This is a genomic window from Candidatus Dormiibacterota bacterium, assembly GCA_035635555.1.
Taxonomy (GTDB): domain Bacteria; phylum Acidobacteriota; class Polarisedimenticolia; order Gp22-AA2; family Gp22-AA2; genus Gp22-AA3.
On the sequence record DASQAT010000004.1, the window covers coordinates 1 to 57,671 of the forward strand.

Genomic DNA, 57,671 nt, shown 5'->3' on the forward strand with positions numbered 1-57,671 from the left:
CCGCCATGAAGAGACTCGCTCTTGGAATTGCCGCCGTTGTCTTTTCGACCGCCATCGTGTCCGCGGGCGCGCCCGCGAGCGGAGGGGTAGCGCCCTCCTGGAACATGAACGCCACGATCATCGAGGCCTGCTCCTGCCCGATGTTCTGCCAGTGCTACTTCAACACTTCACCTTCCGGCGAGCACGGGAGTCATGGCGAGGGAGGGCACTACTGCCGGTTCAACAACGCGTTCAAGGTCAACCGCGGGAGCTTCGGGAGCGTGAAGCTCGACAACGCCAAGTTCTGGGTGTCCGGGGATCTGGGGGGCGATTTCTCCCAGGGGATGATGGACTGGGCGATCGTCACCTTCGACCGGGCGACCTCCAAGGAGCAGCGCGACGCCATCGCCACGATCCTCGGTTCGGTCTACCCGGTGAAGTGGAACTCGCTGACCACGGCCGAGGGGGACATGACCTGGACGGCGGGCAAGGACGAGGCTCGCGCCCTCCTGGACGGCGGCAAGACGGCGGAGGTGGCGCTCAAGCGCTTCGCCGGGATGACCGATGAGCCGGTGGTGATCAAGAACCTCAAGTACTGGGGCGTTCCGCGCAATGACGGCTTCGTGATGATGCCGAACACGGTCGAGGCCTACCGGGTCGGCAACAAGCCGTTCGAGTACAAGGGCACGAACGGCTTCATGATCACCATCGACACCGCGTCCAAAGACACGGCGCCGGCCGCCAAGAAGACCGGGAAGTAGTCAGGCCGGAGGCGGGGCGGCGAACACCGCCGAGCGGGCGATGTCCTCCTGCCGGATCTTCCCGGCGTCGAAGGCCTGAAGCGCCGCGATGAGCCTGTCCATCGTCTGATCGAAGCCCGGCAGCGTCTTGCGGGCGCGGCCGAGGGGATTGCAGCGCGCCAGGACGAAGTTCTTCACGAACGGGTGGTTGATCCCGCGCCGTTTCAGCCTGTCGACGATCTCCTTGAGACGGGCGTCTGCCGTCTCGACCCGCGCCGCCCGCTCCTGGCGCGTGCCGTAGGAGCTCTTCAGGGAGGACTTCAGGAACCGGTCGACCCTCCTCAGGATCGGAGAGAAGGCGCCGCCCGCGAAACGCGGGTGCTTCTCGTACAGGAGACCGAGCGTCAGGAAGTAGGGCTCTTCGAACTGGAAGGCGAATGCCTCCTCGTCGCGCTTCTCCCCCCGCTCGATCAGACCGCGGTACATCCGGATGACCTCGAGCGACTTTTCCTTGAGGTTGTGCGCCTTCTCCGTGTTGAGGGCCAGGATCTGGAAGGCGACCTGCGTCTCCGGGATGACGATCGCAGGCACGAACGCGGCCTTCAGCTTCTCGAGGACGTGCCGCCGGTGGTTCCCGTTGGGCGTCCAGTACCCGCCGTCCGCGCGGACCGCGACGACCGGGTCGACGAAGCGATCGATCTTCTTGATCACCTTCAGCAGCCGCTCGGCGTGCGCCTTCGAGAGATCGCGCTGGTAGGGGGTCGGCTGGACCTTGTCGCGCGGCAGCAGGGCGAAGATCTGCCAGTGCCCGCCGACCGGCTCTCGGTAGACGGCCAGGGCGCTCCCTCCGTCCTTTTCGATCTGCCCGGCCAGCTGGATGACCTCGGCCGGCGGTTCCTTGTCTTCCGGATGAACGGCGAACCCCAGGCGCTCCACGGTCTGCTCCTCCGCCCCCGGCCGGCCGGGAGAGCCGGCCGCGGACACCGCGAACCTTACCGCGAAGCCCCGCGGACGGGCAAGTGAACCTCCTCCGGGTTAGAATGTTTCCATGAGAAGACTCCTGACTGTTGTGGGCCCCGCGCTTCTGGTCGTCGCGCTGTTCATCCCGACGGTCGCGGCGGGCGAGCGCGGCCGCTTTCCAGGTTTCGTGTACACCTCCCCGGAGGCCATCCAGGATGCGCAGGCGGCCCTGGTGGCGCTCAAGTATCTCGAGGAGAAGGGACACAAGGCCGGAGAGTGGGACGAGCCGACGCGCGCGGCCACCCGAAGCTTCCAGCGCGATCACTTCCTGCGACCGGACGGGCGGCTCGACAGGGACACCATGGCCCTGCTCATGAGCCACAGACCCCGGACCAGGGAGCGCTGACTACTGCTGCGCGCCCCCGGGCCACTGGTAGAACGAGTTGTTGGTGAAGATGATGTCGCAGTTGAAGTTGGCCGTGGCGCCGCCCGGACTCGTGCCGGAGACTCCGTCGGCCCCGTAGCTGGTGATCGTGTAGACGGTGCCGGCGGAGTTCGTATCGATGTGCCAGGAGTTGCTCCAGCCGTCCCCGGGCGGGACCGTCTTCAAGTAAAGCGAGACGTAGCCGCTGAGGACCTGGGCGTTCGCGTCGGTGAGACTCTTGGGATAGGTGTTGTTGTCCACGGCGTAGGACTCGAGGGCGTTCCCGATCGTCTTGATGTCGGCGAGGGTCCGGCTCTGCTTGGCCTTGTTCATCGCGTTCCGGAGATTGGGGATGGCGATGGCGGCGATGAGCCCGATGATCGCCACGACGATCAGGAGCTCGATGAGGGTGAAGCCGGAGTCATTTTTCGACTGGCTCGATCGATCCATCCCGCGGACACCTCCGCAAAAGGGCAGTCAGTCTAGCACGCGCCGGTTCCCGATCGCCCGCGCGATGGTGTTAATACGCACGGCCGCGCCCCGGCGTCTAGACGATCGGGAAGCCCGGCGGCGCCGGGGCTCAATCCTGGCCCGGAAGTCCCAGGAGCAGGGTCGGGTCGACGTTGCCGCCGCTCAAGACCAGGACCGTCGGGACGTCGTAGGTCCGGGCCGCCCCGGACATCAGGGCGGCGACCCCGACGGCACCGCTCCATTCGACCAGGAGGTGCTCCGTCCTGAGAAGAAACGCCGCGGCCTCCTTGATCGCTTCGTCCGGGACCGTCACGACGTCCGACACGAAGGCGCGGCAGACGGCGAAGGTCAGGTCGCCCGGGCGTGAGGGGAGCAGGCCGTCGGCGATGGAGCGCACGCCCCGGAGGGTCTCCGGCGCCCCGGCCCGCAGCGACGTCGACATCTTGGCCGCTCCCTGGGGCTCCACTCCGATCACCCGGATGCCGGAGCGGTGATAGGCGCAGGCGAGGGCCACTCCGGACACGAGCCCCCCTCCGCCGACCGGTACCAGGACGGTGCCGACATCAGGCATCTGCTCCAGGATCTCCACGCCGCAGGTCGACTGCCCGGCGATGATCCAGGGATGATCGAACGGGGGCACCATCGTCAGACCGCGCTCCTTCTCGAGCGCCTCGGCCCGCTCCTTGCGCTCGATCGACGTCGTCCCGACCCGGTGCACCTCGGCCCCGAGCGACCGCACCCGCTCGAGCTTCAGGAGGGGTGCGGTCTCCGGCATCACCACGACCGCCTTCGTCCCCGCCCGGCGCGCGGCGAGCGCCACGGCGATCCCGTGGTTCCCCGAGGAGTACGTCAGGACGCCCCGTTCGCGACCGGCGGGCGACAGGCGCGCGATGAAGTTGGTCGCGCCGCGCATCTTGAATGCCCCGCCCGACTGCAGACTCTCGCACTTGTAGGCCACCTTGTGTCCAAAGCGCTCCGACAGTTCCTCGGACACGAGCAACGGCGTCACACGCGCGTTCTTCGCCACGCGCGGCCTCGCCTCGCGCAGGTCCTGGGGTCCCAGGCCTTCCTTCTGGAAATCCACCTCGTCCGTCATGCCGGAGTCTCCGCCGCGGAACGGGAAGTCCGTATCTTCCCCCAACGCCCCCCGCCGCGGCAACCCGGACGCCCCCTGAATCGAAGATCGCCCTACGCCGGCGGCCGCGCGGACCTTATAATGTCGGGCAGGGCGAAGGGAGACGCATGTTTGCCAAGGAAGGACTCGAAGGGGTCGTCGCGGCGCGCACGGGGCTGAGTCTCATCGACGGCGAGAAGGGACGTCTCGGCTACCGCGGCTACTCCATCCACGACCTGGCCGAGAGCTCGACGTTCGAAGAGGTCGTGCATCTCCTGTGGTACGGCGAGCTGCCGACCCGCGCCCAGCTCGAGCAGACGCGCAAGGACCTGTCCTCGCAGCGCGCCCTTCACCCGGACGCCCTCGATCTCTTGAAGACCTTCGCCAGGGACGCCTCGCCGATGGACATGATGCGCACGGTGGTGTCGGTCCTGGCGATCCACGACCCGGACGTGCACGACTCGACCCGCGAGGCGAACCTTCGAAAGGGGATCCGCCTGACGGCGCAGATGCCGACCCTCGTCACGGCCCATGACAGGCTGCGCAAGGGGAAGGACCCCATCCCACCCGACCCGGGTCTCGGTCACGCGGCGAATTACCTGGCGATGCTGCACGGCACCAGGCCGGAGCCCCTCGCCACGCGCGCCCTGGACGTCGCCATGATTCTGCAGATGGACCATGGCCTCAACGCCTCGACCTTCGCCGCGCGCGTCACCGCCGGAACGCTGGCCGACCTGCACGCCGCGGTCACCTCGGCCGTCGGCACGCTCAAGGGGCCGCTGCACGGCGGGGCCAACCACGACGTGATGGTCATGCTGCGCACCATAGGCGAGGTGGAGAAGGCGGCCGAGTTCGTGCGCATGGAGCTCCTGCAGAAGAAGAAGATCCCCGGCTTCGGACACCGGGTCTACCGCACCATCGACCCGCGCGCCCTGCACCTGCGCTCGCTCTCCGAGAAGCTCGGCAAGGCGGTGGGACAGGAGAAGTGGTTCCAGATGTCGGCGGTCATCGAGAAGACCTGCAAGGAGCTGAAGAATCTCAACCCGAACGTCGACTTCTACGCCGCGTCGGTCTACTTCATGCTCGGGTTCGAGATGGATCTGTTCACGCCCATCTTCGCCTGCAGCCGCGCCCCCGGCTGGATCGCCCACGTCATCGAGCAGCACACCGACAACCGGCTCATCCGGCCGCTCGAGGAGTACATCGGCCCGCCGGAGCGGCCGTACGTGCCATTGGACAAGCGCGTTTGAAGCTCGAGCCCTTGAACCCCCCGGGTCGATGTGAGAGGATCGAGACCTGCCGCGGAGGACGAGCATGCCGGCGCCGGCCGACTACAAGAACAAGTTCCTGAAGAAGCCGCCGAAGCGTCTGGCGGTCATCGACCAGAACTCCTGCTCCGGCTGCGCCAACTCTCCCGCCTGCGTGGCCTTCTGCGAGACGGTGACGGTCAAGGACGCGGTGGTGGACGCCATCCGGTACGTGTCGAGCCCGGATGCGCCGAACAATCTTGCGATCATCGAGTATGACAAGTGCATCGGCTGCGCCCTGTGCGCGGAAGTCTGTCCGTGGGAGGCGATCACCATGTACAACTTCGAAGAGGCCTGGGACGTGGCGCCCGAGGTGACGCTGGTGCCGTACAGCGAGGAGATCGACGTCAACCGCAGTCCGGAGGGGAACGAAGCCGCCGCAGCCCCTGCCACCTAGGAGAATCGATCGAGGCCGGTCGCGCCCGCCAGAATCCGCGACCGGTCCTGTACCCGGAGGGACGTCCCGATGGACGTGGTCGCACTTCTTCTCGCCGCCGGCGAGTCGGAGCGCATGGGGACCCCGAAGGCGCTCCTGGAATGGCGCGGTCAACCCCTCCTGTCGCATCAGATCCAGCAGGTCCAGAAGAGCCGTGTGAACGAGTGCTTCGTCGTCCTGGGCAAGGGGGCGGAGCTCCTGCTGCCGCTGGTGCGCTCGCCGATGCGGCCCGGCTGGAAGGCCCGCCCCGTTTACAACCCGCTCTACCGCGAGGGGAAGTCCGCCTCGATCCAGGCCGGCCTGGCGGCCGTGGCCACGCCGCCCGACGGGATCCTCGTGGCCTCGGTCGATCAGCCGCTGGACGTGGAACTCCTGAACGCGCTCCTGAGCACCGCCGAGACCGAGTGGGAGAAGTGCGACGCGGCGGGAAGGCGCAGCATCATCGTGCCGGCCTTCCACGGGCGCCCCGGCCACCCGCCGCTGTTCCGGGGCTCGCTGTTCGCCGAGCTGATGGGGATCAGCGAGGAGACGCACGGGCTGAAGGCGGTCGTGCGCAGGACCCCGGCGCGCGTCATGCATCTTCCCTGGGACGATTCCGGGATCCTGCTCAACCTGAACACTCCGCTGGACCTGCCGTCTATCGCGGCGCGGCGGGAGCTGCGCTGACGGGACGGAGCCGCACTCCCACGGAATCGCAGTCCACGGCTGATTTCCCTCGATCTCCACCCGGCTCGCCGTATACTTCCGGGCTCCATCCTTATGAATACGGATCAACGCCGGATCGCCCGTCTCCTGCCGATCGCCCTGGCTCTCTGCCTCGCCCTGTCCGCCTCCGCCGGCGGCGGGACGGCCTTCGGGGCCGGAGGTCCCGGGGCGCGGGTGGCGGTCCGCTCCGGCGACCCCGCCCCCGTGGCGATCGGCGTAGGTGCCCGGTTCGACAGTATCGCCATGACGCCGGACGCCCTCCTGTTCATCGACGCGGCCGGCAGCGCCCTGTTCGAGAAGCGCGCCGGCGAGCTGCGCATCCTGGCGCACGCCGGCGACGCGGGCGCCTCGGGGAGAACGATCGCCTCGCTCCGGGCCGTCTCGGCGGGGGCCGATGGGACGATCGCGTTCCTGGCGCTCCTCCCCGATCGACGCGAGGCGATCTTCCGGATCGGACCCGGCGGCGGGCTGCCCGAGGAGGTGGTGGCGGCCCAGGACGTCCTGGAGCTGCGGGACGGCCCTGCGACCGTCGGATTCATGGACCCTCCGGTGGTGGATTCCGGCGGGGCGGTCATCGCGTCGATCCGTTTCCTCGAGGTACCGGGGGCGATCGTCAGGTTTCCGGTCGGCGCCGCCCCGCAGATCGTCATCGAGACCGGCGACCCGCTCGGGGGGGGTGAGTTCGTGGCCCCCTTCGCGGCCCCGGCGGTGAACGCCTCGGGCCGCATCGCGTTCACGGCGTCGCTCCTCACGGGGGAGGGGGTCGTGTGCACGGTGGCCCCGGGAGAGACGCCGATCCTCCTGTCCCTCTTCGCTTCCCCGTCCGGATCGCTGTCGCCGGTCCTGACGACGAATCCGCCGGCGATCAACGATACCGGACTGGTCGCCTTTCTTCTGGTCGATCGCGGAACGGTCCGGGTCTACAGCACCGGGGGGGGCTTCTCGTTCCTGGTCGCGGGCCCCGGCTCGTTGGCGCCGGGGGGCGGAAGATTCACGGAGATCACCGAGTTCCACCCCGCGATCGACGCGGCCGGCCGGGTGCTGTTCGGGGGCGTGCGTTCGAACGGAAGGAAGGGGTTCTACCTGTCCAACGGCATCCCCTCGATACTGGTCGAGCAGGGAATGCCGGCGGGCCCGTCGGGGACCTTCACCGGGCTCGAGTCCGAGCCGGCCTCCGGCGCCGCCGCGGCACGCGGGATGGACGGGATCCTCCACGTCGCGGCCTCGGCCACCGCCGCCGCGGGGATCTTCTCGGTCGGAGGCGGGGTCACGGCGCTCGAGGTGGGGAGCGACGATCCCATTCCCGGGCCGCGGTTCGTGTCGTTCCTCGATCAGCGGGTCCCGCTCGGAGGGGGCGGACCGTCGCTCGCGCCCGGGGGCCTGATGATCTTCGACGCGCGGGTCACCACCGGACGGCGCGGCCTGTTCGCGCGCGATCGTTCGGGGACGATCCGCCTCCTGGCCATGGACGGGGACGCGGCGGAGGATGGCGGCCGCTTCGTGGGCGACCGGTTCGCCTACGCTTCGATCAACGACGGCGGAACCTTCGCCTTCCTCGGCGAGGCGTTCGATCCGTCCCGTCCCCCGGCAATGTCCCTGTTCTACGGCTCGATCGACGGTGGTCCGGTGCGGCGGATCGTCGACACGGAGCTCCTCCCGCCGGGGGCCGCGCTGGCGGTCGCACCGGGGTCCGGGGATCGCGTCAAGGGGGCCCCGTCGCGTCTGAACCTCCTCGGGCAGATCGCCGTGCCGGTGGCGCAACCGGACGGCACGTCGATCCTGATGGGATACGACGGCACGGCGCTGTTCCGGATCGCGGGGCCGGGGGACCCGGTCCCGGGCGGAGGAACCATCACGACCGCCTTCACCGGCTCGCTGTTCACAGGAAAGCCGGTGCCGCCGGTGCTCGACGACGGAGGCCGCCTTCTCTTCGGGGCCCAGATCGCATCGGGCGAGTCGGCGCTCTACGCAGAGAACCTGACGCCGTCGGGCGGCGGCGTCCCGGAGCGGGTGCTGGGGTCGGGGGACGAGGTCGAGGGAGGCAGGCTGAGCCCGTTCGAGCTGCAGGCGTTCGACTCGGATCAGGCGGGGAGGATCGCCTTCCAGGCGATCTACAGCGAGGAGTTCGATTTCGCGGACTTCGTCACCGGTCCGGGCCCCGCCGCGCGCCTCGCCGCGCGCTTCGACCCGATCCTCGATCGCGGATTCGTCCTGTCTGTCCTGCCGCTGCTCGCTGTCCTCGATCAGGGGAGAGTGGGGTACGGGATCGAGCTGTTCGACGGATCCGAGATGATCGTCGTCTCCGATCCAGGCTCGGGCTCCGACCCGGACGTCCTGGCGGAGACCTCCGGACCGTCGCCGGATGGCGGTGCCTATCTTTCGTTCCGCTCCGCCCTTCGCGACCCCGGTCGTCTCGCCACCGACGGACGCGGCACGATCGCCCTGGCCGCGTCGACGACCGCCGGACCGGAGGAGATCGTCCTGTTCGGCGCGTCGAACGCCGCCCCGGCCGCTGAAGCCGGCCCCGATCTCATCGCCGAGTGCGCGGGCCCGGAAGGCGCCGGGGTCACGCTGGACGGCAGCGCTTCGTCCGACCCGGACGGTGACGCGCTCTCGTACCGTTGGACCGGGGCGTTCGGTGAGGCCACCGGTCCCCGGCCGAAGGTGACGCTCCCCCTGGGCGCGTCGATCGTCACCCTGGTCGTCGACGACGGGCAGGTCTCGAGCGCGCCGGACACGGTCCGGGTCGAGGTGCGCGACACCCTGCCGCCGTCGATCACGATCGCCGCGACGCCCTCGATCCTCTGGCCGCCCGACGGGCGTCTCGCCGACGTTGCGGTCGCAGTCCAGGTCTCCGACCGCTGCGATCCGGTCCCCGCCGTCGTCCTGAGCGGGGTCGCAAGCAGCGAGCCCGGGACCGGCCGCCCCGGGCCCTGGATGTCGGGCGCGGGCACAGGGACCGACGATCGCGCGGTTTCCCTGCGCGCCGAACGCGCCGGCGCCGGGCCCGGCCGCACCTACACGCTCACCTACAGCGCGACCGATGCGTCCGGCAACTCGGCCGCCGCCGTCACGACCGTGTCCGTCCCGCACGATCAGCGCCGCTAGAACCCGTTCGCGTGGCATCCAGACCCCGGGAGGACCAGGACCGGCCTCCCTATTGCCTCGCTGGGCCGGAATGGTCAGAATCCCCCCGTGCCAGCCAGCGAAAAGAAATTCGACCTGTTCGTGATCGGCACCGGCCCCGCCGGCCAGCGCGCCGCGGTGCAGGCCGCCAAGCTCGGGAAGTCGGTGGGGATCTGCGAGCGGCGCGAGGTCGTCGGCGGCGTCTGCATCAACACCGGCACGATCCCCTCGAAGACCCTTCGGGAGGCCGTCCTCTACCTGACCGGCTTCCAGATGCGCGGGCTGTACGGCGCCTCCTACGCGGTCAAGGAGCGGATCACCATGGAGGACCTCCTGTACCGGTGCGAGCACGTCATCAAGAAGGAGGTCGACGTGATCCGCGACCAGATACGGCGCAACGGCATCGTGCTGATCGGGGGGGCCGCCCGCTTTCTCGATCCGCACACGCTCGAAGTCGCTGGGTCAGGGGGGGTGGTGCGGGTCACGGCGGACAAGGTGCTGATCGCCACGGGGACCACCGCCGCGCGGCCGCAGGGCGTGCCGATCGACGGACAATCGATCCTCACGTCCGAGGATATTCTCGGTCTGAAGGAGGTGCCTCGCACGCTGACCGTCGTCGGCGCAGGTGTCGTGGGCGCGGAGTACGCCTCGATCTTCGCCGCCCTGCGGGTGGAGGTGACGCTCGTCGACAAGCGCCCGCGTCTCCTGGAGTTCGTGGACTCTGAGATCGTCGAGTCGCTGACCTACCAGATGCGCAACATGGACTGTACGTTCCGGCTCAACGAGGAGGTCGCCTCGGTTCGCCTCGAAGGGCCGCGTCGCGCGGTGACCGTGCTGAAGTCGGGGAAGCTCATCGTCTCCGACGTGATCCTCTACTCGGTCGGCCGCATCGGCGCCACGGCGGAACTGAACCTGGAGGCCGCGGGGCTCGCGGCCGACGAGCGGGGGCGCCTCAAGGTCAACGAGGTCTTCCAGACCTCCCGGCCGCACATCTACGCCGCGGGGGACGTCATCGGCTTCCCGGCGCTGGCGTCGACGTCCATGGAGCAGGGACGCCTGGCCGCGTGCCACGCCTTCGGCATCGCGAGCCGGTCGCTGCCACACCTCTTTCCGTACGGCATTTACTCGGTGCCGGAAATCTCCATGGTCGGCCAGAACGAGGAGGAGCTGACGGCCGCGGGGGTCGCGTACGAGGTCGGCGTGTCCCGCTACCGCGAGATCGCGCGCGGCGCCATCCTCGGGGACGACTCCGGGCTCCTCAAGATCCTGTTCCATCGCGACACCCGCAGGATTCTCGGCGTCCATATCATCGGCACCAACGCCACCGAGCTCGTGCACATCGGACAGGCGGTGCTGGCCCACGACGGCACGATCGATTACTTCGTCAACGCCGTGTTCAACTACCCGACCTTCGCCGAGTGCTACAAGGTCGCCGCCCTCGACGGCTACAACAAGGTCGGACCTCCCCGATGAGACCGCGCCTCCTCCTCGCTCTCGGTCTTCTGGCGGCGGGCGCCGCCGTCGCGGCGCGGGCCCGGTCCATCGCCGGGACGCGGGAGCCCGAGCGGCCCCCCCTCGGGTACAGCGCGCCCGCCTGGGACGAGGAGAGGGGGATCGAGGAGCGCTTCGCCTCGCTTCTCGACCGGAAGCGATTGTCGGCCACGCACGAGAGGCTGACCCGCGAGCCGCATCACGCCGGCACCGCCGGGGCGCGCCGCGTCGCCCTTTATATCAAGCAGGAGGCGGAGAAGGCCGGCTTCGCCGCCGAGATCGTTCCGTACCTCTTCTACAACTCGCACCCTGGACCGGGCTCGATCGAGATGACCGCGCCGGTGCAGGCGCGCCTGTCGCTCATTGAGGACCACATCCCCGGCGATCCGTTCACCGAGAACGCCGCCGAGCACCCGGCGTTCTGTGCCTACAGCGGCTCGGGGGACGTCGAGGCCGAAGTGGTCTACGCCGGACAGGGGACGGTGAGCGAGTTCCAGGCGCTCGCGGAGCGCGGCGTCTCGCTCGAAGGGCGCGTCGCCCTGATGCGCTATTTCGGGGAGGGGGAGGGGCGCAAGGTCCTGCGCGCCCAGGAGCATGGTGCCGTGGCGGCGATCCTGTACGCGGATCCGCAGGAGGACGGCTTCGTCCAGGGGCCGGTCTACCCGCAGGGACCCTGGCGTCCCCCCGGCTCGATCATGCGCCGCACGCTTGTCGACACGCCCTACGAAGGGGATCCGCTCAGCCCCGGCTGGGCCGCCGTCCCGGGTGCAAAGCGGCTCGATCCGGGACGGGTGGCCGGGCTGCCGAAGATCCCGGTGCTGCCGATCTCGTACCGTGACGCGGCGCTCATCCTGTCGCATCTGGAGGGGCCGGAGGCCCCGGGGCCGATGCAGGGGGGGCTGCGACGGCGGATGTCGGAACGTCCCGTCACGGTCCCGGAGGGACTCGCGCTGGTCGAGGCCTACCGGCTCGGTCCGGGGCCCGCGCGGATCAAGATGTCGGTTCGCATGACCGCCGCCACCGACACGATCAGGAACGTCCTCGTGCGCATCCCCGGAAAGGAAGAACCGGACTCGTGGGTGATCCTCGGGAACCACCACGACGCCTGGATCTATGGCGCCGGCGACCCCTCGAGCGGCACCGCGGCGCTCCTCGAGACGCTGCGCGCCTTCGGGCGGATGAAGACGCTCGGCTGGCAGCCGCGCCGCACGATCCTGGTCGCCTTCTGGGACGCCGAGGAGATGAACCTGGGCGGCTCGGGAGAGTGGACCGAGGACAATGCCGAGGTCCTGCGGCGCAAGGCGTGCGCCGTCATCAACATGGATTCTGCCGTCTTCAACGGCGGGCGTCCCCTCTACGCCGGCGCCAGCCCGGCGCTGCACCGACTGTTCAGGGAGGTCGCGGCCGCAGTTCCCGGCCCCGGCGGCAGGGAAAGCCTGTTCGACGCCTGGGTGCAGAAGCAGAACGAGACCCGGGCCCTCGGATCGGTCGACGCCTTCGTGATCGGCGGCGATTCCTCCCGTCCTCTCACCGAGCCGCGCATCGACGACGAGCCGCTGGGGGACGATCAGACGCCGTTCGTCGAGTATCTCGCCATTCCCGGAAGCGACATGTACTACGGCGCCGACTACGGCATGTACCATTCGTTGTACGAGAACCGCCACTGGATGACCACGATCGTCGACCCGGAGTTCCGGCTGCATCGGGTCATGGCGGAGTTCCAGGGACGGCTGGGATTGCGGCTGGCGATGGCTCCGGTCCTTCCCCTCGACCCCGCGGCGACGGCGGCCGCCTGGGACCGGGCGTTCGCGGATCTGCAGGCGAGGGCCGGCGAGCTCCACGCCTCGCCGAAACTGCTGCGCCCCGTCACGCGCGCCCTCAAGCGCTTCGGCGAGGCGGCGCGGGTCTTCGCCAAGGAGCGCGACCAGCGGCTCGCCGAGGACTCCTGGCCGCTCCGTCCGATCCCGGAACGGCTCCCTTCGATCAGCCGCGAGATCTCCGAGGCGGAGAAGGCGTTCTGGAACGAGGGCGGCCTGCCCGGCTTCCCGTGGTATCGCGGTCTGTGGGTCGCGCCGACACGCGCCGTTCCCGGACTCACGGACGCGCGCCTCCCCGGTCTGCGCTGGCCCCTCGAGCTCGACGAGGAGGGGACCCTCATGAACCAGGTCAACCTCTACACGCAGGCCCTCGACGAGGCGACCTCGCACCTGCACCGGGCGGAAGGGCTCCTGTCGGTCGTGGCGCGGCCCGCGGAGCCCTGATTCCTCTTCAGCCGGTCTCAGCCCCCCGCCACCGCCGGGATGATGATGACCTCGTCGCCGTCGGTGACCGGGGTGGTGGAGCCGTCGAGCAGCCGGACGTCGCTGTCGTTGACGTAGATGTTGACGAAACGTCGGATCTCGCCGCGCGGACCGCGCAGCTTGCCGCGCAGACCCTCGTAGCGCGTCTCGAGCCCTTCGAGAATGTCGCCTAGAGTCTCCCCTTCGAGCAGGACCGATTCCGCGCCTTCCGTCTGTCGGCGAAGCACCGAGGGAATTCTGACCTGGACAGGCATGGCGCCTCCCGTTGGGGCCGGCCGCGCTAAGCGAGCGGCCGACCGGATGAAGGGGGCGCCGCGGTGGCGGGGCGCCCGGATGAAGTGGAAAGGGACGGCCCCGGGGGCGGGGCGTCGCTCGCCTTGGAGAGCGCGGCCTCGACGGCCGCGTCGGACAGGACGCGCTCGAACGCGTCGAGCCGCGGCTCGATGATCGGATGGGCCGCGGCGGTCGACACGAGCGCGTCGGTGGTCTTGAGCCCGTTGCCGGTGATCACCAGGACGATCGGCTCGTGGCGCGGAATGCGGCCGGAAGCGATGAGCTTCCGCGCCGCGGCCACGGTGACGCCGCCGGCGGTCTCGGCGAAAATCCCCTCGGTCTCGGCCAGGAGCCTGATGCCGTCCACGAGCTCGGCGTCGGTCACGTCCTCCGCGAAGCCGCCGCTCCGGCGGATGGCGCGCGCGGCGTAGTAGCCGTCGGCCGGGTTGCCGATGGCGAGGCTCCTGGCGATCGTCCTGGCCTTGACGGGACGGATCTCGCCGCTGCCGTCCTTGACCGCGGCCACGATCGGATTGCAGCCGCGTGGCTGGGCGCCGTGCAGCCGCGTCGTCCCTTCGTCGATGAGACCGAGGCGGGTCAGCTCGTCGAAACCCTTGCCGATCTTGGTGAGCAGCGATCCGCCCGCCATGCAGCACACCACGTGGGCCGGCCGCTTCCAGCCGAGCTGTTCGGCGATCTCGAACCCCACGGTCTTGGAGCCTTCGCCGTAGAACGGGCGCAGGTTGACGTTGACGAATCCCCAGCCGAAGCGGTCGGCAATCTGGCTGCACAGTCGGTTGACCTGGTCGTAGTCCCCGGCGACACCGACGAGGCGCACGCCGTAGACGGTCGTGCCGAGGATCTTGGCGGCCTCGAGATCCTCGGGAACGAGGATGCAGGTGTCGAACCCGTGGCGCACCCCCTGCGCGGCGACGGAGTTCGCCAGGTTGCCGGTGGACGCGCACCCCACGGTGGTCATGCCGAACTCGCGCGCCTTCGTGAGGGCGACCGACACGACCCGGTCCTTGAACGACAGGGTGGGGAAGTTCACCGCGTCGTTCTTGACGTACAGCTCGTCGACGCCGAGGCGGCCGGCCAGTCTCGCGGCGCTCACCAGGGGGGTGTACCCGACCTCCTGTCCCAGGATCCGGTCGCCGTCGATCGGCAGCAGCTCGCGGTAACGCCACATCGATCGGGCGCGCGTGGCGACCGTCTCCCGCCCGAAGGTCCGGCGCAGCCGGTCGTAGTCGTAGGCGACCTCCAGCGGCCCGAAGCACTCCTCGCAGATGGAGCGCGGCGCCGTCTCGTACTCGGTCGCGCACTCCCGGCAGGTCAACCCGCTCACGTAGCTCATGACGCCCCCGCGATCTCGTCGACGGCGGCGGCCGCGCGGCGCATGTCCTCGGGGGTCGTCAGGATCCCCGCGCTCAGCCGCACAGTCCCCTGCGGGAAGGTCCCGAGGTGCTTGTGCGCGTAGGGGGCGCAGTGCAGCCCCGGGCGCACCGCGATGTCGAACCGCTCGTCCAGGATGGCGCCGACCTCCGAGGGGGCGAACCCGGGCACATTGATCCCCACCAGCCCCACGCGACGCTCGCCTCCTCGTTCGGCGATGAGGCGGTCGGCGCCGTACCACTCCAGGCTGCCGCGGCTCTGGAGAGACGTCACGAACGTGCCGAGGAGCGCGCGCTCGTGCGCCAGGACCGACTCGACGCCGCGCTCCAGGAGCAGGCGCACCCCCTCGCGCAGCCCGGCGATGCCGAAGACGTTGGGCGTGCCCCCTTCCAGGCGGTGCGGGAACTCCTCCGGCTGGACGGGCCGCGTCGAATCTCCGCCGGTGCCCCCCTCGCGCCACGGACGCACCTCGGCCCTCTCGCCGACGGCGAGGCCGCCGGTCCCGGTCGGACCGAGGAGCCCCTTGTGCCCCGTGAACGCCAGGAGATCCACGGCGTCCCGCTCCATGTCGATCGGCACGACGCCGGCGCTCTGCGCCGCGTCGACCAGGAGCAGGAGGTCGCGCTCGCGCGCCATCCGGCCGATGGCGCCGACCGGCTGGATCGTGCCTGTGACGTTCGACACGTGCGTCAGCGCCAGGAGGCGCGTGTTCTTGCGGATGGCGCGTCTCACCTCGTCCGGGTCGATGAGATGATCGGAGGTGGCCTCCAGCCGCGTGAGGGTGATGACCCCGTCCTTCTCGAGCTGGTTCAGCGGCCGCGACACCGAGTTGTGCTCCAGGACCGACGTGATCGCGTGATCCCCCGCGCGCAGGATCCCCTTGATCGCCATGTTCAGCCCGTCGGTGGCGTTGTGGCCGAAGACGATGCGCTCCGGGTGCTTGAAGCCGAGGAGCCGGGCCAAAAGACGCCGCGTGTCGTTGATCATTCCTTCCGCCTCGGCCGCGAGGCGATGGCCGCCGCGCCCCGGATTGGCGCCGCTCTGGCGGACGAACGCCTCCATCCCCCGATACACCTGCTCGGGTTTGGGATACGACGTGGCGGCGTTGTCGAGGTAGATCGCCATGATTCCCCTCAGGTCCCCACGTACCGCGCGTAGATCGACTTGGCGAGCGCCGGGTCCTTGGTCCCGGAGATGATGGCGCGGCCGTCGGCGAACACGGTCAGGCGGTACTGGTCGATGTCGGCGCGCACCAGGAAGCGGTTCTTCTCGATCGCACCGATCGGACCGAGACGCTTCGCCACCTGGTCGAGGTCGAGCGTGATCCCGTCGCGGCGCCGGATCTGCACCGCGTTCCGGCCGCAGAGCGTGGCCGTGTCGGAACCGGAGGCCCCCTCGAGATAGGGGAACTCGCGTCGCACGCAGCAGGGGCAGTCCGTCTCGCGCGGCGGCAGGTCGACGAGGCTCTGCCGTCCCTCCCAGACGTCGAGGACCGCCATCTTCCGGGTCACGCGCTCGCGCCTGCCGCTCAGGATCTTGAGCGCCTCGGCCGCCTGCAGGGACGCGACCAGCCCGACGATCGGCCCCAGCACTCCGGCCGTGTCGCAGGTGGGGGACAGGCCGGGCGGGGGAGCGCTCTCGAACACGCAGCGCAGGCAGGCGGTCTCGCCCGGCAGGATCGGGAAGGTCAGACCGTACGATCCCACGCAGGCCCCGTAGATCCAGGGTGTGCCTGTCTTGACGGCGAAGTCGTTGAGCAGGAACCGGGCGTCGAAGTTGTCGGTCGCGTCGAGGATCAGATCGAAGCCGCCGAGGAGCCTGTCGATCGTCGAGGCGTTCAGGTCCTCGACGATCCCCTCGACCTGCACCAGCGAGTTGGCGGCGCGCAGCTTGTTCACCGCCGCCACCGCCTTGGGCAGGACGGCGCGGGCGTCCTCCTCGTCGAACAGGATCTGACGTTGCAGGTTGGATTCCTCGACGAAGTCCCGATCGATGATCCGCAGCCGCCCCACCCCCGCCCGGGCCAGGAGGGAGGCCTGCACCGTGCCCAGAGCACCGCAGCCGACCAGGACCGCCTTCGCGGACATCAGCCGCGCCTGGCCCTCGTGGCCTATCTCCTCGAACAGGACCTGACGGGAGTAGCGGGCCGGGATCAAGGGCTGCCCGGCCGTATCCTTCGTGGTCAACTCCGGCTCCTTCCGTCCCAAAAACAAAAAACCTCTTCGAGACGACGTCGAAGAGGTTCGGGTGAACGACTCCTTCGCCTTCCGTCTCTCATCTGCCGGGGCTCGAAGACCCCGCAGGAGTTGGCACCGGCCATCCCGAACGGTCCGGGATCGGTTGCCGTGGGATCATCGGGCCTGTCCCTCCCCCACTCTCGATAAGATGGAAGATCTCTGATTGTGATTTTAGATCGCGGGTCCCTCCGGCAAATGATGACCCAGGAAAATTACCACGGGGTTTGAGACCTGTCAACCTGTGTCGCGCGCCGCGGAACATGGCGCCCCGGTCCTGTTGCGCAATGTGAATCACAGGTCCTTCGAGGAACGACCCGGGGACCGCCTTGCCGACCGGTCGGTAAGTAGGGTATAGTACGCCGCACGTCTCGCATAGGAGGGCGTGAAGTGAAGCCGGAAACGCCCCGGATCGTTCCGTTGCATGATGCGGCACTCGAAGGATCGAACGGACCGAATCCGGTTGACAGGCTGCATTCCTCCCCGTATATGAACAGACACCTCGCAGTCGAGGGAGACACCGTGCCCGACCGAATCGCGATTTTCGACACGACGCTGCGCGATGGAGAGCAGTCGCCGGGCTGCAGCATGAACCTCGAGGAGAAAGTCCGGATGGCGCGCCAGCTGGATCTCCTCGGGGTGGACGTCATCGAGGCCGGTTTTCCGATGGCCAGTGAGGACGACTTCCGGGCGGTGCACGCCGTGGCGCGCGAGGTCCGGCGGCCGGTGATCGCGGCGCTGGCGCGCACCACCCGGGACGACATCGAGAGGGCCTGGCGGGCCATCGAGGTCGCCGCCCGCCCCCGGCTCCATACCTTCGTCGCGACCTCCGACCTGCACATGCAGCACAAGCTGCGCAAGACCCGCGGCGAAGTCCTCGAGATGACGGTCGAGGCAGTGCGCCTGGCGAAGTCGTTCACGCCGGACGTCGAGTTCTCGGCGGAGGACGCGACCCGGACCGACATCGACTTCCTGTGCCAGGTGGTGCGGGCGGCCATCGAGGCGGGTGCGACGACCATCAACATCCCCGACACCGTCGGCTACTCGGTCCCGAGCGAGTTCTCCCGCATCATCGCCACGCTGCGCGAACGCGTGCCGGAGGTGGAGCGGGCGACCCTGTCGGTGCACTGCCACAACGATCTCGGTCTGGCGGTGGCGAACTCGGTGGCCGCCGTCGAGGCGGGGGCGCGGCAGATCGAGTGCACGGTGAACGGCATCGGCGAGCGCGCCGGCAACGCCTCCCTGGAAGAGATCGTGATGGCTCTTTTCGTGAGACGCGACATCCTGCCGTTCACCACGTCCGTCGCCACGACGGAGATCTACAAGGCGAGCCAGCTCCTGTCGAGCATCACCGGCATGCACGTGCAGGCGAACAAGGCGGTGGTCGGCAAGAACGCGTTCGCTCACGAGGCCGGGATCCACCAGGACGGCGTCCTCAAGGAGAGGCGCACGTACGAGATCATGACGCCTGAGTCGGTCGGCATCAAGACGAACCGGCTCGTCCTCGGGAAGCACTCCGGCCGGCACGCCCTCGGCAGGAAACTGGCGGACCTCGGATACTCCCTGTCGCGTCCGGAGCTCGACAGGTTCTACGCGCGGTTCATCGAGATCGCCGACCAGAAGAAGGAGATCTTCGACGAAGATCTGATCGCCATCGTGCACGACGGCATGCGCGATGTGCCCGAGGTCTTCAAGCTGAAGATGCTGCAGGCGACGGCGGGCAGCCAGAAGCCTTCGACCGCGACCGTCATCCTCGAGATCCAGGGCGAGGAGAGGGTCGCCTGCGCCGTGGGGGACGGCCCGGTGGCGGCCGCCTACACGGCGATCGACCAGATCACCCGCTTCAGCGGACGGCTCCTGGACTACTCGATCAGGGCCGTGTCGCGCGGCCGGGACGCGATGGGCGAAGTCTCGGTGCACGTCGATTTCAGCGGCCGGACCTTCACCGGCAAGGCCGCATCGACCGACGTGGTGGATGCCAGCGCCCGGGCCTATCTGCACGCGGTGAACAAGGGATTGCGCCTGGCGCAGGCCCTCGACGCGGCCGAGTCGGCGAGGTCCGGTCTGCCGGGTGTCGCCGCGGTCGTCGCCGAGCGGTCGCGGCCCGAGATGACGCCCCAGCCGGCAAGCGACACGGTCGGCGATCCTTCGAGGGTCGCCGGCCCGGAAGATTTCATTCGACTGATTCGTCTCGTATAGCGCAGGCCGGTCCGGCCTGATGTTCACGTCGGACCGTCGTCCCTGCGCTTTGTTTTTAGAGGGACCGTGAAGGAACTGGAAGAGCAGTCGAGCGCTGTCCGGCTCCGTGGTTCTTTCTGCCGCCGGAGGGGGAGGTCATCATGGGCGTGTCCCACGCTGACCGCCGGCGGCAGGAACAACCACGGGGGAGGGAATCCACGACCATGAGAGGCAGGGCGCACGTCTACGCGGGGGCGCGCATCAGCGCCGACGACATCATTCCCCTGCGGCACCAGAACGGGGGTGCCGAGGAGGACCTCGGCGCCGGCATCGCAGCGGTCGTGGCGGTCTCGTTCTCGCGCCTGTTCTTCAGGAATGCCCTCAACAACGGCTTCATCGTCGTGGAGTGTCCCGAGGCGGTGAGGCAGGCGGCGGTCGGAGATCTCCTGGAGGTCGATCTGCGGGACGCGGCGGTGAGGAACCTGACGAAGGGGGAATCCTACCGCTTCGTGCCGCCCACGCCGTTCGCGATGGAGATCCTCGAGGCCGGCGGTCTCCTGCCGTACGTCCTGAGACAGACGACGGGGGCCTCGAGTGCCTGAGGCGAAGCGCTCGCGCGTTGTCCTCCTGCCGGGCGACGGCATCGGCCGCGAGGTCGTCGCCGAGGCCGTCCGCGTGCTGGAGATGGTGGCGCGGCAGGCGGGCGTGGTCCTCGAGATGGAGGAGCACCCCGTGGGGGGTGCCGCGTACGACAGCGTCTCGGAGCCGCTGCCGCAAAAGACCTTCGAGGCGGCCCGCGCCGCGGATGCGGTCCTGCTCGGGGCCGTGGGCACGCCGAGGCATGACGGACTGCCGCGACACCTTCGCCCGGAGCAGGCGCTCCTGGGGCTGCGTCAGGGGCTCGGGGTCTACGCGAACCTGCGGCCCGTGAGACTCCACCCGGCCCTCCTGCAGGCGTCCCCCCTGCGGCCGGACGTCGTGGGGGGCACGGATCTGCTGATCGTGCGCGAGCTGACAGGGGGGCTCTACTTCGGTTCGCCGCGCGGTGTTTCCGGTGAGGGGGATGAACGCCTGGCCACGAACACCATGGCCTACACCGTGGCGGAGATCCGGCGCATTGCACGGGTGGCGTTCGAGGCGGCGCGCGGCAGGAGAAGGAAGGTGACGTCGGTGGACAAGGCGAACATCCTGGAGGTCTCGCAGCTCTGGCGCGAGGTGGTGAGCGACACCGCCCGGGAGTACCCGGACGTCCTCCTCGAGCACCTGTACGTCGACAACGCGGCCATGCAGCTTTTGGCCCGCCCCAGGGACTTCGACGTCGTCCTCACCGAGAACACGTTCGGCGACATCCTCAGCGACGAGGCGGCCATGCTGGCCGGCGGGATCGGGATGCTGCCGTCCGCCAGCCTGGGAGAAGGGCCCGGTCTGTACGAGCCGGTGCACGGGTCGGCGCCGGAGATCGCCGGTCGCGGCATCGCCAACCCGCTGGCGGCGATCCTCTCGGCGGCCATGCTGCTGCGCCACTCGCTCGGCCTGCCGCGCGAGGCCGCGCGCGTCGAGGAGGCGGTCGGAAGGGTCCTGGACGACGGGGCGCGCACGGCCGATCTGGCGCGACCGGGACAGAAGTCGATCGGCACGCGCGACATGGGGGACGTGGTGTGCGGCGCCCTCGAGCGCGGCAGGCGGGCCTCGTGAGCCGGGGGAAGGGGACGGTGGCGCCGACGCAGGACACGATCGGAATGAAGACGGCCTCGGCAACGGCGGCGCCCGCCCCCGGGCCCGAGATCGAAATGCGCGGGGCGAAGATCCTGATCGAGAGCCTGCTGCGCGAAGGCGTGAGCACGATCTTCGGCTACCCGGGCGGGGCGATCCTGCACGTCTACGACGAGCTGGCGCACGCGCGCGACCGGCTGAGCCACGTGCTGGTGCGCCACGAGCAGGGGGCCGTGCACGCCGCCGAGGGGTATGCCCGCTCGACCGGGAAGGTCGGCGTCGTCATGGTCACCTCCGGTCCCGGGGCGACCAACTGCGTGACCGGCCTGACGAACGCGCTGATGGACTCGACGCCGATCGTCTGCATCACGGGGCAGGTGGCGACCCACCTGATCGGCAACGACGCATTCCAGGAGGCGGACGTGGTCGGCATCACGCGCCCGTGCACCAAGTACAACTACCTGGTGAAGGACGTGCGCGATCTGGCGCGCGTGGTGAAGGAGGCGTTCCACATCGCGCGCAGCGGGCGGCCGGGGCCGGTCGTCATCGATCTGCCGAAGGACGTCACTGCGGCGCGGACGAAGTTCGCGTACCCCGACAGGGTCGATCTCCCGTCGTACCGGCCGGCCGGCGACGGCGACATCGCCCGGGTCCGCGAGGCGGTCGCGCTGATGGTGAAGGCCGAGCGGCCGATCCTCTACGTCGGGGGGGGCGTGGTCAACGCCGACGCCGCCGACGAGCTCCGTCTCCTGGCGGAGGCGCTCAACCTGCCGGTCACGCCGACCCTGATGGGGCTCGGCGGGTTCCCGGGCGGCCACCCGCTCTGCCTCGGCATGCTCGGCATGCACGGCACCTACGCCGCCAACATGGGCGTCTCCAACGCCGACCTGCTCATCGCCATCGGGAGTCGTTTCGATGATCGCGTCACCGGCCGCCTCAAGGATTTTGCGCCAGGGGCGAAGGTGATCCACGTCGACGTCGATCCGTCCTCCATCAACAAGAACCGCGTCGTCGAAGTCGGCATCGTCGGCGACGCGCGCCGGGTGCTGCGGCAGATGCTCGACGTGCTGGCGCGCGAGGTGCGTCTCGAGGGGCCGCCGCCCCGCGCGGAGTGGTGGCCGCAATTGCGCGAGTGGTCCGCCGCCCACCCGTACCGCTACAAGAAACGCCGCGGTGTGATCATGCCGCAGGCGGTCATCGAGGAGCTCAGCCGGCTCACCGACGGAGAGGCAATCGTGGCTTCCGACGTCGGCCAGCACCAGATGTGGGTGGCCCAATACTACGGCTTCAAGAGGTCCCGTCAGTGGCTGAACTCGGGAGGCCTGGGGACGATGGGCTACGGATTCCCGGCGGCCATCGGGGCGGCCAAGGCGCACCCCGGAAGGACGGTGATCTGCGTCACCGGCGACGGCTCCTTCCAGATGTGCATCCAGGAGATGGCGACCGCCATCCAGGAGAAGGTCGACGTCAAGGTGGTCATCATCAACAACAACTACCTCGGGATGGTGCGCCAGTGGCAGGAGCTGTTCTACTCCCGCACCTACAGCGAGGTCGGGCTGGAATGGCTGCCGGACTTCGTGAAGCTGGCGGAGGCCTATCACGCGAAGGGTCTCAGGGCCACGAGGCCGGAGGAGATGCGTCAGGTCCTGGAGACGGGGCTCGGGATGCCGGGTCTGGTCGTGATGGACATGATCGTGTCGCAGGAGGAGGGGGTCTACCCGATGGTGCCGGCCGGCGCGTCCCTGCAGGAGATGGTCCTGGAGCCCGCGGAAGACGGCTCGGAGGAACCGGAGCCGAGGGACCTGGCATGAACGGCGACGGAACGCGCCATATCCTGTCGATCCTGGTCGAGAACCGCTTCGGCGAGCTCTGCCGTGTCGTCGGCCTGTTCTCGGGGCGCGGCTACAACATCGACTCGCTGTGCGTGGCGCCGACGTCCGACCCCGCGTACTCGCGGATCATCCTGACGACGAACGGCAACGACGTGATCATGGAGCAGATCCTCAAGCAGATCGGAAAGCTCGTCCGGGTGCTCGAGGTCATCGATCTGAACGAGGTGAACCACGTCGAGCGCGAGATGGCGCTCCTGATCGTGAGCACGCGCACGCCGTCCGAGCGCCAGGAAGTGCTGAATCTCGCGGGAGTGTTCCGCGCCAAGGTGATCGACATCTCGACCGACGCCATCACCATCGAGACCACCGGCAGCCAGGACAAGGTCGACGCGCTCCTGGGGCTCCTGCAGCCGCTCGGCATCAGGGACATCGTGCGGACGGGGCCGGTGGCGATCCCGCGGATCAGCGCCGCGCGGGAGTCGGAGGTGGACCGGGGAGAGGCGGCCGACGTGCCCGAGGCGGAGAGCGCAGTCTAATCAGAGGAGTCGACGTGGCGGAAGGAAAGCTGAACATCTTCTACGAGAAGGACGCGGAGCCCGGGCGCCTGAGGGGGAAGAGGATCGCCGTCCTGGGATACGGCAGCCAGGGGCACGCGCACGCCCTCAACCTGAAGGAAGGCGGTCACACCGTCGCCGTCGGCCTGAAGCCGGGCAGCGCCTCGCGCGCCAAGGCCGAGGGGGCGGGTCTCTCCGTGATGGACACCGCCGAGGCGGCGCTCTGGGGCGACATCGTCATGATGCTCGTCCCGGACGAGCTGGCTCCGGAGACGTACGAGAAGGAGGTCGCGCAGGGGCTGCGCGCCGGCAAGCACTTCGCCGTCGCCCACGGCTTTTCGATCCACTTCAGGAAGATCGTCCCGCCGAAGGACGTGAACGTCTTCATGGTGGCGCCGAAAGCGCCCGGGCATCTCGTGCGGCACGAGTTCACCAAGGGGGCCGGGGTGCCGATGCTCATGGCGGCGCACCAGGATCCCTCCGGGGACACGCGGGCGGTGGCCCTGGCCTACGCCTGCGCCATCGGCGGCGGCCGGGCCGGCGTCATCGAGACGACCTTCAAGGACGAGACCGAGACCGATCTGTTCGGCGAGCAGGCGGTCCTGTGCGGCGGGCTGTCGGCTCTGATCACCGCCGGCTTCGAGACGCTGGTCGAGGCGGGTTACCCGCCGGAGATGGCCTACTTCGAGTGCCTGCACGAGATGAAGCTGATCGTCGACCTGATCTACGAGGGCGGCATCACGAACATGCGCTACTCGGTGAGCAACACCGCGGAGTACGGCGACCTGACGCGCGGACCGCGCATCGTGACCGACGAGACACGCAGGGTGATGCGCGAGCTCCTCGCCGGCGTCCAGTCGGGGGCATTCGCCGACGAGTGGATGGCGGAGCACAAGGCCGGCAAGCCGAACTTCAAGCGGCTCGAGGCGGCCGGCAGGGAGCACCTCATCGAGAGGGTGGGGGAGAGGCTGCGCGGCATGATGCCCTGGCTGGGGAAGAACCGTCTGGTCGACAGGAGCAGGAACTGATGGGCGACGAGGCGTCGGTGCTCGAGAAAGCGGAGGGTCTTCTCCCGGGGCGGCTGCACGCCGGCCGCGAGGCGCACGCTCCGTGGGTGTGGGTGAACGGCGATTTCGTGCGCACGGAGGAGCTCCGGCTCCACTATTTCAGCCACGCCCTGCACTACGGCAGCGGCGTGTTCGAGGGAATCCGCTGCTACGAAACGTCCGCCGGGCCCGCCGTCTTCCGCCTGCGCGATCACATGGAGCGCCTGCTGGCCTCGGCGCGGGTGTACGGCCTGAACCTCGCGCACACGGCGGCCGATCTGGGCGCGGCGGCCCTGGAGACCGTGCGCCGCAACGGCGCGACCAACGCCTACATCCGGCCGCTGGTGTACTTCGGCGAGGGGCCGATCCATCTGACGCCGAGCAGCCGCTGCCCGACCGAGGTGTTCATCGCCCTCCGCTCGCTGGGGACGTACCTGGGCGAGGAGGGGCAGGTGCTCGGGGTGAAGGTGATCCTGTCGTCCTGGAGGAAGTTCGATCGCTCCATGCTGCCGCCCACGGTCAAGGGGTGCGGCCATTACACGAACTCGATCCTGGCGGCGCAGGAGGCCGCCGCGAAGGGCGCCGCCGAGGCGATCCTCCTGAACGCCGACGGCAGCGTGGCGGAGGCGACGGGAGAGAACGTGTTCTTCGTCAAGAACGGATTGCTCACGACCAACGGCGACGCCTCGAACATCCTGCCGGGGATCACGCGCGACACGGTCCTCAGGCTGGCCACCGACCTGGACATGCCCGCCGTCGTCCGGCCGTTCCGGCCGGAGGATCTCCTGGGGGCCGACGAGGTCTTCCTCACCGGCACCGCCGCCGAGGTGACGCCGGTCGCGGCGATCGACGGCCGGCCCGTTCCCTGCTCGGGGGAGGGGGTCACCGCGCGGCTGCAGAAGGCCTACTTCGACACCGTGCGCGGGCTCGGCGCCCGATCCGCGCAGTGGCTCTCCCATGCCTGAGATCCTGAAGCCGATCCCGGCCGCAGTGCCGGAGTACGACGACGGCGGGGGGGATGCCCCGGCCCGGGGAGAGGTCGAGATCTACGACACCACTCTGCGGGACGGCGCGCAGTCGGAGGAGATCTCCTACTCGGTCGACGACAAGCTGAAGATCCTGCGCGCCCTCGACCGCCTGGGGGTGCGCTTCGTGGAGGGCGGCTGGCCGGGCGCCAATCCCAAGGACCTGGAGTTCTTCGAGAGAGCGGGGCGCGAGGTGCTCGCGAACACGCGGCTGTGCGCCTTCGGATCCACGCGCCGTGCGCGCGGCCGGGTCGGAGAGGACGCCGGGCTGCGGACGGTCCTGTCGGCCGGGACGGCCTGGGTCACGATCTTCGGAAAGTCGTGGGACCACCACGTGCGCGAGGCCCTGCGCACGACGCTCGAGGAGAACCTGGCGATGATCTCCGACAGCGTGCTCTTCCTGAAGGAGGCCGGGCGGCGGGTCATCTACGACGCCGAGCACTTCTTCGACGGCTACCGGGCCAACCCGGAATACGCCCTGCTCACCCTCCTGGCGGCCGCCGAGTCCGGCGCCGATCGGATCGTCCTGTGCGACACCAACGGCGGGGCGCTTCCGGACCAGGTGCGCGCCGCGTTCATCGTGGCGCGCTCGCGGCTGGGGTCGAAGCCGCTCGGGATCCACGCGCACAACGACGGTGAGCTGGCGGTGTCCAACAGCCTCGCGGCCGTCGCGGCCGGCGCCGCGCACGTGCAGGGTACGATCAACGGCTACGGGGAGCGCTGCGGCAACGCCAACCTCTGCTCGGTGATCCCGAACCTCGAGCTGAAGCTGGGGCTGCGCTGCCTGCCGGCCGGGTCGCTCCCTCGCCTGACCGCGACTTCGCGCTGCGTCGGGGAGGTGGCGAACCGCACTCCGAACGGTCACCAGCCGTTCGTCGGGCGCAGCGCCTTCGCGCACAAGGCCGGCATCCACGTCAGCGCCATCGAGAGGACGAGCCGCGCGTACGAGCACATCGATCCGGCGCGGGTCGGCAACGAGACGCGCGTCCTGGTCTCCGACCAGATGGGGGCGAGCAACGTCCTCAACCGGGCGCGCGCACTCGGGATCGATCTCTCCGGCCATCCTGAGACCATGCGTCTCCTTGTCGAGCGCGTCAAGGAGCTGGAGTACACGGGCTACCAGTTCGAGAACGCCGAAGGGTCGTTCACCCTGCTCGTCCTGGAGGCGCTGGAGAGGCGGCCGCGCTTCTTCACCCTGGTGGACTACCGGGTGCTCCTGACGGCCGCGGGCTCCCCCGAGGCGACGGTGCGCGTGCGCGTGGGCGACGGGGAGAACCACGCCGTCAGCCTGGGCGTCGGACCGGCGCACGCCCTCGACCTGGCGCTCCGCCACGCCCTCGCCGGCGCCTTCCCGGAGATCGGGGAGCTGAAGCTCGTCGACTTCAAGGTGCGCATCCTGGACGGCCACGACGGGACCGCCGCCCGCACCCGCGTGCACATCGAGATGGGAGACGCGGAGAGGACCTGGAGCACGACCGGAGTCGACCCGGACATCATCGCGGCGACGATCCACGCTCTCGTCGAGGGGTACGAGTACGGTCTGCTGCTGCGGCGCACGGCCGGCGTCCTGTCCACAGGCGCCCCGAGCGTCGCCGCCTCAGGCAACGTCACGCTGCAGCCGCGCGGTGAAGGCCGGCTGCCGATCGTCATTCTCAACGAGATCGATCCGGGTCGTTCGGAGATCGGAGCCTGACGGCCATGGAACCTCGGACCCCGAGACGACGTTCACTATCACGCCGACCGGCATCTCCTCTGCGCCAGCGGTCAGTACGGCGAACGCTCGAAGGCTGATCCCTCTCCCCGCAGTTCCCCCGCAGGACTGACGCGCCCGGTCGGCGCCTCCTTGCCTTCCGACCGGCCGGTCGGGTCGGAGCGCGGGGTCTTGACGACGACGGGCCGGCGGTCGTATGTGGGGAAGATGGGACATCGCCCGCGGGCCTTCCTGTGGGCCTCGATCGCCCTGGTCGTGGCGGTCCTGGCCGGCGGGGCCATGCCCCGCGGCAGGCGCTCGCCTGTCGATGCCCCGGGTCTCATCGGATATCTGTACGTGAACGAGGGGACCGCCGACCGGAACGACCCGGAGGCGGACAACGTCGTCGCGGGGTTCGCCGCCTTCGCCGACGGGGCGCTGGCTCTGCTTCCCTCATCCCCCTGGTCCACAGGAGGGAAAGGGACATCGGGACCGGTGTTCCTGGCGGCCCCGCGCATCGGCATCGGTCCGGACGCCCGGCATCTGTTCGTGGCCAACTGGGGGAGCCACAGCCTCGCCGTCTTCGACATCACCGACGACGGCTCGCTGCGGGCCATCGAGGGCTCGCCGTTCGACAGCAGGGGCCTGCATCCGGAAGGGCTCGCGCTGTCACCCGACGGCCGCTTCCTGTTCGTGGGGCACTCGGGCGATCATTCGATCGTGTCGTTCGTCCTCGACGGGGGCGGGCGCCCGGAGCCCGCCTCCACGTTCGCGATCGATACGGAGCCGGACGGACTGGCGACGACACCCGACGGGCGGTTCCTCCTGGCGAGCCTGCCGTCCCTGGGACGGATCGCGGTGCTGCGGGTCGCCGCGGACGGCGGCCTGTCGCACGTCCCCGGCTCTCCGTTCGACGCCGACGCCGGCGCCGCGGACGGCATCGTCCTGGGCCGCGGCGGGGCCCTGGCCTATGTCGCCGATGCCAGGTCGTTCCGTACCGAGCTCAGTCTCTACTCGCTCGATCCGCGCGGGGTCCTGCGCTCCGTTCCGGGCTCCCCCTTCGGCAGGCCGGGTCCCGCGGCGAACATCCTTCACCTCATCCCCGGCGGCGCCGTCCTCGCCGCCGCGCTGCCGGACATCGACCGCGTCGCCGGCTTCGCCATCGGCGCCGACGGGCGACCGTCGCCCGCGCCGGGCTCACCGTTCAGGGGCGGTCCGCTCGGCACGGCGCCGACCGGAATGGCGACCGATCCGCTCGGTCGCTACCTGTACGTCGCCGACGCCACGAGCGACGCGATCTCCGTGCTGCGCCCGGATTCCCAGGGCCGTCTGCTGCTGGCGGCGGACGGCGTGCGCACCGGAGTTCACGGCCTGCCGCTCTCCGGTCTGGCGTTCGCGGCCGCGGGGGACGAGGACGGTGACGGGATCGAGGCGGTGATCGACAACTGCCGGGCGATCGCCAACGCCTCGCAGTCGGACGCCGACGGCGACGGCCGGGGCGACGCCTGCGACGATTGTCCGCTGGTCCAGGACGCCGCGCAGCGCGACGCCGACGGCGACGGCGCGGGGGACGCGTGCGACGACGATCGGGACGGCGACACGATTCCGGACGCGAGCGACGTGTGCCCGGACCGGGCGGACCCCGATCAGGCCGACACCGATCGGGACGGCGTCGGCGACGCCTGCGACAATTGTCCCTCGTCGCCCAACCCCGGCCAGGAGGACGCGGACGCCGATCTCGAGGGAGATGTCTGCGCCCGCCCGTTCACCCGGATCGGCTGGCTGTACGTCCTGACCAACGCCGCGGACAACTCGCTGGCCGCCTGGGAGGTCGACACGCTCGGGCGCCTGCGCCGGCTGCCCGGTTCCCCCTTTCCCACGGGTGGCCGGGGGCCGCTGGCCTCGACCCTGTTCGCGCCCCAGCGCCTCGCCGTGCTGCGCGGCGCGCCGTCCATCCTGTTCGCCTCCAACGAGGGGAGCCACGACCTGAGCGCCTTCCGCATCCAGCCGGACGGCCGGCCCGAGCTCGTCCCCGGCTTCCCGCGCGCGACCGGCGGCCTCTTTCCGGCGGCCCTGGCGATCCACCCGGGCGGTCCCTACCTCGCCGCGGCGAATCTCTCCCAGATCAGCCTGTTCCTCGTGAAGCGCTCGACCGTCGACCTGACTCCCGTGCCCGGTTCGCCCATCCCCGTGACCGGCTCCGTGGGGGGACTGGCCTTCCCGGCGGACGGCAGGATCCTCGAGGTCGCGCTCACCGACCTGGGTTCGGCGCGGGCGATCCGGTTCAAGGCGCCGTTCCCCGTGGTGAACGGCTCCGCCGCCGGCATCAGCGGCGCTTCGACCGCGGGCCTCGCGTTCAACGCCGCGGGGACTCGCGTCTACATCGGAGGGGCCACCGCGGGCCCGTCCATCGCCGGGGGGTTCAGCATCGATTTGAACGGCAGGGCGACAGCGCTCCCTCGCTCGCCGCAGGGGGGCGGGGGGATCAACTCCAACGTCGTCCTGGTCTCGCCCCGCGACCGTTTCCTGTACGTCTCGAACCAGGGAAGCGACACGATTGCCGGGTTCCGGCTGGAGGCCTCCGGAGCCATGGCGCCGCTGCCGGCGACACCCTTCGCCAACGCCCCCTTCGGGGCCGTTCCCGTCGGCCTGGCGACCGACACGCTCGGCCGCCTCCTGTTCGCGGCCGACGCGGGGGACGACGCCGTCACCGTGCTGAGGATCGAGAAGGACGGGTCCCTCCTGCCCGTCGGGAGGGCCGAGAAGACCGGCGCCATCGGCGGCCGGCCGCTCGGCGGGATCGCGTTCGTGCCGTCGGGGGACGAGGACGGAGACGGCGTCGATTCGCTGGTCGACAACTGCCCGGCGGCGGCCAATCCGGGACAGTCGGACGCGGACCTCGACGGCGCGGGGGACGCCTGCGACGACTGTCCGGGGCTCCGGAACCCCGGTCAGGAGGACTCGGACGGCGACGGTGTCGGCGACGCCTGCGATCCCGATCCCGACGGCGATGGTCTCCTCGCGCCCGAGGACAGCTGTCCGCTCGATGCCGACCCGCAGGACGTCGACCGTGACGCCGACGGCACCGGCGACCTGTGCGATCCATGTCCTGACGATCCGAAGAACGACGAGGATCAGGACGGGAGCTGCGCGGGGGTCGATAACTGTCCGGCGAAACCGAACCCGCGTCAGGAGGACGCGGACGGTGACGGGCGCGGCGACGCCTGCGACAATTGCCTGACGATCTACAACCCGGATCAGGCGGACATCGACCGCGATGACGAAGGGGACGCCTGCGAGAAAGGGTTCCAGCAGGAGTCGTACCTGTACGTGAACGGCATGTCCCCCTTGAACAGGATCGCCGGATTCGAGACCAAGACGACCGGCACGCTCATGCCCGTTCCGGGCTCTCCCTTCCTCACGCTGGGATCGGGGCGCCAGGACAATCCCGCTCCGTCGGGGGCTCCGGGCCTGGCCATCGACGGTCGCGGCACGCGGTTGTTCGCCCTCAATCCGCTCTCCCGCTCGGTCTCGGTGCTCGAGCTGTCCGGCTCCGGAACGCTCGAGCTCGGGATCGGATCCCCCTACGTGGTGCCGCTCACCAATCCGCTCGGTATCGCGACCGACCGGGCCGGACGCACGCTTTACGTCAGCGGCCTGGCGCTTGCGGAGGCCGGGGAGAGTCCGCAGGGGGCCCTCGCCGTGATGGGCGTGTCGCGCTCGGGACGCCTCACGGCCATGACCGGGGTGGTGCTCCCGATGACGGGGGAGCCGGACGGCCTGGCCCTTTCACCCGACGGCTCTCTCCTCGCAGTCGCCGTCCCCGATGCCGGCGAGGTCGCCCTGTTCGAGGTGCGCGAGCCGGGGGTTCTGGATCCGCTGCCAGGCTGGCCTGCCGCCGTTCCCGGGATCGATCGCCCGGGGCCGCTGGCGTTTCAGCGGCGCGCGGCGGTGCCGGGAGCGGCCCCCCTCGAGAGGCCGTGGCTCCTGGCCGTCGGTCAGGCGCCCCCCTGGCCGGCCGCGATCTCCGTCGTGACCGCGGACGCGGACGGGCCGGTGCCGGTCACGTTCTTCGACCTTGGGGTCCCAGGAGGGACGCTCGACATCGCGCCCGACCAGGAGAAGGATCGCCTGTTCGTGTCGCTCCCCGGCGCGAACGCCGTGGGAGCCGTGGACGGCGCGTTCGCCGGCCCCGCGCGGTACGCCCCCGGTTCCCCTTTCCCGCTGCCCCAGACCGCGGCGATTCCGTCCGGCCTGGCCCTCGGTCCGCGGGGACAAAGACTGCACGTCGTGGCGCGCGGATCGAACACCGTCACGACCCTGGGTGTCGACGAGGACGGCCGGATCCATCCCCCCGTCGTCCCTCCGATGGCGACCCTGATTCAGGCGGCGAACCCTTCGGCGGGGGTCGCCCTGCTGCCGGCCCTCGATCTGGACGGGGACGGGATTCCGCCACCGCTCGACGATTGTCCGGGAGTAGCGGACCCCGCCCAGGAGGACTCGGACGACGACGGGGCCGGTGACGCCTGCCAGCCGACCGTGTCGCTCGGGAGCGTCGTTCCGGCGCTCGCAAGCCCGGCGGGAGATCTCCGCACCCTTCCGGTCCTGGCGGCCGGGGCGCGGATTTCCGATCCCGACGCCCAGACGCTGCGGGGCCGCGCGATCGTGTGGGTGAGAGAGGCGACGACCGTCACCCTGAAGGACGCCGCCACCTCCGGGATCTTGAGCGATTCCATCGACTGCGGCGCCGGCCTCGAATTGGAGGGCCGGCCGGGCGAAGGGCTGGCGTTCCTGGATGACTCGGCGGGGACGCCGATCCTCGTGGACGAAGACTCGACTCTGGCCTGCGACGACCGACTGCAGGACTACGAGATCGCGGCCGGCGCGTGCGACGCCGAGGGGGCGCCGTTCGGTCCGAGTCTGTCGCTGCAGGGGATGGCGCTTCCGGCGCCCGTCTGCGCGCGTGCCGTCGCGGACCCGGCGCGGCGCTTCCATCTGCGTCTCGAGACGATCGCCCCCGGCGGCGCCACCCTCACGGCCGAACGGATGGCGGCCACGATCAAGGTCGCCTACGTCGGTTCGAAACTGCCGGGTTCCGTCCCGCTGGACGCCTTGCCGCCGCTCGCGGGGGAGGAGTCGAGGCCCATGGTCCTGACCCTGTCGGCGACGGACGGCGACACGCCGGAGGTCTTCGGCCGTGCGGATTTCGCATGGCGCGGAGAGCAGTCCCTGGTGTTCGGGCATGCGCCGCTCGCCTCCCGCCCCCCGGACGCGCTCGTCGAATGCGCGTCGCCCGCGGGTGCGGAGGTCGTCCTCGACGGCGCCGGCTCGTCCGATCCCGACGGCGATGCGCTCGAGCACCTGTTCATCCTGGAGGATGACGAGTCTTCCCCCTCGGTCCTCGCCGCGGGGGAGAGGACGACCGTCACGCTCCCTCGCGGTCGCCACTCGATCGCGCACCGCGTGCGCGACCCGGCCGGTCTGGTGTCGAGCGCCCTGTTCGGCGTGAACGTGGTCGACACCACGCCGCCCATCGCGACAGCGGTGCCCCGGCCGGCGCTCCTGTGGCCGCCGGACCACAGCCTGGTCCCGGTGCACGTGGACCTCGTCGCCTCGGACGCCTGCTCGGCGCTCGTCGACGTGCGCCTCCTGGGGGTGCGCAGAAGCGAGCCCGACGATGCGCCGGGGAGCGGCGACGGCAGGACCACCGGGGACGTCGCCGGAGTCGAACCGGGCGACGACCGCGACGTCCTGCTGCGCGCCGAGAGGTCGAGCACGGGCGCGGGGCGCACCTACACGCTGACGTACCGTCTCACCGACGCGGCGGGGAACACACGGACGCTGGAGGTCCCGGTCGTTGTTCCGCGGACCCTGGCGAAGTAGAGGATCGCGCCGGCGGGCTGCGCCGCGCGTCTATAATCGGCTGAGCCCACGAGGTGACTCATGACGAAGGTCCCCGGCTGGTACAAGGATCAGAAGAAGAAATACCCCGAGGTGTTTCGGTCGTATGAATCCCTGGGAGACGCCTGCCGCAAGGCCGGCCCGATCGACGACAAGACGGCGGCCCTGGTCAAGCTGGCGATCGCCGTCGGCACGCGCCACGAGGGGGCGGTGCATTCCCATACACGGCGCTCCATCGAGGCGGGTGCTTCGATCGACGAGTGCCGGCACGTCGTCCTGCTGTCCCTGACGACGATCGGCTTCCCGGCGATGATGGCGGCGCTCTCGTGGGTCGAGGACGTGGCGAAGGACGCGTCGTAGCGTCCCCTTCAACGTTTCTTCAGCCACTCGTCGAGCCAGCCGATCACCGTGTCGTGCCACAGAATGCTGTTCTTCGCCTTCAGCACCCAGTGGTTCTCGTCGGGAAAGTAGAGCAGCTTCGAAGGGATCCCCCGGCGCTGCAGGGCGGTGAAGACGGAGAACCCTTCGGTCTCGGGCAGCCGGAAGTCTCTGGCGCCGTGCACGACCAGCGTCGGCGTCTTCCAGCTGGAGACGTAGAGGGCGGGAGACCATGTCTCGTGCGTCGTTCCCGTCTCCCACGGCAGGCCGCCCTGCTCCCACTCCGGGAACCACAGCTCCTCCGTCGTGTAGTAGGAGGTGCGGGTATCGAACTCGCCGTCGTGGGTGACCAGGCACTTGAAGCGATCGGTGTGGCCGGCGATCCAGTTGATCATGTAGCCGCCGTACGAAGCGCCCAGCGCCCCCATCCGTGAGGCGTCGAGGAACGGGTAGGTCGCCAGGGCGTAGTCCAGCCCTTTCATCAGATCGTCATAGGGCGCGCCGCCCCAGTTCTTCCTGATGGCGTCGGTGAACGCCTGACCGAACCCGGTGCTGCCGTGGAAATTGATCGTGATCACGGCGTAGCCCGCCCCGGCGTAGGCCTGCGGGTTCCAGCGGTAATGGAAATGGTCCTCCCAGGATCCCTGCGGTCCGCCGTGCACGAGGAACGCCAGGGGGTACTTGCGCCCCTCCTGGAAGCCGACCGGTTTGAACAGCCATCCGTGCACCTTCTCATCCAGGGCCCCCTTGAACCAGAACTCCTCCGGCCGGCTCATCTGCGCAGCCTGCAGCCGCGCCGCGTTCACGCGGGTCAACGCCCGCGCGTCGGTGCCGTCGGAATGGCACGTGACGATCTCGGCGGGAGAGGTGAGGGAGTCCTGCGCGTAGACCAGCCGGCCGCGCGAGGTCACGGCCAGATCGGAGTTGTAGTGATCTCCCACCACGACGCTGGCCTTGCCGCCTGCCGGATCGACGCCGAAGATCTTCCTGCGCGCCGTCTCCTCGGCGAGGACGAACAGCCGCTTTCCGTCCGCCGACCAGGCGACCGAGTCGGCCGAGCGGTCCCAGGCCTCGGTGAGGACGCGCCCCTTCCCCGCGGCCAGATCGTAGAGAGCGACGCGCTGGCGGTCCGCCTCGTACATCGGCCGGGACATCGCCAGGTACGCCAGGGTCCTGCCGTCGGGAGAGAAGGCCGGCTGCGTGTCGGCCGCTTCGTTGGCGCAAGTCAGGCAGCGGTAGCCTCCGCCGTCGACCGCCGCGAGATAGATGTTGGTGTCGGTGGACCAGGCCGGGTTCTTCGCCATCTTGGAGGTGAACGCGATCGACTTGCCGTCGGGAGACCAGGCGAACTCCTCCGTCCCGCCGAACGGCTTCGTCGGACTGTCCGCATCGGCCCCCTTCATGACATCGACCGGCTCCCCGCCCCGGATCCGCCCGACGAAGATGTGATTGCGCTTCCCCTCGTCCCAGGCGTCCCAGTGCCGGAACATCAGACGCGTGTAGACGCGCGCCTTGACCGGGTCGTCGCTCTTCCCCTTGTCGCGTCCGGCCGTGCACGCCAGGTTCGGGCAGTCCGGGTACACCTCGGCCGAGAACGCCAGCCGCGACCCGTCCGGGGACCACTCCACGTTGTCGACGTCCACCGGCAGGTCCGTCGCCTGCCGCGCCTCCCCGCCGGACGGATCGATGGTCCAGATCTGCGAGGAGCCGCCGCGATCGGAGACGAAGGCGATCGTCCTGCCGTCCGGCGACCAGCGCGGCGAGGTGTCGGCCGCATGGGCGCTGGTCAGCCGCCGCGGCTCGCCGCCGTCGATCGCCACGATGAAGAGATTCGTGTAGTTCTTGTTCGCCTCCGCGTCGTAGACCCGGCGCGTGAACACGACCTGGCTCCCGTCGGGGGAGGGCTGCGGACCCGCCAGCCGCTCCATCGCGATCATGTCGTGGACCGAGAACGGATGTGCCGCCTCCTCGGCGCGGCTCACCGCGGGGACGGCGGCGCAGGCGAGGAGGAGCAGGACCAGGGAGCGGACGGGTGAAGCAGCGGGGGATCTCATCGCGGGCCTCCAGCAGATGTGTCGATCGTCGCCTCGGGGCGGCGCTGTTCTATCTCCGGCCGCGCGGCCTGTCAAGCGCACGCGGGTCCCATCTCCATAGCACCGCCGTTTGACACCCCGAGGAAGCGGCCGTTAGAATCCATCCCAGGCAGTCCGTCTCGCTCTCGGGCACCAGCGTGAAGCGGCAGGGGCGTGCCCCCCGGCAGGATCGGCGGGGGATTTCCGTGGAGGAGACCGATGTCCGTCAACTCGAAGCGGATTCTGATCGGCGCGCTCGTCGGTGGCGTGGTGTGGAATGCCTGGAGCATGGTGGTGAAAGGGATCCTGCTCGCCAGCCGCTACGAGAAGGCGACCGCCGCGGGGTCGTTCCAGGCCACCCCACGCCTGCCGTTCATGCCTCTCTGGATCGTCACGCTCTTCGTCCTCGCGTGGATCATCGCTTCGCTGTATGCCGCCGTGAGGGTGACCTGGGGCCCCGGCCCGGTGACCGCGCTCAAGCTCGGCGTCATGGCCGGTTTCGCCATCGGGGTTCCGGGCAATCTCGGGACCGCCTCCTGGGCGACCTTCGGCCGGATCTTCCCGTTCTGCTGGGCGCTGGACCTGGGAATCGGATCCGTGTTCGCAGCCCTCATCGCCGGCTGGCTGTATCGCGATTGAGGAGGGGGCCGGTCTCGCCGGTGATGAGGCGGGCGCCGCTCTCGTAGCGCACGTACAGCCACGTCCACTCCAGCATCACGACCAGCCGGTTGCGGAAGCCGATCAGGAAGGAGATGTGGATCAGGAGCCAGGCCAGCCAGGCCACGAAGCCCGACAGGAGGATCCGGCCGAATTGCGCCACCGCCGCCGCCCGGCCGATGGTCGCCAGGGAGCCCTTGTCGCGGTAACGGAACGCTTCGAGCGGACGGCCGCCGAGCGCGCGCAGGATGTTGCGCGCCGCGTGACGCCCCATCTGGATGGCGGCGGGGGCCACTCCCGGGACCGGTCGGCCGTCCTGCTGCAGCGACGCCAGGTCGCCGATCACGAAGACCTCGGGATGGCCCGGCAGCGTCAGGTCCGCCTTGACCGCGACGCGCCCGGCGCGATCGAGCGGAACGCCGAGCGATCGCGCGATCGGTGACGCGGCCACGCCCGCGGCCCACAGGACGTTGCGCGAATCGATCCGTCTCCCGCCGAGCGTCACGCCGGTCGCGTCGATCGCGGTGACGGGCGACCCCGTGACGACTTCCGAGCCGAGGCGCTCGAGGGCCCTCTTGGCCTTCTCCGACAGGCGCGCGTCGAACGTCCCCAGGATGCGCGGTCCCGCTTCGACCAGGACGACCCGGGCCGACCCCGGGTCGATGCTGCGGAAGTCCCGGCGCAGGATGTGCCGTCCGATCTCGGCCACGGCCCCGGCCATCTCCACGCCGGTCGGGCCGCCCCCGACCACGACGAAGGTCAGCCAGCCGCGGCGTCTTGCGGGGTCGGTCTCGCGCTCGGCTGCTTCGAAGGCGAGCAGGATCCGTCTGCGGATCGCGAGCGCGTCCTCGATCGTCTTCAGCCCCGGTGCGAACGGCGCCCAGTCGTCGTGCCCGAAGTAGGAGTGGGCCGCCCCGGTGGCCACGATCAGGAAGTCGTACGGCACCTCGCCGTCCGCCAGGAGAACCTTGCGCGCCTCGACGTCGATGGCGGTCGCTTCGCCGAGGATGACCGTGGCGTTCTTCTGGCGCCGCAGGATCCGCCGGATCGGCATGGCGATGTCGCTCGGGTTCAGCGCCGCCGTGGCGACCTGGTAGAGCAGCGGCTGGAACAGATGGTGGTTGCGGCGATCGACGACCGTCAGGCGCACCGGGGCGCGCCGGAGCGCCCGGGCGGCGTAGAGGCCGCCGAAGCCGCCGCCGAGGACGACGACGCGGGCGGGTGTCTCCGGGGCGGTCATGTCTCGGACACGCTCCTAGGGTGAGCGCCGCGGACGAATCTCAGAGCCGCGGTCATGCCCCCACGGCCCTACTTGCTGAACACGAACTTGTTCGGCGATCCCTCCAGCACCGAACCCTTGCCCGGCCGCCAGAGGGCGTGCTTCTCGATCTCCTTCGCGAGTGCCAGGTCCCTCTCGGTGATGCCGCCCGAGGCGTGCGTCTTCAGCTTGACCCAGACCTTCCCCCAGGTGACCTCGAGGTCCGGATGGTGGTAGGCCGCCTCGCTGAGAAAGCCGATGGCGTTGACCAGCATCAGCGTGGTCGGCCAGCCGTCCGTGCTGTACTTGCGGCGCAGCCAGCCGTCCTCCAGCTTCCAGCCGGGAAGCTCCTTCTCCAGACGAATCGTGATCTCCTGGTCCGGGATGACCGGAAGCTTTTCAGGCATTCGACACCTCCCGTCGCCGAGCTAGTCGAGAATCCACTTCTTCTTCTCGCGGTTGAAGTACATGTGGCGCGGCATCGAGCGATCTTCCTTGAGGAGGTCCTGCACGGAAGGCTTTCCCCGGAGCGCCTTCTGGATCGCCTCTTTCATGGCGGAGCGGTTGTTGCGGTAGAGCTCGTTGAAGTCGGCATCCTTCATGTCCGACAGGCGCGGGTCGACCCACACCAGGGAGATGATGCACAGGCTCTCGGCCTTGTTCTTCGGGATGATTCCGGCCTCCACGGCGTCGAGCACGCCGTCGGCGATGCCGGCCTGGACGGGGCCGCCGTAGACCATCACGTCCGCCATCTTCTTCAGCTGCACCTTGGGCACCATGATGGTCGCCGGCTTCACCATCTTACCGCCGTCCACCAGGCAGAAGAAGCGCGAGAAGCCGGCGCTCTGTCCCATGATCGTCGCGAACGCCTGGCCGACCGGACCATCCATCTCGCCGATCACGATCTCCGGCTCGGTCCACAGCCAGTCCTGGCTGCCTTCCCCCATCGCCTCTCCGAAGCGGATCCTGATCCGATCAGGCATGACTCTTCCTCCGTGTGGATCGTCCGAGAACGCGGCTCCCGTGGAAAAACGGCGCCGATCCTACCCCAGGCTGCGCGTCACTGTCACTCTCGGCGACCACGTCGCGAAACGCGGAACGCGCGCCGGGACGGACCGCGCGTATGATCGGCGTCCATGGACCGTCGTCACGTCCGTCTCGGGTTCGCGGGGTTCGGGAACGTCGGCCGCGCCCTGGCGCGTCTCCTTCTGGAGCGGCGCGACGAGATCGGCAGGCGGCACCATCTGACGTTCGAGACGACGCTCCTCGCGAGCGGCCGCCGCGGTGCTTGGGTCGAGCCCGGGGGGATCGATCTCGAAGCGGCGCTGCGCGACGGCTGGTCGTCGCCCGGCCGGCTGCCGGACGCGCTGCGCGATGCTCCCGTCGATCTTCTGTTCGAGACGACGCCTTTGGAGCCGAGGACCGGCGAGCCCGCCTTGTCGCACGTGCGCACGGCGCTCGAACAGGGGATGTCGGTCGTCACGGCCAACAAGGGACCGGTCGCCCTGGCGGCGCGCGACCTCTTCGCGATCGCGCGGCGCACGGGCGCGGGGTTCCGCTTCGAGTCGGCCGTGGCGGATTGCCTGCCGGTGTTCAATCTGGTCGAGGCGGCGGTGCCGGTGGGACGGATCGTGCGCTGCCGGGGTGTTCTCAACTCGACCAGCAACCACGTGCTGCAGGCCGTGAGCCTGGGCCGGCCGGCCGACGATGCCGTCGCCGAGATGCGGCGTCTGGGTCTCGCCGAGGCCGATCCGTCGCACGATCTGGAGGGCTGGGACCAGGCCGTGAAGATCGTCATCCTGGCGAACGTCCTGATGGGTCGAAACCTGAAGCCGCCGGACGTCGAGCGCACCCCCCTGGCCTCGGTCGACCCGGCCTGGCTGCGCGGCGAGACCCGGGCCGGCCGGACGGTGCGACTGATCGCGGAGGCGGCGCTCGATGGACCGGCGCGCGTGCGCGCGGAGGGGATGTCGCCGGGGGATTTTCTGGCGTCGCTCCCGGGCGTGTCTCTGGGCCTGACGCTCGACACCGAGCTGGCCGGGACGATCAACGTGTCGATCGTGGAGCCGCACGTCGAGCAGACCGCCTACGGCATGCTGGCCGACCTGGTCGCCATCCGTCAGGGACGACGGCTCGTCCCGACGCCGCTTCTGTCCTAGGGATCAGTCACCCTCCGCGCGGTACACCTCCCGGCCGTCGAACAGCGTGAGGAGGACCTTCGCCTTGTGGATGTCGAGCGGCGGCGCCTGGAAGATGTCGGGCTTGAGGACGACCAGGTCGGCCAGCTTCCCTTCCTTGATCGATCCCTTGACGTCCTCCTCGAACGACGCGTAGGCGCCGTTGATCGTGTACGCGGCGATCGCCTGCTCGAGGGTCACGCGCTCCCGCGGGATCCACCCTCCCTCGGGCCGGCCGTCCGTGTCCTGGCGCAGCACCGCGTTGTGCAGGCCGATCATCACGTCCATCGTCACCACCGGCCAGTCGCTGCCGAACGCCAGCCGGCCTCCGCTCAGGGCGATGCTGTTCCAGGCGAAGGCGCGCCCGACCCGCTCGGGGCCGACGTTGACGGCCCACACGTTGAGGAGGTTCGGCTCCGGGTAGGCGTGGTACGGCTGCATGCTGGCGATGACCCCGAGCGAGCCGAAGCGCGGGATGTCGGAGGCGTCGATCGTCTCGATGTGCTCCAGGCGGTGGCGCCGCTTCAGCCCGGGGTGCTCGCGCTCCGCCGCCTCGATGGCGTCGAGCGACAGGCGCACGGCGGCGTCGCCGATGGCGTGGATGTAGATCTGGAAGCCGGCGGCGTCCACCCGCCGCACCATCGCCTGCAGCTGGCGCGCGTCGTAACGGGGCGTCCCCCGGAGCGCCTTGTCGTTGGAGTAGGGAGCGAGCATCGCGGCGGTGTTCGACTCGATGACTCCGTCGGCGAAGAATTTCACGGTGCCGGCGCGCACGAAGTGATCGTGGTGGGCCCGCTGCGCCGCCAGGATCCGCGCGACGAGGGAATCGGTCAATTGGACCGGATTCTCGGGCATCGGGAACGCGGTGGAGGTGCGCACCGTGAGGTGGCCGTCCTTCTGCATCTCGGCGTACAGATCGATCTCGTCCTGGCCGCCGCTGCAGTTCTGGACGCTCGTGATTCCGAAGCTGTTGGCCAGCCTCATCCCCTTCAGGAGCGCCGCGATCTTCCTGTCGTGCGACGGCTTCGGGAGGACGCGCTCCATGAGCCCCATGGCCCCCTCCTTCAAGGCCCCGGTCGGCTCGCCGGTCTTCCGGTCCTTGACGATCTCCCCCTGGCTCGGGGGCGGCTGCGGCGTGCGGGCCGTGATCTCGGCCGCCCGCAGGGCCGCGCTGTTGCACCATCCCGAGTGGCCGTCGTAGGAATACAGGAAGACCGGCCGGCGCGTCTCGGCCGCGTCGAGATCCTTGCGACCCGGCAGGCGCTCCGGGAACGTCGAGTACAGCCACCCGGATCCCAGGATCCAGGGTTCGTCGGGATGGTCGGCCGCGTAGCGCCGCACGCGCCCCTGGATCTCGTCCAGGGTCACGGCACCGGTCAGGTCCACCTGGTCCAGGCCGAGCGAGCCGTCCAGGAAATGCGAGTGGGAGTCGTTGAACCCCGGGAGGACGACGCCGCCGCGCGCGTCGTACTCGCGGGTCGACGGCCCCTTGAGGGCCCGGACATCCTTCTCGGTACCGACCCTGACGATGCGATCGCCGCGCACCGCCACCGCCTCGGCCCAGGGCCGCTCCGGCTCGACCGTGTAGACCCGGCCGCCGACGATCAGCAGGTCGGCCGGCGGCTCGGGCGGGGCCGCCGTGCAGCCCGCGGCGAGACACGCCAGGGCGAGCGGGACGAAGGCGCGTGCTATCATCCGCCGCGGCGGAGGTGCGGACTGCTCTCCATCGTCGCCTGCCATCCCGACGGACGGATCGAAGAGGGAATCGCGAAGGATCGGCTGCCCGCCCTCCTCGCCGCCACGGGCACGACGCTCTGGATCGACCTCAGCGGGCCGGGCAAGGACGACTCGGACGTTCTGACCTCGGTGTTCCGGTTTCATCCTCTGACCCTCGAAGACTGCGAATCGCGGCGCCACAACCCGAAGATCGACGACTACGGCTCCTATCTCTTCATCCTGACGCACGGTGTTCATCCCGAAAGCTCGGCGCGCGAGTTCCGCACCCGGCAGCTGTCGATCTTCCTGGGACCTAACTACCTCGTCACCTACCACGGCGAGAAGTCCAGAAGCGTCGAGGCGGCCCTCGACGGCGTCCGCAAGAACCCGCTCCTCATGGCCCACGGGCCGGGGATGATCCTCTACCGGACGCTCGATCATCAAGTTGATTTGTACCTGCCCCTGATGGAGAACTTCCAGAAGCGGATCGAGGAGATCGAGAAGGCCTGCTTCGAGGCCACGACCTCGGCCATCCTGCAGGATGTCTTTGGCCTGCGCAAGGCGCTGGTCCGTCTGCGCCGCTTCTCCGGTCACCAGCGCGAGACCCTCCTGCGTCTCAGCCGGCGCGAGTTCTCGTTGATCGACGAGCGCAGCGCCATCTACCTGCGCGACGTCTACGACCATCTGGTCCGGATCACCGACCTGGCCGACTCGTACCGCGAGCTGGTCGCGGGTGCTTTGGAGGCCCACCTGTCGATCGTCTCGAACCGGACCAACGAGATCATGCGGGCCCTCACGGTCATCACCACGCTGTTCATGCCGCTGACCCTGATCACCGGCATCTACGGCATGAACTTCCAGGACATGCCGGAGCTCCGCTGGAAGCACGGTTCACTCTTCGCCTACGGCCTGATGGCCGCGGTCGCCGGACTGATGTACTACCTGTTCCGCCGGCGCGGAATCTTTCGCGGCCCGGGTCGCTGAGGGCGCCCCGCGATCGCGGCCTTCCGCTCCGACAGTGAGCGCTCCACGACCCGGCTGCCGAGGCGGTGCGACGCCTCCTTGCGGTCGATGCGTCCGGTCGCGAGCTCGTGCAGGACGACCGCCTTGTAGATCTCGAGCAGCCCGCGCCGCAACGCCTTGCCCAGGATCTCCACCTCGTCCGCCTTCAGACGATCGCACACGTAGGACAGCTCCTCGCCGATCGGCCTGCGGTAGGTCTCTTCGAGGCTCTTCATCCGTCCCTCGTCGCCGTCGCGCCTTGTCCACGGCGTCGGCGCATCTTCGCACACGGGGCCGTCCTGCGCCAGACCTGCCGGCCCCTGGGGGCCCCGGTGTGCGAGGCGGGCCGCAGCGCGGCGCGGCTCATGCTCACACGCGCGGGTAAGCCGGCGCCCAACCGCGGCGCATGGCACGGTTCGAAATCGCCGTGCCGCGTTGCGGCCCGCCTCGCACGGGGGACGCCTGAGGCCGCCGGCAGATTGGCGACAGTCAAGGCGCTGCATCAGCGCCCCTCGATCGCAGACTGGCCGCTGACACAGGTCCCGCTTCGGGTGGACAATAGGCCATGAGGCGCCCGGCCATGATCGTCCGACGGCTCCAGCTCCTGAGTCTGGCCTTCGTGACTCTTCTGCTCTCCTTCGGTTCCATCGGCGCGCCGCGCGCCGGTGAACCGGCCGTCTCCACGCCCCCGCCGGCCACGACTCCTTTGCGCGAATACGTGAGGGTGGTCCAGAGGCCCTACCTCCGGGTCGGACTGACGGTGACCGTGGTCGAGCGGCAGGGGAAGCCCGTTCGCGGCCTGTCACGGGACGACTTCCGCGTGCTGGAGGACGGCGAGGAGATGGAGCTGGCCGATTTCGGCCCGGAGGGGACGCGACGCGACCGGCCGCTGTCGGTCGCCGTGCTCCTCGATCTGTCCTACAGCATGGGGAGCCAGGTGAAGAAGGTGCGCGAGGCGGCGCAGGCGCTCCTGGCGACGCTGCGGCCGGGGGACGAGATCATGGTCGCCAAGTTCAACGACGATCTGACCGTCCTGCAGAATTTCACCGGCGACCCGGGCGATCCGGAAAAGACCCTGAAGCGGGTCGGCACCGCCTTCGGGGGCACGGCGATCTTCCGATCCATCGAGACGACGCTGCGCGACCTGCGCTCCCGCGCGGGGCGCAAGGTGATCCTGGTCGTGAGCGACGGCCTGGACAACGACATCGAGCGCGGCGGCTCGGTCTTCCAGTCGCTCTACCTGCAGGACCTGATCCGGCTGTGCTTCAGGACCGGGACGACGGTCTACGGCGTCCGTCCGGGGATGAGCACGACTTCCTGGCTGCCGTTCGAAGGATTCGTCGAAGAGACGGGCGGCCGCCTTCTCTACACCGGGGGGGATCTCGAGACGCTCTTCGCCCGCCTGGGCGAGGAGTTCCAGAGCCAGTACTACGTGGGGTACGACGTCGACCCGCAGCAGGCCGGGAAGAGACGCAGACGAATCAGGGTCGAGGTGCTGCGACCCGATCTCACCGTCACGACGGTGCGTGGATTCACGGCAGCGCGCGACAATTTCGAGGCGTTGCGTCGCGATCTTCTCGATGACGGGGCCCAGGTGCGCGCCGACGCGGTGTACGAGCTGTCGTTCCTTCCCTCCGAGCGCTCGCTGCCGGTCCTGCTCAAGGCGGCGGCCGACCCGGATGAGAGGGTGCGGGACCTCGTGGCCCGGGGGCTCGGGCGGCTGGGCGACGAAGGGGGGATGCCGGCGCTCGTGGATCTCATGGGGGATCCCCTCCCCCCGGTCCGGGCTGCGGCGGTCGATTCCCTCGTCCTGTTCGCCGGCCGGGCGACGCCGCTCCTCCTCGGGGAGGTCGTGAGGCTGACGGCAGCGGAGCCGGCCGGCCTGCGGCTGGAGAGCCTTCTCGCCGCCCTGGGGCGCGTCGGTGACGAGCGGGCGCTCGTGCCGGTGTCGACAGCGCTCCGCGACGGCGGGTCGGCCGCCCGCGTCGCGGCGGCGCGGGCCCTCGGAGACCTGGGGCTGAGCGGGGGGATCACGCCGCTGCGCGCCGTCCTGTCCGACCCCGTTCCCGAGGTGCGCGAGGCGGCGGCACGCGCAATCGTGACCATCGCCGGGCCCGCGGCCCGCGGGGTGATCGAGGACTACATCGCGCGGGAGACGGACCCCCGCCTCAGGGAGCTGGCGCGCGACCTCCTGCGGCGCTGACGTGACGCGCGCCTTGGGATAGAATGCGGATCTTCCAGCAGGAGGTGAGCGACGATGGCTGATACCCGTTCGGCCGCCCCCAAGGTGACCTACGCGACCCTGGCGGCGGGCCAGACTCCCGAGTTCAACAAGGCGTACGACGAGGCGGTCGAAAGGGTCAAGGGGGCTCTGGGGAAGACGCACGGCCTCCTCATCGGCGGCCGGGAAATCCCGGCCAAGGAAACGTTCGCCGACACGAGTCCGAGCGACACCCGTATCGTGCTCGGCCGTTTCGCGAGCGGCTCCCGCGCCGACGCCCAGGCGGCGATCGCCTCCGCGCGCAAGGCGTACGAGACCGTCTGGCGCGACCTCCCCTGGCGAGAGCGGGTCGCCTTCATCCGCAAGACCGCGTCGATCATCGAGAAGCGCCGCTACGACATCGCCGCTCTCATGAGCTTGGAGGTGGGCAAGAACCGCCTGGAGGCGATGGGGGACGGCCAGGAGACGGCCGACCTGATGAACTACTACTGCGACCAGCTGGAAAGACACCAGGGGTTCGAAGAGCCTATGGACCGGCTGTCCGACAAGGAGGACAACCGGGACGTCCTGCGCCCGTTCGGAGTCTGGGTCATCATCTCCCCCTTCAATTTCCCGATGGCGCTCTCGGGAGGGCCCTCATCGGGGGCGCTCCTGGGAGGGAACACGGTCGTCTTCAAGCCGGCGACCGACACGCCGATGACCGGCTACGCCCTGGCGGAATGCTACCGCGAAGCCGGACTGCCGGAGGGAGTCTTCAACTACGTGACGGGTCCGGGGTCGAGCGTCGGAGACGAGCTGGTGACGAACGCGGGCGCCGACGGCATCCTGTTCACGGGCTCGCGCGAAGTCGGCTTCGACATCTTCAGGAAATTCTCGCGCTCCTATCCGAAGCCGTGCATCGCCGAGATGGGCGGCAAGAATCCTGCGATCATCGCCGCCAGCGCCGATCTCGAGGCGGCGACGGACGGTGTCCTGAAATCCGCCTTCGGTCTGCAGGGACAGAAGTGCAGCGCCTGCTCGCGCATCTACGTGCACAAGTCCGTGGCCCGGCCGTTCGCCGACCTCCTGGTCGAGAAGACGAACCGGATCGCCATCGGAGATCCGGTCAGGAAGGAGAACTGGCTCGGTCCGGTCATCAACAAGGCGGCCCACGACAAGTACGCCCGGTTCGTCGAGATCGGCAGAAAGGACGGAAAGATCCTGGCGGGTGGCGAGCTGCTGCGCGGCGAGCCGTACGACCACGGATTCTTCGTGAAGCCGACCCTCATCGGCGGGCTGCCGAAGGAGCACCGGCTGATGCACGACGAGATGTTCCTGCCGATCACCTGCCTGTGGGAGTTCGACACGTTCGAGGAGGCGATCGAGCTTGCGAACCGGACCGAGTATGGTCTCACCGCGGGTCTGTTCAGCCGGGACGAAACGGAGATCAAGAAGTTCTTCGATCGGATCGAAGCGGGGGTCGTCTACGTCAACCGGCGCGCCGGCGCCACGACCGGCGCCTGGCCCGGGATCAACCCCTTCGGAGGCTGGAAGGGGAGCGGTTCGTCGGGCAAGTCCTCCGGCGGACCTTACTACGCCGCCCAGTTCATGCGGGAGCAGAGCCGCACGCTGATCAAGGGGTAGGCCCTCGAGGGGGCCGGTCATGCAGGTGCTTACGGTCGGCGACTCGAGGCTCGTCCTGGTCCAGGGGGACATCACCCTGCAGGACACCGACGCGATCGTGAACGCCGCCAACACATCCCTTCTGGGCGGCGGAGGCGTCGACGGCGCGATCCACCGGGCGGGCGGCCCGCAGATCCTCGAAGAGTGCCGCTCGATCGTGGCCAGGCAGGGGGGCTGCCCCACGGGACAGGCGGTCGTCACCGGGGGCGGCCGGCTGAAGGCGCGCTTCGTCATCCATGCCGTGGGGCCGGTGTGGCGGGGGGGCGGCCACGGCGAGGACGCGGCGCTCCGCAGCGCCTACGCCGCCAGCCTGGCCCAGGCCCTCGCCGTCGGCGCGGAGTCCGTTTCCTTCCCCTGCATCAGCACCGGGATCTACGGATTCCCCGTCGAGCGGGCCGCCCGCATCGCCTGCGACGCTGTGGCGGCTTTCGTGACCGAGCACGGCCGTCCGCGCGAGGTGCGGTTCGTCGTCTTCAGCGCTCGGGACTACGCGGTCTACGCCCCTTTGATTGACGGCACCCCCTCCGGATCCTGAGTCGCGACGGGGCCCGGGTCGCCCCCACGTGGCTTCGGGTCGTCACCACCCGTCCGTTCGCTTATCCTGCTCACATCAACGCGCGGAATGCGTCCAATGAAGATGCAGGGGGCCAGCGGAGAGCCGGGGAACGTGAATCCACCGGATGAGGCTCGACTCATCGGCGAGGCGCAGCGGGGGAGTGCTGTGGCATTCGAGGACCTGGTGCGCCGTTACGACTCGGGCGTGCTCCGGCTGGCGCTCAGGATCGTGCGGTCCGAGGAGGAGGCGCGTGAGATCTACCAGGAGGCGTTTCTCAGGACGTTCAGCACGATCGGCGAGTTCCGGGGCGAGTGCTCCTTCGGGACCTGGCTCTACAGGATCGTCACGAACCTGTGCCTGGACCACACGCGCCGGCACCGGGCCGGACGGCGGAACGCTCCGCTTCTCCCGCTCGACGGCGAGCGCGGGGACCGCTGGACCGTCGAGGCGGCCCGGCTTCTGGTCGACCGGCGGCCGGGGAGCGATCCTGAGAGGGTCCTCGAATCGGGCGAAGTGCGCCGCCGCGTCGTCGAGGCGCTCGCGCTCCTGCCGGAGCGCGAGCGGCTGGTGTTCGAGCTGCGGCACGACCAGGGGCTGCGCCTGGCCGCGATCGCGGAGATCCTGGAGACCTCCGACCAGACGATCCGGAACTGCCTGTACCGGGCGCACCAGCGACTGCGCGCGGCGCTCGCCGACCTCAGAGAGATCGCGGCCGATGGGGCGTCCGGCCGGGCCCCATCTCGCGACAGAACCGTCCGACTCGGGGGCCGACCCGAGAGGGCGAATGGGGTGGAATGATGCTCTGTGAAAAGAACCGCGAATCCATCGTGATGATGATCCACGACGAGCTGGAGGAGGCGGAGCGCCGCGACCTGGAGACGCATCTTCATGACTGCCCGACCTGCGCGGCCGTGCTGGAGGAGGAGCGGCGGCTGATGGAGCTCGTCGCCCGCTCGTCGGAAGGGGAGCCCGCCCCGGATCTTCTGCGACGATGTCGCGAGGACCTGCACCGGGCCCTGGGCGGAGCGACGACCGCGGGGAGTCGTTCCGGGACCGCCGCGGCGCTCCGAGGCTGGAGAGTGCGGCTGTCGCCCGCGTGGGCCACGGCTCTGCTCGCGGCAGGCTTCGCCTTCGGCCGCGTCTTTCCCGGATCGGGGCTCTCGTCGCTGGGGGCCCGCCCGGAGACGGCCCTGGAGGCGGGGACCACGATCGCCAACGTCGATTTCCACGAGACCGATCCGCTCTCCGACCGGATCAGCCTGACCTACGACACGCTGCGACGTACGTCCCTCTCGGGGACAGCGGGCGACCCGCGGATCCGCCGGGTGCTGGTCGACACGGTGCGCGACAGCCGGAATGCCGGGCTGCGGCTGGAAGCCCTCGACGTTCTGCGCGGTCACGTCGACGATCGCGAGGTGCGCGCCGCCCTCGTGCGCGCGGTGCGCGACGACGACAACGCCGGCGCCCGGCTCAAGGCCCTCGAGGCCCTGAGGGGGCGCGCGGCCGACGACCCCGAAGTACGCGGCGCCATCATCGATGCGCTCGTGAAGGACACGAATCCTGGAGTGCGCGTGCGGGCCGTCGACGCGCTCCAGGGGACGCGAGGCCCCGAGACGCTGGCGGTGCTGAAACGGCTGGCCGACCAGGATCCCAACGAGTACGTGCGCCTGCGCTCGGCCGCCCTGGTCAGCGAGATGCTGCCGCAGGAGCGCGCGCGATGAGCCGGCGTCCCGTTCTCCGCTCCTGGGTGATCGCCGTGCTCTGCGCCTGCGCCGTGGCCGCCTCGCTCCGCGCCCAGGAGGCGCGCTATTACGCAGAGGGGCGCTTCCTGGTGCACGAGATCGCGGGGGTGGTGCGCGAGCCGGCGACCCGCATCCGCATCGAGACCGACCTCGGATCGGTGACCGTGCGGGCCGGCTCCGGCCCCGTAGTCCGCTACCGCATCCACGTGCGCACCCGGGGAGGAGACGACGCCGCGGCGCGGCGCCTCCTCGACGGGATGCAGATGAGCGCCTCGATGATCGGCGGCGTGCTCCTGTTCCGGGGCCAGGCCTCCGCTGCGGGGGCGGCGCGCGATCTGTCGGCCGATTTCGAGATCGAAGTGCCGGCGAAGACCGAGGAGATCGAGGTCGTGACCGGTGCAGGGGACGTCGCGGCGAGCGGGCTCGCGGGCCGGGCGACCCTCGCCACGCGCGGCGGCAACATCACGGTCGACCGTCTGGGCGGGACGCTCAAGGCCGAGACGCGCGGCGGGAACATCGACGTCGGCACCGTCGGGGCGGCGGCCCGGCTGATCACGGCCGGGGGGAACGTGCGCCTGGAGTCGGCGGCCGGAGAAGTGGTGGCGCAGACGTCCGGCGGCGACGTCGTGATCAGGAGCGTCTCCGACCAGGTGCGCGCCGAGACCGGCGGCGGGAACGTGCTCGTCGAGTCGGCCGATGGCGACGTGTCGGCGCAGACATCGGGAGGGAGCATCAGCGTCGGACGCTCGAAGGGCGAGGTGACGGCCGCGACCGGCGGCGGCAGCATCCGGATCACCTCGGCGGGGGGCGGTGTGCGCTGCGAGAGCGGAGCGGGTCCCATCTTCCTCAAGGGGATCGGGGGACCGATCCGGGCGGTCACCTCGGCGGGGAGCATCCAGGCCGAGCTTCTCGGGACGGCCCGCTCGCTGTTCGATTCAGACCTGCAGACGTGGCAGGGGGACGTCACGCTGGAGGTGCCCGAGACCCTGCCGTTGACCATCCGCGCCGTCGTCGACAATTCGAAGGGGAACCGAATCAAGAGCGCCTTCCCGCTGCGCGTCTACCGTGAGGCGGAGGACGCCGGCCGGCCGGTCGAGATCGGCGAAGGCTCCATCGCCGGTGGGGGCTCGCTCATCAAGATCCGGACCCTCGACGGCCACATCGCTATCCAGAAGACCAAGATAACCGAACCATGAACCGGGAGGTCACGTCCATGTCGAGAACGCCCGTCGTCCTGGCAACGCTGCTCCTGCTCGCCGCCGCCCCGGCCTCGGCCGCGCGGCCGGCGCCGCCGCCGTCCCCGGCCTCCGGAGAGACGCCGTCCACTCCGCGGCCGGCGCCCCGCGCCCCCCGCGACCACATGATCTTCATGTCGTCGGAGGGCTCGTGGCTCGGCGTCAGCATCGCCGACATCACTTCCGAAAGGGCAAAGGAGCTGGGCATGAAGGAGGAGACCGGTGCCGAGGTCACCTCCGTGATGCCGGGCAGCCCCGCCGAGGAGGCTGGTCTTCAGAAGAAAGACGTGATCCTCGAGTACCAGGGGACGCGCATCGAGGGCGCCATGCAGCTCACGCGCATGGTGCGCGAGACTCCGCCCGGCCGCACCGTGACGGTCAAGACGCTGCGCGATGGGGAGACGCGGGTGGTGAAGGTCAAGGTCGCCGAGCACGACGGTGAGGAGCACGGGGGGATGTTCCACAGGCGGATCGAGATCCCGCCTATCGAGATGCCCGACATCGACCTGCCGGACATACCGTTCCTCGGGAGCGTCCCGTCCTCCTCGCGCCTGGGGGTCTCCGTCGAGAACCTCGGCGATCAGCTCGGCGAGTACTTCGGCGTGAAAAGCGGAGACGGGGTGCTGGTGCGCTCGGTCAAGAAGGGGAGCCCCGCGGAGAGCGCAGGGCTGCGCGCCGGGGACGTGATCGTGAAAGTGGACGGCGAGAGAATCTCCGACGCCGCCGATCTGCGGAGCCTCCTGCGCGGCCACCGCGGCAAGGCCTTCCCGATCAGCATCGTGCGCGACCGCCGTGAGCAGAACGTCACCGTCACGCTGCCCAAGCCGGAGGAGCCTCCCGAGGAGGAGCAGGAGGAGTCGCGCTCCAGGGATCCGCAGAGGGAGCGCCACCAGAAGCAGGCCGACCTCGCCGCCCTCATCCAGGAGCGCGTCCGCAGCAGGATGGATCAGGCCAGGGCCAGGCTGGAGGCGGCGCAGGCCGAGTTGGAAGCCCGGTCAGGCGCGGCGGACGACGATATCTAGAACTCAGGCTCCCGTCCTCCGGCGGGGGCCGCGGACTTCGCCCGGGCCGTTCCTCCCACCTCAAAGCGCTGTCAGTCGGCACGGCCCGGCGCCCCGCAGGGGGCGCCGGGCTCCCCCCCGGGGGCCTGTGTCGGCCCTTGCCACCCGGCCCCGGTATCCCGTAACCTTCGGAAAATGGCCGACGACTCACGCGGCGCGCGTCATCCGCGAGCTGGGCCTGGGACGTACGCCACCGGATCTCGGGTGGGACGTGCTCTGTACCTGGTCGCGGCGACGGTGCCGCTGTGCCTCCTGGGGATCCATCTCATGCGCCGACACTCCTACTGCACGTCGATGGCCACGATGAGCCAGGTCCGGTCCTTCATCTCCATGCCGTGATGCGGCTCCGTTCCCTTCCCCTCATAGCGATACCAGGCGCCGGGCTTCATCGTCCCCCGCTGCGGGTCGATGGCGGGAAATTCCGACAGGCGCAAGCCCTTCGCGACCAGCGGGGCGGCGTCGATGAAGTAGACGATGTCCTCGTCTGTGTCCTCGGGCTTCGTGCTGTAGTGCGCCATCACCGGTCCGCCGGTGTTGAGGCACATCTCGCCGGTCTTGGAGGCGAAGTCGATCGCCATCGCCGGCTTGAGCGCCAGGATGCGGGCGACGGCCATGACCTCGGCCTGCGCCACCGCGGGCAGCTTCTGGATGGCATCGCACGCCGGTTCTCGACCCTTGTCCGGAGTCGTTTCGCCGGGCGCGCCGGCCGCGGTCGCCAGGATCGCCAGGGAGGTGACCGCGATCGCGCGCCATCCCCGACCCGGTGTGAATGTTCCGTTCAGTCGCATGGAGTCGTCTCCTTCGCATGGGACGTTCGGTCCCGAGGGTAACACTTCCACGTGGACCGGGGGCCGCTCAGATGAACACCGCCGCGGCGACCGACAGGAGTGACAGGGCGCGCGTCCGGTCGAGAAGGCGCAGCCGATCCGCGAACGCCGCGGTGCCCGCCCCGGGTGACGCGAGGAGATCGAGGTAGACGACGGCGGGCCGCAGGCCGGCGCTCTTCTTCGCGAGCCTGCCGAATCGATCCGGGCCGTCCCTGCGCGCCCTGAGGCGTCGGGCGCGTGCCGCGCGCGCCAGCCGCGGGGCGTCGGCGGAGAGGATTGCATCCAGGGCCTCCCCGGAGGCGTCGCTCCACGCCTCGCGCACCCGCCCCGCGATCCCGAGGTGCTGCACGAGCAGGCCGTCCGTCGGGCGCTCCGGCAGGTTCATCGACCAGGAGGACAGGGGGATGAGATCGCGGAACATCCCGGTGTCCGCGGCGATGACGGCGCCGCCCTCCAAAAGCGCGAGGATCGTCGCCTCCACGACGATCCCGGCGCCTCCCCGGTGCGGGGACAGGGACGCCGACAGCTCGGTGGCCTGAAGCGCGGCGTCGGAGTCGGCCGGAAGGAACGGCTCGTGCAGGGCGCGAGCCGGCAGGAGCTCCGGGCGCCAGAGAGAGGGCGGAACGATCACGCGTGCATGCCGCTGGCGCTCGACGATCCAGTCGATCGCAGGCCGGGTCGCGGGACGGTCCGGGTTGAACAGGAGGACGCGGACGCTCGGCCCCGGTGGCATCGAGGCCCAATCCTACACGAGCGGCGGGTGGAGCGGGGCCGGGCGCCTTTCGATCCGCTAGAACTTCACTCCGACGCCGATGTACGGCCCCTTGTAGGTGTTGTTGACCGAGCCGAAGTCCTTGTCGGTGACGTCGAAGCGGAACTGGCGGTACCCGGCGAAGAACCCGAGGACGTGGGCCACGTACATCTCGGCCTGCACGCGGGCGTCGATGATGTCCACGTGCGTCCCCGACACGGTCGCCTGCACGCCGTTCAGCTCCGCCTTGATGTGGAAACCGGGCAGCGGCTTGATCGTGACGTAGGCCGCCAGGGTCGGGTAGGGGACGCTCTGGTCCAGCGAGGCCTGGCCGCTCACGGAGCCCTTGAGGTCCATCTTGATCTTGGCCTGGTTCACGCCCAGACCGAGCCCCACGTCCACCAGCTTCAGGTCGGCGATGCTGAACAGGAACTTGCCCTGGAGGAGCTTCACGTCGAGGTCGCTCTTCAAGTTCTGGCCGGCGGTGTAGAGCTTGTCGTCGAACACGAACGACTGACCGAGAGTCGTGTCTCCCGACCTGGACGAGTCGAAATAATCGAACACCAGCCGCGTCTTGCTCCAGCGGAACCAGACCCGCCCCATGACCGTGTTGTCGGTCTTGTCGAGGCCGAGAGTGTCGTGGAAGTCGAAGGTCGTGCCGTTCAGGATCGAGCCGTCGATCGAGGCGCCGCCGTCCTGGCTCTGGTGCCAGTACGAGCCCTCGGCGCCGATCCAGTCTCCCAGCGCGAGGGCGGGACTCGGTGCGGCGCACAGCAGAACGAGCGCCAGCGGCAGCGAGACCAGGGCGTTCGACAGCGGCCTGCAAATCCTGCGCGATTTCATGAATCCCCCTCCTCCCCGGGCGACCGGACGAGCGATGCATAACCTAGTGCCCGCCTCGCCACAGGGCAAGTCGCGGGGCTCCGACCGGGCCGCGGACGCGGGGTCCCGACGGTCGGTTGACACCCCATCGGGGGGGTCCTAGAATCGAAGCATGGCGCGCGACGGCGACCATCCCGACGATCTCGTTTACGACTGGAACCTCTCCGACCTCCCGGCAAGACCGTCCCTTCCGATCGGTCTCGACGACGAGACGCTGCGCGACGGTCTGCAGGGACCGAGCGTCACCGATCCGCCGATCGAGATGAAGGGCAGGATCCTGCGCGCCATGGACGCGCTCGGCATCGACACGGCCGACGTCGGCCTGCCGGGCGCGGGCCCGAAGGCGGTCGCCGACTCGACCGCGCTGTGCCGGCAGATCGTGGAGGAGAAGCTGTCCATCCGTCCGAACTGCGCGGCGCGCACGATGGCGCGTGACATCGAGCCGATCGCGCGGATTGCCTCGTCCACGGGTCTCCCGGTGGAGGCCTGCCTGTTCATCGGCTCATCGGCGATCAGGCAGTACGCGGAGGACTGGTCGATCGATCTGCTTCAGCAGCGCACGGAGGAGTCGGTCAGGTTCGCCGTCAGGGAAGGGCTTCCGGTGATGTACGTCACCGAGGACACCTGTCGCGCGCATCCCGACACGCTGCGGCGCCTGTACAGGACCGCCATCGACTGCGGGGCGCGGCGTCTGTGCGTGACCGACACGGTGGGTCACGCGACGCCCCACGGGGCCGTGCAGGTGGTCCGCTTCGTGGCGCGGATCGTCGAGGAGAGCGGTGCCCACGTCGGCATCGACTGGCACGGCCACCGCGATCGCGGCCTGGGACTCGCCAACACGCTCGCCGCGATAGCCGCGGGCGCCACGCGGGTGCACGGATGCGCGCTGGGCATCGGCGAGCGGGCGGGGAACACCCCGATGGACCTGATCCTGGTGAACCTGAAGCTGCTCGGTTGGATCGACCGCGACCTGACGGGTCTGGGCGAGTACTGCCGCCTGGTCTCCGAAGGGTGCCGGGTGCCGATCCCCTCCAACTATCCCGTGGTCGGCCCGGACGCCTTCGAGACCGGCACCGGCGTGCACGCCGCGGCGGTCATCAAGGCGCTGCGCAAGAACGATCCGTGGCTGGCCGACCGCGTCTACTCCGGCGTCCCGGCCTCCGATTTCGGCTTCCGCCAGACGATCCGCATCGGTCCGATGAGCGGCCGGTCGAACGTCATCTTCTGGATGGAGCAGCACGGCCTGGAGCCGAAGGACGAAGTGGTCGATCGAATCTTCGCCGCCGCGAAGAACAGCGACCGGCTCCTCGAAGAGGATGAGATCCGGGAGCTGGCCGGCCCGCCGAAGGCCTCCGCCGCGGGCCGTCCCCGCAGTTCCGGCACGCGTCGCCGCGGCTAGCAGCCGCGGCCGGTCTCATTCCAGAGGCTCGACCGAGACGCGGTTGCGGCCCTCTTCCTTCGCGCGGTACAGGGCCTTGTCGGCGCGCCCGATCAGAGTCTGGACGTCGTCCCCGTGCGCCGGGAACAGCGCGACCCCGATGCTGATGGTCACGGCGACCTCCACCCCCGCGTAGGTGATCCGCTCGTGCTCGATGGTCCGGCGTATCCGCTCGGCGGCCTGCCGCGCTTCCAGCCCGGTCCGCTCGGAGAGGTAGGCGATGAACTCCTCGCCGCCGTAGCGCGCCGACACGTCGTCGTCGCGGAGGGACTCGCGGATCAGGCGCCCGACTTCCGCCAGCACGTGGCTCCCCACCAGGTGGCCGTGGGTGTCGTTGACCGACTTGAAGTGATCGAGGTCCATCATCAGGACCGCCATCGGGAGACCATAGCGCCGACAGCGCTTCAGGTCCATCTCCAGAGCCAAGTCGAGCGATTCCTTGGTGAGAAGACCGGTGAGCCGATCGTAGGTGATGCGGTTCCGGACCTCCTCGTGATAGCGGACTTCGATCTCGTCGAGCAGCACGAACTTGAGGAGGGTGCCGCCGACCTGGATCTTGTCCCCCTCCTTCAGCTCGATGTGCTCGGCGGGACGGTTGTTGACCAGGGTGCCGTTGGTGCTGCCGAGGTCGTGCAGGACGTAGCGCCCGAACTTCCTCCCCTCATCCCACTCGTGCTCGATGCTGGCGTGCTCGCGCGAGGCGAGATCGTCCAGGACCCGGATGTCCACCTCGGGTCCGCGCCCCACGAGCGTGCGCCGGCGGCGCAGCCGGAAATCGCGGCCGATCTGGGCGCCGCGCAGGACGACGAGCGAGGCGTGGGTCTTCTTGAAGCGGCCACTGTCGAGGATGGCCTTGTCGATGGCCATCGTGCGGTCATGCGGTCGGTCCGGCACGGTTCTCGCCTCAGTCCTCCGTCTCGACGCAGGTGCGGTTGCGGCCGCCCTCCTTGGCCCTGTAGAGGGCCAGGTCGGCGCGGCGGACCAGGGAGACGATATCCCGGCCGTGCGCGGGACAGGCCGCGATGCCGATGCTGATGGTGATCCTGAGAGTTGCGCCGTCCAGCGTGAAGGGATGCTCCTCGATGGCGCCGCGGACGCGTTCCGCCGCCAGCGTCGCCCCCGGGAGGGCGGTCTCGGACAGGTAGGCGAGGAACTCTTCCCCGCCGTAACGCGCCGCGACGTCGGCTGAACGGATCGACTCGCGGATCAGCCGGCCGACCTCGGCCAGGACGTGGCTGCCCATGAGGTGTCCGTGCGTGGCGTTCACCGACTTGAAGCGGTCGAGGTCCATCATCAGCACGGTCAGGGGCAGCCCGTACCGGAGGCAGCGCTTCAGCTCCATCTCGAGCGCCAGATAGAGCGATTCCTTGGTCAAAAGACCGGTGAGCTGGTCGTAGGAGATGCGGTTGCGGACCTCCTCGTGGAATTTCGCCTCGATGTCGTCGAGAAGGACGAACTTCAGGACGGTGTCGCCGATCTGGATCTTGTCCCCTTCCCGCAGGTCGGCGCTCTCCACGCGGGTCGAGTTGACGAAGGTGTGGTTCGTGCTGCCGAGGTCGACGATCCGGTACGTGGTCACCTGCGTCGCAGGGTCCCAGAGGCACTCGACGCGGGCATGCTCGCGCGATGCGAGGTCGTCGGCCAGCCGGATCTCCGCCCCGAATCCCCGACCGACGATCATCCGGCCGCGGCGCACGCGGAAGTTGCGTCCGAACTCGGCGCCCTGGAGGACGACCAGCGCGGCGTGCTCCTTGCGGAATCGTCCCGCGTCGAGGGACGATCTGTCGATCGCCATGGTGCGATCGTGCGGTTTCTGGGACATCCTTCTCCGGCGGCTGACGCCGGGTCGCCCGCCGGTTACGATTCTGCAACGGGTCTTCGGCGTCTCCGATTCCAATCTAGGCCGGAGAGGCGGGATGTCCAACGGCCACCGCCCGGGCGCGGCTCACAGCTTGAGGAAGCACCACTCTTTCGTGTACGGCACGCTTCCCATCTGCACGCCGCGCTTCGCGGTGACCATCACGTTGTCGGAGTGGTTGTAGCCGAACCCCTGCTCGGGGACGTACAGGCCCGGCTCGTTGCTGAACATCATGCCGGTCTCCAGCATCGTGTGGTCCCCCAGCGCGATGTACGGCGGCTGGTGTCCCTCCGACCCCTCCCCGTGCGCCGGCCGGTGGTAGACGTACTTCGCCATGCCGTTCTTGACCTGGTGGTCGTGCACCAGCTTGGCGACGTAGGAGCCGGTCACGCCGGCGGCCGAGGCGTCCGCCTGGATCCGGCAGCACTCGGTGTGCACCTCCCAGACCTTCTCCCGCGGCGAGTCCCACGGGGCGATCTGCAGGGCGCGGTACAACTCCCCCCCGCATCCCCCGATCTTGACGTCGCCCGAGACCTGCAGGGAATCCCCCTTCTTGATGCGATTGTGGTGGAACTGGTTCGGATGCGGGTAGGCGGTGCCGACCCCCGTGCGGACGCCGATCTCGACGCCGATGCCGACGGCCGTGTGCGGCTTCCCGTCGCGCTTGATGTCCTTCAGGATCAGGTCGACGCCGTACTGGGTTGCGGCCGTCTGCACGTCGAAGTCCGTGACGTCGGTGCCGTGCGCCAGGATGTAATCGCGGGCGAAGGCGTGGATCCGGCTGAAGTAGTTCATGGCGCGCTGCGTCAGCGCGATCTCCTCATCCGTCTTGACCATCCGCAGTCGTTCGCACATCTCGCCGGCCTTCTTGATGACCGTCGATGGCAGGACGTCGGCGACCGAGTCCAGGAGATCGGCGGTGATCGGGAAATCGACGCCGATCACCCTTCCGCCCCAGCCGCGCTTGCGGAGTCCTTTGAGCATCCAGCGTGTGAGGTCGACCGTCGCCCCCATCTGCACCCTCCCCTGATCGGGGAACGCTCCCTCGCCGTGCTTGAAATCGAAATAGGTCTCCCGGTCCTTGATCCACCAGGAACCGACCAGGTCCCGATCGAGACTCGGGTGGAACCAGGTCGGTTCCTGCCCGTTCGCGGGGATGAAGACGTGGAACGGCCGCTCGGTCGATGTGTGCCACAGACCGGTGAAATAGATGATGTTCCAGCGGTCGCGCAGGAGGGCCCCGTCGATCCCCTCCTCGTGAAGACGCGCCTGCAGCCGGGCGATGGC

At 69.6% G+C, this 57,671-nt stretch carries 48 protein-coding genes and 1 riboswitch (1 of these 49 running past the window's edge); of the genes, 29 read left to right on the forward strand and 19 right to left on the reverse strand.

The window, feature by feature from the left end; all coding sequences use genetic code 11:
* The coding region (locus tag VEW47_01290) for a DUF1326 domain-containing protein (GenBank protein ID HYS03800.1) at nucleotides 1-740 on the forward strand (740 nt) is incomplete at its 5' end.
* Here VEW47_01290 and VEW47_01295 read toward each other — a convergent pair.
* Nucleotides 741-1,703: a chromosome partitioning protein ParB gene (locus VEW47_01295; GenBank protein ID HYS03801.1), complete on the reverse strand. Its 963-nt coding sequence runs from the start codon at nucleotides 1,701-1,703 to the stop codon at nucleotides 741-743.
* Between the two features lie 64 nt (nucleotides 1,704-1,767).
* On the opposite strand from VEW47_01295, the gene VEW47_01300 reads away from it, so the two are divergent.
* A complete protein-coding gene (locus VEW47_01300) occupies nucleotides 1,768-2,085 on the forward strand; it encodes a peptidoglycan-binding domain-containing protein (protein ID HYS03802.1) in 318 nt (105 codons plus the stop codon).
* Here the strand turns inward: VEW47_01300 and VEW47_01305 are convergent, their stop codons facing one another.
* Both VEW47_01305 and VEW47_01310 read right to left on the reverse strand, forming a co-directional pair.
* Nucleotides 2,086-2,553, reverse strand: coding sequence for a type II secretion system protein GspG (locus VEW47_01305; GenBank protein ID HYS03803.1), 468 nt, complete (start codon nucleotides 2,551-2,553; stop codon nucleotides 2,086-2,088).
* A 130-nt stretch (nucleotides 2,554-2,683) separates the two neighbouring features.
* On the reverse strand, nucleotides 2,684-3,670 hold the full coding sequence (locus tag VEW47_01310) for a threonine/serine dehydratase (protein HYS03804.1): 987 nt from the start codon (nucleotides 3,668-3,670) through the stop codon (nucleotides 2,684-2,686).
* Nucleotides 3,671-3,816: 146 nt separating this feature from the next.
* Here VEW47_01310 and VEW47_01315 point away from each other — a divergent pair, with 146 nt between their 5' ends.
* The 6 genes from VEW47_01315 (at nucleotide 3,817) to VEW47_01340 (ending at nucleotide 13,014) form a co-directional block, all read left to right on the forward strand.
* Nucleotides 3,817-4,938, forward strand: coding sequence for a citrate synthase (locus tag VEW47_01315; protein HYS03805.1), 1,122 nt, complete (start codon nucleotides 3,817-3,819; stop codon nucleotides 4,936-4,938).
* Between the two features lie 64 nt (nucleotides 4,939-5,002).
* The gene (locus tag VEW47_01320; protein HYS03806.1) at nucleotides 5,003-5,392 is read left to right on the forward strand and encodes a 4Fe-4S dicluster domain-containing protein; all 390 of its coding nucleotides are present in this window, start codon (nucleotides 5,003-5,005) and stop codon (nucleotides 5,390-5,392) included.
* A 69-nt stretch (nucleotides 5,393-5,461) separates the two neighbouring features.
* Nucleotides 5,462-6,097, forward strand: a complete 636-nt coding sequence (locus tag VEW47_01325) for a nucleotidyltransferase family protein (GenBank protein HYS03807.1) — start codon at nucleotides 5,462-5,464, stop codon at nucleotides 6,095-6,097.
* Between the two features lie 93 nt (nucleotides 6,098-6,190).
* The gene (locus VEW47_01330; GenBank protein HYS03808.1) at nucleotides 6,191-9,244 is read left to right on the forward strand and encodes a hypothetical protein; all 3,054 of its coding nucleotides are present in this window, start codon (nucleotides 6,191-6,193) and stop codon (nucleotides 9,242-9,244) included.
* Nucleotides 9,245-9,331: 87 nt separating this feature from the next.
* Nucleotides 9,332-10,735, forward strand: coding sequence for a Si-specific NAD(P)(+) transhydrogenase (gene sthA / locus VEW47_01335; GenBank protein ID HYS03809.1), 1,404 nt, complete (start codon nucleotides 9,332-9,334; stop codon nucleotides 10,733-10,735).
* Nucleotides 10,732-13,014, forward strand: coding sequence for a M28 family peptidase (locus tag VEW47_01340; GenBank protein ID HYS03810.1), 2,283 nt, complete (start codon nucleotides 10,732-10,734; stop codon nucleotides 13,012-13,014). The genes sthA and VEW47_01340 overlap by 4 nt, the downstream gene beginning before the upstream one ends.
* Before the next feature lie 17 nt (nucleotides 13,015-13,031).
* Here VEW47_01340 and VEW47_01345 read toward each other — a convergent pair whose 3' ends face one another.
* Genes VEW47_01345 through VEW47_01360 form a run of 4 tightly spaced genes read right to left on the reverse strand, consistent with a single transcriptional unit; the run spans nucleotide 13,032 to nucleotide 16,904 of the window.
* Entirely contained in the window at nucleotides 13,032-13,307 is a 276-nt protein-coding gene (locus VEW47_01345; protein ID HYS03811.1) for a MoaD/ThiS family protein, read from the reverse strand.
* Between the two features lie 26 nt (nucleotides 13,308-13,333).
* Nucleotides 13,334-14,680: a threonine synthase gene (gene thrC / locus VEW47_01350; GenBank protein ID HYS03812.1), complete on the reverse strand. Its 1,347-nt coding sequence runs from the start codon at nucleotides 14,678-14,680 to the stop codon at nucleotides 13,334-13,336.
* On the reverse strand, nucleotides 14,677-15,843 hold the full coding sequence (locus tag VEW47_01355) for an aminotransferase class V-fold PLP-dependent enzyme (protein HYS03813.1): 1,167 nt from the start codon (nucleotides 15,841-15,843) through the stop codon (nucleotides 14,677-14,679). The genes thrC and VEW47_01355 overlap by 4 nt, the downstream gene beginning before the upstream one ends.
* An 8-nt stretch (nucleotides 15,844-15,851) precedes the next feature.
* Complete coding sequence (locus tag VEW47_01360) at nucleotides 15,852-16,904, reverse strand: ThiF family adenylyltransferase (GenBank protein HYS03814.1); 1,053 nt, start codon at nucleotides 16,902-16,904, stop codon at nucleotides 15,852-15,854.
* Between the two features lie 85 nt (nucleotides 16,905-16,989).
* Nucleotides 16,990-17,105: riboswitch (SAM riboswitch) on the reverse strand.
* 369 nt (nucleotides 17,106-17,474) lie between these two features.
* Between VEW47_01360 and VEW47_01365 the strand changes: the two genes are divergently transcribed.
* The 10 genes from VEW47_01365 (at nucleotide 17,475) to VEW47_01410 (ending at nucleotide 33,251) form a co-directional block, all read left to right on the forward strand.
* Nucleotides 17,475-19,151: a 2-isopropylmalate synthase gene (locus VEW47_01365; protein ID HYS03815.1), complete on the forward strand. Its 1,677-nt coding sequence runs from the start codon at nucleotides 17,475-17,477 to the stop codon at nucleotides 19,149-19,151.
* A 203-nt stretch (nucleotides 19,152-19,354) separates the two neighbouring features.
* A complete protein-coding gene (locus tag VEW47_01370) occupies nucleotides 19,355-19,732 on the forward strand; it encodes a hypothetical protein (GenBank protein HYS03816.1) in 378 nt (125 codons plus the stop codon).
* Nucleotides 19,725-20,825: a 3-isopropylmalate dehydrogenase gene (gene leuB / locus VEW47_01375; protein ID HYS03817.1), complete on the forward strand. Its 1,101-nt coding sequence runs from the start codon at nucleotides 19,725-19,727 to the stop codon at nucleotides 20,823-20,825. The genes VEW47_01370 and leuB overlap by 8 nt, the downstream gene beginning before the upstream one ends.
* 89 nt (nucleotides 20,826-20,914) lie before the next feature.
* Nucleotides 20,915-22,654, forward strand: coding sequence for a biosynthetic-type acetolactate synthase large subunit (ilvB, locus tag VEW47_01380; GenBank protein HYS03818.1), 1,740 nt, complete (start codon nucleotides 20,915-20,917; stop codon nucleotides 22,652-22,654).
* The gene (gene ilvN, locus VEW47_01385; GenBank protein HYS03819.1) at nucleotides 22,651-23,211 is read left to right on the forward strand and encodes an acetolactate synthase small subunit; all 561 of its coding nucleotides are present in this window, start codon (nucleotides 22,651-22,653) and stop codon (nucleotides 23,209-23,211) included. Before ilvB ends, ilvN begins: the two co-directional genes overlap by 4 nt.
* A 29-nt stretch (nucleotides 23,212-23,240) precedes the next feature.
* Nucleotides 23,241-24,257 carry a ketol-acid reductoisomerase gene (gene ilvC, locus VEW47_01390; GenBank protein HYS03820.1) on the forward strand — a complete coding sequence of 339 codons (1,017 nt, stop codon included), beginning with the start codon at nucleotides 23,241-23,243 and terminating at the stop codon, nucleotides 24,255-24,257.
* Nucleotides 24,257-25,240 carry a branched-chain amino acid transaminase gene (locus tag VEW47_01395; GenBank protein ID HYS03821.1) on the forward strand — a complete coding sequence of 328 codons (984 nt, stop codon included), beginning with the start codon at nucleotides 24,257-24,259 and terminating at the stop codon, nucleotides 25,238-25,240. Before ilvC ends, VEW47_01395 begins: the two co-directional genes overlap by 1 nt.
* Nucleotides 25,233-26,993 (forward strand): citramalate synthase, encoded by a 1,761-nt coding sequence (gene cimA, locus VEW47_01400; GenBank protein ID HYS03822.1) that lies wholly within the window; start codon nucleotides 25,233-25,235, stop codon nucleotides 26,991-26,993. The genes VEW47_01395 and cimA overlap by 8 nt, the downstream gene beginning before the upstream one ends.
* 189 nt (nucleotides 26,994-27,182) lie before the next feature.
* Nucleotides 27,183-32,873 carry a thrombospondin type 3 repeat-containing protein gene (locus VEW47_01405; protein HYS03823.1) on the forward strand — a complete coding sequence of 1,897 codons (5,691 nt, stop codon included), beginning with the start codon at nucleotides 27,183-27,185 and terminating at the stop codon, nucleotides 32,871-32,873.
* Nucleotides 32,874-32,933: 60 nt separating this feature from the next.
* Nucleotides 32,934-33,251 carry a carboxymuconolactone decarboxylase family protein gene (locus VEW47_01410; protein ID HYS03824.1) on the forward strand — a complete coding sequence of 106 codons (318 nt, stop codon included), beginning with the start codon at nucleotides 32,934-32,936 and terminating at the stop codon, nucleotides 33,249-33,251.
* An 8-nt stretch (nucleotides 33,252-33,259) separates the two neighbouring features.
* Here the strand turns inward: VEW47_01410 and VEW47_01415 are convergent, their stop codons facing one another.
* Nucleotides 33,260-35,323, reverse strand: coding sequence for a S9 family peptidase (locus tag VEW47_01415; protein HYS03825.1), 2,064 nt, complete (start codon nucleotides 35,321-35,323; stop codon nucleotides 33,260-33,262).
* Nucleotides 35,324-35,560: 237 nt separating this feature from the next.
* On the opposite strand from VEW47_01415, the gene VEW47_01420 reads away from it, so the two are divergent.
* Nucleotides 35,561-35,980, forward strand: a complete 420-nt coding sequence (locus tag VEW47_01420; protein HYS03826.1) for a hypothetical protein — start codon at nucleotides 35,561-35,563, stop codon at nucleotides 35,978-35,980.
* Here the strand turns inward: VEW47_01420 and VEW47_01425 are convergent.
* The 3 genes from VEW47_01425 to fae form a co-directional block, all read right to left on the reverse strand.
* Nucleotides 35,952-37,238: an NAD(P)/FAD-dependent oxidoreductase gene (locus VEW47_01425; GenBank protein HYS03827.1), complete on the reverse strand. Its 1,287-nt coding sequence runs from the start codon at nucleotides 37,236-37,238 to the stop codon at nucleotides 35,952-35,954. The two genes, VEW47_01420 and VEW47_01425, sit on opposite strands and share 29 nt — an antisense overlap.
* A 68-nt stretch (nucleotides 37,239-37,306) precedes the next feature.
* On the reverse strand, nucleotides 37,307-37,663 hold the full coding sequence (locus tag VEW47_01430; protein ID HYS03828.1) for a 4a-hydroxytetrahydrobiopterin dehydratase: 357 nt from the start codon (nucleotides 37,661-37,663) through the stop codon (nucleotides 37,307-37,309).
* A 21-nt stretch (nucleotides 37,664-37,684) separates the two neighbouring features.
* Nucleotides 37,685-38,239: a formaldehyde-activating enzyme gene (gene fae / locus VEW47_01435; protein ID HYS03829.1), complete on the reverse strand. Its 555-nt coding sequence runs from the start codon at nucleotides 38,237-38,239 to the stop codon at nucleotides 37,685-37,687.
* 153 nt (nucleotides 38,240-38,392) lie between these two features.
* On the opposite strand from fae, the gene VEW47_01440 reads away from it, so the two are divergent.
* The gene (locus VEW47_01440) at nucleotides 38,393-39,415 is read left to right on the forward strand and encodes a homoserine dehydrogenase (protein HYS03830.1); all 1,023 of its coding nucleotides are present in this window, start codon (nucleotides 38,393-38,395) and stop codon (nucleotides 39,413-39,415) included.
* Nucleotides 39,416-39,418: 3 nt separating this feature from the next.
* Here the strand turns inward: VEW47_01440 and VEW47_01445 are convergent, their stop codons facing one another.
* A complete protein-coding gene (locus tag VEW47_01445; protein ID HYS03831.1) occupies nucleotides 39,419-41,314 on the reverse strand; it encodes an amidohydrolase in 1,896 nt (631 codons plus the stop codon).
* Between VEW47_01445 and corA the strand changes: the two genes are divergently transcribed.
* Entirely contained in the window at nucleotides 41,291-42,133 is an 843-nt protein-coding gene (gene corA, locus VEW47_01450) for a magnesium/cobalt transporter CorA (protein HYS03832.1), read from the forward strand. The two genes, VEW47_01445 and corA, sit on opposite strands and share 24 nt — an antisense overlap.
* Here corA and VEW47_01455 read toward each other — a convergent pair.
* The gene (locus VEW47_01455) at nucleotides 42,088-42,387 is read right to left on the reverse strand and encodes a hypothetical protein (GenBank protein HYS03833.1); all 300 of its coding nucleotides are present in this window, start codon (nucleotides 42,385-42,387) and stop codon (nucleotides 42,088-42,090) included. The two genes, corA and VEW47_01455, sit on opposite strands and share 46 nt — an antisense overlap.
* A 344-nt stretch (nucleotides 42,388-42,731) precedes the next feature.
* Between VEW47_01455 and VEW47_01460 the strand changes: the two genes are divergently transcribed.
* From VEW47_01460 to VEW47_01490, 7 genes are all read left to right on the forward strand, one after another.
* On the forward strand, nucleotides 42,732-44,354 hold the full coding sequence (locus tag VEW47_01460) for a VWA domain-containing protein (protein ID HYS03834.1): 1,623 nt from the start codon (nucleotides 42,732-42,734) through the stop codon (nucleotides 44,352-44,354).
* A 54-nt stretch (nucleotides 44,355-44,408) separates the two neighbouring features.
* Complete coding sequence (locus VEW47_01465; GenBank protein ID HYS03835.1) at nucleotides 44,409-45,995, forward strand: aldehyde dehydrogenase family protein; 1,587 nt, start codon at nucleotides 44,409-44,411, stop codon at nucleotides 45,993-45,995.
* A gap of 19 nt (nucleotides 45,996-46,014) precedes the next feature.
* Nucleotides 46,015-46,569: an O-acetyl-ADP-ribose deacetylase gene (locus tag VEW47_01470; GenBank protein HYS03836.1), complete on the forward strand. Its 555-nt coding sequence runs from the start codon at nucleotides 46,015-46,017 to the stop codon at nucleotides 46,567-46,569.
* Between the two features lie 132 nt (nucleotides 46,570-46,701).
* The gene (locus VEW47_01475) at nucleotides 46,702-47,388 is read left to right on the forward strand and encodes a sigma-70 family RNA polymerase sigma factor (protein ID HYS03837.1); all 687 of its coding nucleotides are present in this window, start codon (nucleotides 46,702-46,704) and stop codon (nucleotides 47,386-47,388) included.
* Complete coding sequence (locus VEW47_01480; GenBank protein HYS03838.1) at nucleotides 47,385-48,311, forward strand: HEAT repeat domain-containing protein; 927 nt, start codon at nucleotides 47,385-47,387, stop codon at nucleotides 48,309-48,311. The genes VEW47_01475 and VEW47_01480 overlap by 4 nt, the downstream gene beginning before the upstream one ends.
* Nucleotides 48,308-49,528 carry a hypothetical protein gene (locus VEW47_01485; protein HYS03839.1) on the forward strand — a complete coding sequence of 407 codons (1,221 nt, stop codon included), beginning with the start codon at nucleotides 48,308-48,310 and terminating at the stop codon, nucleotides 49,526-49,528. The genes VEW47_01480 and VEW47_01485 overlap by 4 nt, the downstream gene beginning before the upstream one ends.
* Nucleotides 49,529-49,545: 17 nt before the next feature.
* Entirely contained in the window at nucleotides 49,546-50,589 is a 1,044-nt protein-coding gene (locus VEW47_01490) for a PDZ domain-containing protein (protein HYS03840.1), read from the forward strand.
* Nucleotides 50,590-50,909: 320 nt separating this feature from the next.
* Here VEW47_01490 and VEW47_01495 read toward each other — a convergent pair whose 3' ends face one another.
* The 3 genes from VEW47_01495 to VEW47_01505 all read right to left on the reverse strand — a co-directional run bounded on the left by VEW47_01495 (nucleotide 50,910) and on the right by VEW47_01505 (nucleotide 53,049).
* Nucleotides 50,910-51,416, reverse strand: coding sequence for a hypothetical protein (locus tag VEW47_01495; protein HYS03841.1), 507 nt, complete (start codon nucleotides 51,414-51,416; stop codon nucleotides 50,910-50,912).
* Nucleotides 51,417-51,483: 67 nt separating this feature from the next.
* Nucleotides 51,484-52,188 (reverse strand): hypothetical protein, encoded by a 705-nt coding sequence (locus VEW47_01500; GenBank protein HYS03842.1) that lies wholly within the window; start codon nucleotides 52,186-52,188, stop codon nucleotides 51,484-51,486.
* 57 nt (nucleotides 52,189-52,245) lie between these two features.
* On the reverse strand, nucleotides 52,246-53,049 hold the full coding sequence (locus VEW47_01505; protein ID HYS03843.1) for a hypothetical protein: 804 nt from the start codon (nucleotides 53,047-53,049) through the stop codon (nucleotides 52,246-52,248).
* Nucleotides 53,050-53,200: 151 nt separating this feature from the next.
* On the opposite strand from VEW47_01505, the gene VEW47_01510 reads away from it, so the two are divergent.
* Nucleotides 53,201-54,487 (forward strand): LeuA family protein, encoded by a 1,287-nt coding sequence (locus tag VEW47_01510; GenBank protein ID HYS03844.1) that lies wholly within the window; start codon nucleotides 53,201-53,203, stop codon nucleotides 54,485-54,487.
* A 15-nt stretch (nucleotides 54,488-54,502) separates the two neighbouring features.
* On the opposite strand, the gene VEW47_01515 is transcribed toward VEW47_01510, so the two are convergent.
* The 3 genes from VEW47_01515 to VEW47_01525 all read right to left on the reverse strand — a co-directional run.
* Entirely contained in the window at nucleotides 54,503-55,393 is an 891-nt protein-coding gene (locus VEW47_01515; protein ID HYS03845.1) for a GGDEF domain-containing protein, read from the reverse strand.
* Nucleotides 55,394-55,430: 37 nt separating this feature from the next.
* Nucleotides 55,431-56,348, reverse strand: a complete 918-nt coding sequence (locus VEW47_01520) for a GGDEF domain-containing protein (GenBank protein ID HYS03846.1) — start codon at nucleotides 56,346-56,348, stop codon at nucleotides 55,431-55,433.
* Nucleotides 56,349-56,471: 123 nt separating this feature from the next.
* A protein-coding gene (locus VEW47_01525) for a M24 family metallopeptidase (protein ID HYS03847.1) crosses the window boundary here: on the reverse strand, nucleotides 56,472-57,671 show its 3' portion. 225 nt of this gene lie beyond the right edge of the window; only the last 1,200 of its 1,425 coding nucleotides appear in the window; its start codon lies beyond the right edge, outside the window — the gene reads right to left on this strand; its stop codon occupies nucleotides 56,472-56,474.

Bases quoted from the DNA above. Each gene is read 5' to 3' on its own strand.
- VEW47_01300 (HYS03802.1), top strand. From the start codon at position 1,768: ATGAGAAGACTCCTGACTGTTGTGGGCCCCGCGCTTCTGGTCGTCGCG.
- VEW47_01305 (HYS03803.1), bottom strand. From the start codon at position 2,553: ATGGATCGATCGAGCCAGTCGAAAAATGACTCCGGCTTCACCCTCATC.
- VEW47_01310 (HYS03804.1), bottom strand. From the start codon at position 3,670: ATGACGGACGAGGTGGATTTCCAGAAGGAAGGCCTGGGACCCCAGGAC.
- VEW47_01315 (HYS03805.1), top strand. From the start codon at position 3,817: ATGTTTGCCAAGGAAGGACTCGAAGGGGTCGTCGCGGCGCGCACGGGG.
- VEW47_01320 (HYS03806.1), top strand. From the start codon at position 5,003: ATGCCGGCGCCGGCCGACTACAAGAACAAGTTCCTGAAGAAGCCGCCG.
- VEW47_01325 (HYS03807.1), top strand. From the start codon at position 5,462: ATGGACGTGGTCGCACTTCTTCTCGCCGCCGGCGAGTCGGAGCGCATG.
- VEW47_01330 (HYS03808.1), top strand. From the start codon at position 6,191: ATGAATACGGATCAACGCCGGATCGCCCGTCTCCTGCCGATCGCCCTG.
- VEW47_01340 (HYS03810.1), top strand. From the start codon at position 10,732: ATGAGACCGCGCCTCCTCCTCGCTCTCGGTCTTCTGGCGGCGGGCGCC.
- VEW47_01345 (HYS03811.1), bottom strand. From the start codon at position 13,307: ATGCCTGTCCAGGTCAGAATTCCCTCGGTGCTTCGCCGACAGACGGAA.
- thrC (HYS03812.1), bottom strand. From the start codon at position 14,680: ATGAGCTACGTGAGCGGGTTGACCTGCCGGGAGTGCGCGACCGAGTAC.
- VEW47_01355 (HYS03813.1), bottom strand. From the start codon at position 15,843: ATGGCGATCTACCTCGACAACGCCGCCACGTCGTATCCCAAACCCGAG.
- VEW47_01370 (HYS03816.1), top strand. From the start codon at position 19,355: ATGAGAGGCAGGGCGCACGTCTACGCGGGGGCGCGCATCAGCGCCGAC.
- ilvN (HYS03819.1), top strand. From the start codon at position 22,651: ATGAACGGCGACGGAACGCGCCATATCCTGTCGATCCTGGTCGAGAAC.
- VEW47_01395 (HYS03821.1), top strand. From the start codon at position 24,257: ATGGGCGACGAGGCGTCGGTGCTCGAGAAAGCGGAGGGTCTTCTCCCG.
- cimA (HYS03822.1), top strand. From the start codon at position 25,233: ATGCCTGAGATCCTGAAGCCGATCCCGGCCGCAGTGCCGGAGTACGAC.
- VEW47_01410 (HYS03824.1), top strand. From the start codon at position 32,934: ATGACGAAGGTCCCCGGCTGGTACAAGGATCAGAAGAAGAAATACCCC.
- VEW47_01415 (HYS03825.1), bottom strand. From the start codon at position 35,323: ATGAGATCCCCCGCTGCTTCACCCGTCCGCTCCCTGGTCCTGCTCCTC.
- VEW47_01420 (HYS03826.1), top strand. From the start codon at position 35,561: ATGTCCGTCAACTCGAAGCGGATTCTGATCGGCGCGCTCGTCGGTGGC.
- VEW47_01425 (HYS03827.1), bottom strand. From the start codon at position 37,238: ATGACCGCCCCGGAGACACCCGCCCGCGTCGTCGTCCTCGGCGGCGGC.
- VEW47_01430 (HYS03828.1), bottom strand. From the start codon at position 37,663: ATGCCTGAAAAGCTTCCGGTCATCCCGGACCAGGAGATCACGATTCGT.
- fae (HYS03829.1), bottom strand. From the start codon at position 38,239: ATGCCTGATCGGATCAGGATCCGCTTCGGAGAGGCGATGGGGGAAGGC.
- VEW47_01440 (HYS03830.1), top strand. From the start codon at position 38,393: ATGGACCGTCGTCACGTCCGTCTCGGGTTCGCGGGGTTCGGGAACGTC.
- VEW47_01445 (HYS03831.1), bottom strand. From the start codon at position 41,314: ATGAAACCGGAACACCGAGGTCAGAACGTCCGAGTCGTCCTTGCCCGG.
- VEW47_01455 (HYS03833.1), bottom strand. From the start codon at position 42,387: ATGAAGAGCCTCGAAGAGACCTACCGCAGGCCGATCGGCGAGGAGCTG.
- VEW47_01460 (HYS03834.1), top strand. From the start codon at position 42,732: ATGATCGTCCGACGGCTCCAGCTCCTGAGTCTGGCCTTCGTGACTCTT.
- VEW47_01465 (HYS03835.1), top strand. From the start codon at position 44,409: ATGGCTGATACCCGTTCGGCCGCCCCCAAGGTGACCTACGCGACCCTG.
- VEW47_01470 (HYS03836.1), top strand. From the start codon at position 46,015: ATGCAGGTGCTTACGGTCGGCGACTCGAGGCTCGTCCTGGTCCAGGGG.
- VEW47_01480 (HYS03838.1), top strand. From the start codon at position 47,385: ATGATGCTCTGTGAAAAGAACCGCGAATCCATCGTGATGATGATCCAC.
- VEW47_01485 (HYS03839.1), top strand. From the start codon at position 48,308: ATGAGCCGGCGTCCCGTTCTCCGCTCCTGGGTGATCGCCGTGCTCTGC.
- VEW47_01490 (HYS03840.1), top strand. From the start codon at position 49,546: ATGTCGAGAACGCCCGTCGTCCTGGCAACGCTGCTCCTGCTCGCCGCC.
- VEW47_01495 (HYS03841.1), bottom strand. From the start codon at position 51,416: ATGCGACTGAACGGAACATTCACACCGGGTCGGGGATGGCGCGCGATC.
- VEW47_01500 (HYS03842.1), bottom strand. From the start codon at position 52,188: ATGCCACCGGGGCCGAGCGTCCGCGTCCTCCTGTTCAACCCGGACCGT.
- VEW47_01505 (HYS03843.1), bottom strand. From the start codon at position 53,049: ATGAAATCGCGCAGGATTTGCAGGCCGCTGTCGAACGCCCTGGTCTCG.
- VEW47_01510 (HYS03844.1), top strand. From the start codon at position 53,201: ATGGCGCGCGACGGCGACCATCCCGACGATCTCGTTTACGACTGGAAC.
- VEW47_01515 (HYS03845.1), bottom strand. From the start codon at position 55,393: ATGGCCATCGACAAGGCCATCCTCGACAGTGGCCGCTTCAAGAAGACC.
- VEW47_01520 (HYS03846.1), bottom strand. From the start codon at position 56,348: ATGTCCCAGAAACCGCACGATCGCACCATGGCGATCGACAGATCGTCC.